Below are 56,148 nucleotides of genomic sequence, written 5' to 3' on the forward strand. Positions count from 1 at the left end.
GAGCCGATGCTGCCGTAATTGATGACGCTGGCGGTGCTGGAGCCCCGGAAGGTCATCGCGCCGCCGGCGTTGAACTCGGCATCCGACACGTCATGAGTGGACGCAATGAAACTGCCGCCTGTCGTCACCTGTCCGGTGGGGCCGACCGTGATGCCGTTGGGGTTCACCAGATAGACGCTGCCGGTGGCCGAGAGGCTGCCGTCGATCTGCGAGGGCGAAAGGCCGGTGACGCGGTTCAGCGTTGCTCCCGCGCCATTCTCGAAGCGCACGGCATTGCCCGCGCCCACCGAGAAGGAGCCCCAGTTGATGATGGCATTGCGCGATGTCTGGGTGATGAGCACGCTGGTGGCGGACGGCGCCGAGATCGCCGCGCTGCCGGAGACGACACTGCCCGAGGTGGGGAGGGCGGTCTGCGCCAGGGCTGGGAGGGCGGAGCCGACGAAGGCCGCGCTGGTCAGCAAAGCAGCCGCGCGCCGGCCCGTGCTGTGCAGGAGGGCGCCGGAAACGGCCATGGGAGCATACCGATGGTTCACCTTGCCCACCCCTGTCACCGCTTCGTCGCGTTTGGCATCACAACCCATTGACGCAACCATGAAGAGATGACAAGTGGCGCGGGCGCCCGTGGGTGGGTTCCAGCGACATGTTTATGATATATATCAATGTGTTATATCGCCAAGGTGCAGATATGCGCCCAAAATTTGTCGGGCTGGCCGTTCATCAACGGCTATTGATCTTCCACATGATACCGCCGCACCTGCTGTGCCTAGCTCGCTATGGACCGGGACTCGTCAGGCCGTCCGGCGATCGCCGCCCGCGCGCCGCCGTGTCGGCGCATCAAGCGTGATCCAGGCTGGTGCGTGATCGCTGGCATGGTCGCGCCCGCGCACGGCACGATCCACGCCGGCCGACACGAGGCGCGGGGCGAGCGCCGGGCTCAGCAGCAGATGGTCGATCCGCAGCCCGGCGTCGCGGGCAAAGGCGTTTCGCAGGTATTTCCAGAAGGTGTAGAGGCGCGCTTCGGGGTGGAGGTGGCGCAGCGCGTCCACCCATCCATCGTCCCGCAAATCGGCGAACGCGGCGCGCACTTCCGGGCGGAACAGCGCGTCGTCCCGCCAGCGCTCCGGCGCATAGACGTCGCGCTCCTCGGGCATGATGTTGAAATCGCCCGCGAGCACCATGGGTAGGTCGAGGTCGAGCATCTGCGCGCCGTAGTTACGCAGCCGCTCAAGCCAGCGCAGCTTGTAGTCGAATTTCGCGCCCGGTGCCGGATTGCCGTTCGGCGCATAGAGGCAGCCGATCAGTATGCCGCCGACGGCGGCCTCGATATAGCGGCTCTGGATATCGTCCGGATCGCCGGGAAGGCCGCGGCGGGTCTCGACCGGCATCTCGCCGCGGGCGAGAATGGCAACCCCGTTCCAGGCCTTCTGCCCGAGCCAGACCGCGCCATAGCCCGCCTGTTCCAGTTCGGCGGCGGGAAAGCGTTCCTGCGGGGCCTTCAGCTCCTGGAGGCAGGCCACGTCGGGCTTGCTCTGCCGGAGCCAGTCCAGCAGAAGCGGCAGGCGTCCATTGACGCCGTTCACGTTGAAAGTGGCGATCCGCATGGCGGCCCCGGCGTGAGGCAGGAAGCCCATCAACGCTCAAGGCCCCGGTCCGGTTCGATCCCGTCGCTGGCGGCCCCCAGAAGACGCGAGGGCTAGAAACACAAAAAGCCCCGTCCCATGGACGGAGCCTTCCGTGTGCTCTTCAGGTGAATCTCACGCCATTGCCAGTACATCCGTGGTCAATGGCATGAAGGATCACGCAGCCTGAAGATTACCTGCCGAGTTCTTGCCGGACTTGTTGTCGCGGATGATCTCGAACTGGAGCTTCTGGCCCTCGGCGAGGCCCTGCATTCCGGCCCGCTCCACGGCGGAGATGTGAACGAACACATCCGATCCGCCGTTGTCAGGCTGAATGAAGCCGAAGCCCTTGGTGGCGTTGAACCACTTCACAGTACCGAAGTTCATGACGATTTCCTTTCAATCGCGCATGGGCGCCTTGCCCGCCGAAGCAGGTGAGGCAAGAATAGAAATTGAAGGGAAGGATCGTCAGGCGCTGTCAGCAGCGCCGGGAAAATCGGCCGTCAAGTTCAGACAAATTGAACCTAGCGCCCAATTGTGTTGAGAGCAAGGCCGAAATTTCAATCCGAAATTCTGTCTGCCCACGGCCGCAGTTCGGATTCACGCGCCACGCGCTCAAAGGCTTCCTTTTCACCTTTTACGCGATAACTCGGCTCGCCCCTGTCCGGCGGTAACTGCCGCAGAATCTGGAAACGTCCGGGCGGGGCACGAAACCCCGCGATGAATTCGACCCAAAGATCGACAGAAAATTTAGCGCTCATCCCTTCTTGTATCACGCTTTGCTCGGCGTGGCCCGAATTTTTATCTGAAATTGCTTGGCTCACGCCTCCTGCACGCATGCGCAGGAGGCGGAAGACGATGGCAGATCAGGCGACGTCCGGCAGCCGGTCGAGATATTTGTCGAGCGTGATCGGGTAGTTGCGCACGCGCACACCCGTCGCATTGTAGAGCGCGTTGGCAACCGCGGCGCCGACGCCGCAGATGCCCAGTTCCCCGACGCCCTTCGCCTTCATGGGCGAGGAGATCGGATCGGTCTCATCCAGGAAGATCACCTCCTGGTGCGGGATATCCGCATGCACCGGCACCTCATATCCGGCGAGGTCGTGATTGACGAAGAAACCGCGCTTCTTGTCGACGGCCAGTTCCTCCATCAAGGCCGCGCCTGCGCCCATGGTCATGGCTCCGATCACCTGGCTGCGGGCGGATTTCGGGTTGAGGATGCGCCCGGCCGCGCAGACCGCCAGCATGCGGCGGATGCGGGCTTCGCCCGTCGCCGCGTCCACCGCCACTTCAACGAAGTGGCTGCCGAAGGTGGACTGCTGGTAGGTCTTGTGAAGGTCGCCATATTCGATGCCGTCCTCGCCGGTGAGCTCCCCGCTTGAGGCCGCGAGCGCCAGCGGAATGGACCGCTCGCCGCTGCGCACCGTGCCATGGACGAACTCGGCATCCGCGGCATTGAGGCCGAGCTTCCGGGCCACCGCCTCGCGCAGTTTCACGCAGGCGGCATAGACGCCAGCGGTGGCATTGTTGGCGCCGAACTGGCCGCCGGACCCCGCCGAAACGGGATAGGCGGAATCTCCGAGACGCACCTCCACCTGCTCGAGGGAGACGCCCATCATCTCCGCGGCGGTCTGGGCGATGATGGTGTAGCTGCCGGTGCCGATGTCGGTCATGTCGGTCTCGACCGTGACCCGGCCATCGGCGGACAGGCGCACGCGGGCGGCCGACTTCACGAGCAGATTGTTGCGAAAGGCGCCCGCCATGCCGGCGCCGATCAGCCAACGACCCTCCCGCCGCTGCCCGGGGACGGGATTGCGGCTGCTCCAGCCGAAGCGTTCCGCGCCGAGCCGCAGGCACTCCATGAAGGGACGGGCGGAGAACGGCCGGCCGGGCTTTTCGGGATCTTCCTGCGTGTCGTTGCGGATGCGGAAGTCCACCGGGTCGATGCCGAGCTTTTCGGCCATTTCGTCCATGGCGATCTCCAGCGCCATCATGCCCGGAGCTTCGCCCGGCGCGCGCATGGAGTTGCCTTCTGGCAAGTCGAGGATGGCGAGGCGCATGGAGGTGAGGCGATTGGCGCCCGCATACAGGAGGCGTGTCTGGTTCACCGCCACTTCCGGTCCGCCGCCCTCCAGGTCGCCGGACCAGCTTTCGTGGGCGATGGCCGTGATCGTGCCATCCCGCTCCGCGCCGATGCGGATGCGCTGGATGGTGGCCGGACGGTGGGTTGTGTTGTTGATCATCAGCGGGCGATGGAGTGCCACCTTCACCGGCCGTCCCGCCGCCCGCGCGCCGAGTGCCGCGAGCACAATGTCGGCGCGCAGGAACAGCTTGCCGCCGAAGCCGCCGCCGATGAAGGGTGAGATTACGCGCACCTTCTCGGGCGGGGCGCCGAGGGTCTCGGCCAGATCCGTATGGGCCCATCCGATCATCTGGTTGGAGGTCCAGACGGTCAGCCGATCGCCTTCCCACCGCGCCAGCGAAGCATGCGGCTCCATCATGGCGTGGGTCTCGTCCGGCGTGCTGTAGGTCTCGTCGAGGCGCACCGCGGCCGCGTCAAAGGCGCGGGCGAAGTCGCCGACCTTGGTATCGGCGGGACCGCCCGTCGCCTCGTCCGAGGGCTTGACGGCGGACCAGCGCGCGGCTTCGAGATCGAAGCGCCCCGGCTCGGCGGCATAGTCGATCCGGACTCGCCCTGCCGCCGCGCGGGCCTGCTCGAACGTCTCCGCGACCACCAGCGCTACGGCCTGGTGGTAATGTTCGATGTGGGGCCCAGCCAGCAGGCGCGCGGTATTGTGTTTGCCCTTGCCGAGCTTCCCGGCGGTCTCGGCCGTCACGATGGCGATGACGCCCGGCGCGCGTCGGGCCGCCTCGATATCCATGCGCGTGATGCGCCCCTTGGCGATGCCGGCGCCGATCACATAGCCATAGGCGGGATCGGCCACCACATCGTGCCGCTCATAGGCATAGGGCGCGGTTCCGGTGGTCTTCAGCGGACCGTCGATGCGGTCGAGCGGCTGGCCCACCACGCGCAGGCGGTCGATGGGATTGGTGGTTGCGGGCGTCTCGAATTTCATGGGTTCAGCCCCTTGCCTCGCTGAGCACCGCACCGAGCGTGCGCTCCACCAGAACGACCTTGAAGGCGTTGTCCCGCGTCGGCCGCGCGTCGGCGAGCAGCCGTTCGGTAACGGCGCGGGCGCCCTTGGGCAGGGCCTCCTCCGCCTTCTCGTCGCGCCAGGGGCGAGGAGCGATGCCGCCGACCGCCACGCGGCCCGTGCCATCCGGCAGGATGACCGCGCCCACTGACACCAGCGCGAAGGCATAGGAGGCGCGGTCGCGCACCTTGCGATAGACCTGCCGCCCTCCGAGCGGCTTCGGCAGCAGCACGGCAGTGATAAGTTCGCCCGGCGCGAGCGCGGTCTCGATGTGCGGCGTGTTGCCGGGCAAACGATGGAAATCCGCCATGGGAATGCGCCGCGTGGCCCCATCCGGCCCCACCGTCTCCACCTGCGCATCAAGGGCACGCATCGCCACCGCCATGTCGCTCGGATGGCTGGCGATGCAGGCATCGCTCGTGCCGATGACGGCCAGTTGCCGGGTGATGCCGTCCATCGCCGCGCAGCCGCTGCCGGGCTTGCGCTTGTTGCACGGCTGGTCGGTGTCATAGAAATACGGGCAGCGGGTGCGTTGGAGGAGATTGCCTGCGGTGGTCGCCTTGTTGCGCAATTGGCCGGAGGCCCCTGCCAGCAGAGCCCGCGACAGCAGCGGATAGTCCCGCCGCACGCGCGCATCCGCCGCAAGATCCGTATTGCTTACCAGCGCACCGATGCGCAGGCCGCCCTCCGCCGTCGGTTCGATCGTGTCGAGGGCGAGGCCGTTGACGTCGATGAGATGGCTCGGCGTCTCGATCTCCAGCTTCATGAGATCGAGGAGATTGGTGCCGCCCGCAATGAACTTGGCGCCGGGCGTGCGCGCGGCCGCAGCCGCCGCCTCGGCGGGGGACGAGGCGCGCTCGAACGTGAAGGGGATCATGCGCGTCTCCCGGCAACTTCGGTGATGGCTTCGAGGATGTTGGAATAGGCGCCGCAGCGGCAGATGTTGCCGCTCATGCGCTCGCGCACCTCGTCCACGGAGAGCTCGGGCGCGGTGGAAAGATCGGCCGTGACATGGCTCGGGATGCCGTCGCGGATCTCGCCCAGCACCGCCACGGCCGAGCAGATCTGGCCCGGCGTGCAGTAGCCGCACTGATAGCCGTCATGCTTGATGAAGGCCGCCTGCATGGGATGCAGATTGCCGGGGCTGCCGAGGCCCTCGATGGTGGTCACGCTGTCGCCCTCGTGCATCACCGCAAGCGTCAGGCAGGAATTGATGCGCACGCCGTCGACCATCACGGTGCAGGCGCCGCACTGGCCGTGATCGCAGCCCTTCTTGGTGCCTGTCAGATGCAGATGCTCGCGCAGCGCATCGAGCAGGGTGGTGCGCGTGTCGACCGTCAATTCGTGGGAGGCGCCGTTCACGGTGAAGCGGACCTTCGCCGAAACGGGATCGAGGGTGCGGGGCGCGTTGGGCGGGGTAGATGCCGGCTGGGACGTCTCGGCCGCGGCGGGATGGGCAACGCCGCTCCCGGCGAGGGTGGCGGCTCCGGCGGCGATCAGGTCGCGCCGCGTCAGGGCCGTGGGCTGGGGCATGGTCATGTCCGGATCCGAAGGTTGGAGGCGGGCCGGGGGAAGGGCTCAGGGTCGCCGACGCAACAGGCGCGCGGACCTCCATCATGGAATGCCTCCAGACAGGATGTGTTCCCTTCGCAAATCCGTGAGCGCTCGCGCGCGCTGGCTTCCAAGGGCGCGCGGGTACGTCCGGGCTGCGCTGGAGACCGGGACGCGTCGGTGGTGGAACGTCTTGGCCACGGCAACGTTACCAACCGTCCTGCACCGGAGGCGGCTCCACCCCATGCATAATGCGTCCTCGCGTTCCTCGCTCGATCCCTCGGCTGACACCGGACGGCCTCTCTTTCGCTTCGGCGCCGAATGGCTGGGGGATGGCACGCGCTTCCGCCTGTTCGCTCCGGATGCGCCGTCCGTCACGGTGGAACTGGAGGGACGCGGCGGCTTCAAAATGGCGCGCAGCGCGGATGGGTTTCATGAAGCTGTGATCGCGCAGGCGGTGCTCGGAACGCTTTATCGCTTCCGGGTCGGTGACCAGGCGGTGCCGGACCCCGCGTCCCACATGCAGGCGGAGGATGGGGAGGGCTGGAGCGTCGTCGTTGGCGGGCCGCAGCTCATGCCCCGCCCGTGGCGGCGTCCCTGGACGGAAGCCGTGATTGCGGAAGTCCATGTCGGGACGGCCACCCCGGAGGGCACGTTCCGCGCTCTCATCGACCGGCTGGACCATTATCGCGACGCCGGCTTCACCGTCATCGAACTGCTGCCCGTCGCGGATTTCCCCGGCCGCCGCAACTGGGGCTACGATGGCGTCCTGCTCTATGCGCCCGATCGCGCCTATGGCACGCCGGATGACCTGCGCGCGCTGATCGACGCCGCCCATGCGCGCGGCATCGGCATGATGCTGGACGTGGTCTATAACCACTTCGGTCCGCGCGGGAACTACCTGCCGCTCTATGCCCGATCCTTCTTCCGGGAGGACATCGCCACCCCGTGGGGCGCGGCGTTGAACCTTGACAGCGAAGTCGTCCGTGGCTTCTTCGCGGAGAATGCGGCCTACTGGCTTGCGGACTTCGGCTTTGACGGCCTGCGCTTCGATGCCGTGCACGCCTTTGCCACGGATGGTGCGGAAACCTTTCTGCGCGAACTGGCGGAAGGGTGCCGCGCCGTGCGACCCGATGCCTTCCTCGTGCTGGAGAACCACGACAACATCGCCGGCTGGATGAGCCGTGATGACCAACTGTTCACCGCCCAGTGGAACGACGACTGGCACCACGTCTTCCATGTGATGGCAAGCGGAGAGCAGACCGGCTATTACGCCCCCTATGCCCGCGATCCGGCCGCTGCGGCCGAACGGGCGCTTGGGAGCGGCTTCGTCTTCCAGGGCGAGGCCTTTCCCGATGCGGGCGGCCATCCGCGGGGGACGCCGTCCGGTCATCTCCCGCCCGATGCCTTCGTCAGCTTCGTGCAGAACCACGACCACATCGGCAATCGTCCGCTGGGTGACCGGCTGGCGGCCACCCTGTCGCCGGAACGGCTCGCCTTTCTTCATTTTGTTCTGATGCTCTCGCCGCAGATCCCGCTCCTCTTCATGGGGGAGGAAGCGCAACTGCCCACGCCTTTCCCCTTTTTCTGCGACTTCGACGGCGAACTGGCCGATGCGGTCCGCAATGGACGCCGTTCGGAGTTCGGCGACTTCTTCGCGGCTCATGGGGAAGCGACGTTTCCCGATCCGCTGGACGATGCCACCTTCGAAGCCGCGAAGCTCCGGCCCGAGGATTTCTCCGATGAGCGCGCCCGCGCGGCCCTTGATGCCTTCCGCCGGCTGGCCGGCCTGCGCCGTGATCTCGTCTGGCCGTTGACCGCGAGCGCCTATGAGGGCAGCACGGTCGAGCGGCACGGGGAGGGGCTCTGCGTATCCTGGCACTTTGCGGCCGGCACGCTCGTCATGGCCCTCAACGCCGCTTCCCTGTCCGCGACCGTTCCGCTGCCCGATCTCGTCGCCGGACTGCCGGCCGATGCGCATATCGGCGAGGTGGACCTGCTGCCCGAGGGCAGTCTGGAACTCGGAGCCTTCGCCGCCGTCCTCTGGAGCCGCGCCGCCGCATGATCCCCGATCTTATCGCCACCTATCGGCTGCAGTTCCACAAGGGTTTCACCTTCGCCGACGCCGAAGCGCTCGTGCCCTATCTCGCGGGACTCGGTGTGAGCCATCTCTACGCCTCACCGCTCACCGTTGCCGTACCGGGCTCCACGCACGGTTATGATGTGGTTGATCCCACGCGCATCAATCCGGAACTCGGTGGGGACGAAGGCTTCGACCGGCTCTCGCGGGCTTTGACGGCCAACGGCATGGGCCTTCTGCTCGACATCGTGCCCAACCATATGGCCGCCTCCCAGCACAATCCCTTCTGGATGCAGATGCTGGAGTGCGGCCCGGAGGCGGATGGGGCGCGTCTGTTCGACGTGTTCTGGGAGACGGGCAAGCTGCTGCTTCCGGTGCTCGGCGAGCCGCTGCGCGCGACTCTGGAAGCTGGCGCTTTCTCGCTTCAGCCCCATTACGACGCCCGGCGCATCGTGTTGTGCTATGGCGGCAACGTCTTCCCCCTTCGGCCCGAAAGCGTGCGCCAGATCATGGAAGCCGCCGGGTTGAAGGAGGACCTCGGCGCCCTCGGCATTGATGACCGCGCCGCGCTGGAAGCGGCGCTGACACGGGTGGATTTGGCCGAGATCATCGAAGCCCAGCACTGGCGCCTCGCCTGGTGGCGTACCGCCGCCCACGATCTCAACTACCGGCGCTTCTTCAACATCACCGATCTCGTCGGCGTGCGGATCGAGGATCGCGAGGTGTTCGATTTCGTCCACCGTTTGCCGCTCGATCTGGTGCGGCAGGGGCGGGTGCATGGCCTGCGGGTCGATCACGTGGACGGGCTGGCCGATCCGGCGGGATATTGCGCACGCCTGCGCCGGGCGGTGGGGCCGGACGTGCCGATCTTCGTGGAGAAGATCCTGGAGCCGGGGGAGAAGCTGCGTCCCTGGCCCATCGATGGCACGACCGGCTATGAGCGCCTCAACGACATCAACGGTGTCTTCGTGGACGAGCCGGGATACCGGACGCTGGAAGAGGATCTGCGCGCGCGCAACGTGTTGGTGGGCACGACGGCCGCGCGCCTTGCCGAGGCCAAGCGGCAGGTGTTGCAGGGCAGCCTTGCCGCGGAGGTGGACTCCCTGGCCGTGCTGGCCCGCGACGGGCTCGACGAGGCCATGCGCGAGGGCGATCTGACCGACGCTGCCATTCGTGACGCGGTTTCGGCCCTCCTGGTTCATTGCCCGGTCTACCGCTCCTACGCCACATGGGATGCCGCTGGACCGGAAGATGAAGCGCTCTGGGACGCCATCGCTGAAGGCATGGCCGCCGCCGAGGATCCGCTGACCAATGCGGCCGGGGCGGTGCTGCTGGACCGGCTGCGGGCCCCGCGCCTCGACAGCGACCGTCGCTTCCGCGAGCGGTTCCAGCAGCTCAGCGGTCCGGCCATGGCCAAGGGCTTCGAGGACACGGAGTTGTATCGCTATCCCGTCCTGCTCTGCGTCAATGAGGTGGGCGGGAGTCTTGATCATCCGACCCGCACCCTCGAGGCCATACACACCGCGTCCGAGGCGCGGGCCTCTGCGGGCATGCGCGACCTCATCCCCCTTGCGACCCACGACACCAAGCGCGGACCGGACACGCGCGCGCGGCTCGCCGCCATCAGCACAATGCCGGACCTCTGGCTCGGCTTCCGGGAAGACACGCGCGAAGCGTGCGAGGCGCTGGCTGCCAATGTCTCGGGTCAGGCGCAGCCGGATGCGCTGGATCAGGTGATGATCCTTCAGACGCTGGTTTCGGCGTGGCCGCTCTCGGAGGAGCGGGTCACCGCCTATCTCACCAAGGCGCTGCGCGAGGCCAAGCGCCACACAAATTGGGAAACCCCCAACGCCGAGTATGAAGACGCAGCGGCCGCCTTTGCGGCGCGGATCATTTCCGCGGCGCAGGGAGAAGCCGTGCGGGCCGGGATCGAGACGCTGGTCCGGCAACTGGAGCCCGCGGGCCGTATCATCGGCATTGCCCAGACCATCCTGCAGCACACGCTGCCGGGCACGCCGGACATCTATCAGGGGACCGAGTTCCGGGACTTCTCTCTGGTGGACCCCGACAACCGCCGTCCCGTGGACTGGGAGGCGCGGCGCGCGGCCCTGGCCGGCCATGGCGAGATGCCGGACGCAGACCGGGAGAAAAGCGAGCTGGTGCGGCGCCTCCTATCCTTGCGCCGAACGCAGGTCGCACTGACGCGCGGCAGCTACACCCTCCTCCGCCTTGCCCCCTCGCCCTGGCGCTGGTTCGGCTTCGAGCGGCGGCATGAGGGCTCGGTGGTGCGCGTGATTGTGCCGACGCGGGTCCCCACGGCCAATGAGGCGCCAGCCTCCCTCTCCTTCGAGGATGGGTGGGGCACGCAGGAGTGGACGGGCCTGGACGGGACGCCTCTCGCGGGCGATGCGGCGACGACGCTGGCGTCCGACTGGCCCTTCCTGATCGCACGGGCGCGGGCCTCCTGAGACCACCGCCTCCACGATCAGTCGGGAGGGCGGGCGGCGCGCAGGTGCTGACCCGTCGCTTCCCTTCACATCTTTGACATCTCCCTCGACAGCCTATTCGTGTGGTTGCGCCGCAGCTTGCACGCATTGGCGGTATTGAGTGGCGGCGATACCCCACGGGCTGGGGGCAGCGGCCCGCGTGCGCTTGATCATGGTCACGCTCTCGGATTGGATGCGCGGCGGCAGTGCGCGCGTGCCGGGGTGATCCTCGGCGAGCGGCATGCCCAACCGCCCGACACTGGCCCGTCACCCGCAAACGTCAACATCGGGCCATCATCCCAGCCTGAGGAGCGGCCTTAAGGGCCGGAGACGCCAATGCATCGCAATCGTCGCGCCAAGATCGTCGCAACCGTGGGGCCGGCGAGCTCCGACCCTGCGGTGCTGAAGGCCCTGTATCTCGCCGGCGTCGATACCTTCCGGATGAACTTCAGCCACGGCAGCCGTGAGAACCATGCGGCGGTGCATGCTTCGATCCGCGCCCTCGAGATCGAGATGGGGCGCCCCATCGGCATTTTGCAGGACCTTCAGGGTCCGAAGATCCGCGTGGGTACCATCAAGGACGGCCGCATCTCCGTGCAGGCGGGCGAGAAGATCCGTTTCGTGCTTCAGGGCGCGGACGGCGACCGCGATGCCATCCCGCTGCCCCATCCGGAAATCTTCGCCGCCATCGCGCCCCGGCAGGACCTGCTCATCGACGACGGCCGGGTGCGCGTGCGGGTGCAGGGCGTGGGCGATGATTTCATCGACGCCGAAGTGGTCATCGGCGGCGTCATCTCCAACCGCAAGGGCGTGAACCTGCCCGGCACCATTCTCGACCTCTCCCCGCTCACCGCGAAGGACCGCGAGGATTTGGAATTCGGTCTCTCGCTGGGCGTGGACTGGGTGGCGCTCTCCTTCGTGCAGCGGGCCTCCGACGTGATCGAGGCGCGCGGCATCATCGGCGACCGCGCCGGCATCATGTCCAAGATCGAGAAGCCCTCGGCACTGGAGCATATCGAGGACATCGTCCGCATGTCGGATGCGGTGATGGTGGCGCGCGGCGATCTCGGCGTTGAAATCCCGCATGAGGAAGTGCCCGGCCGCCAGAAGGAACTGGTGCGCGCCTGCCGCCTTGCGGCGAAGCCCGTGATCGTGGCGACGCAGATGCTCGAATCCATGGTCAACGCCCCGACGCCCACCCGCGCGGAGGCCTCCGACGTCGCCACCGCCATCTATGACGGGGCGGATGCGGTGATGCTCTCGGCGGAATCCGCGACCGGCAGCTATCCGGTCGAGGCGGTCACCATGATGGACCGCATCATCTCGGCGACCGAGCGCCACAAGCTCTATCGCTCCTTCATCTCCGCCTCCGCGCTCGATCCCGAGCAGTCGCCGCCCCACGCGGTGGCTGCCGCCGGGGCCGGCCTTGCGGAGACCATCGGGGCAAAGGCCATCGTCGGCTATACGTCGAGCGGCACCACGGTGGCCCGCATCGCGCGCCAGCGGCCCGCGCTGCCCATCGTGGCACTGACGCCCAATCTCGCCGTGGCCCGCCGGGCCTCCCTCATGTGGGGCGTGCATAGCGTGCCGTCCCAGGACGTGACCACCTATGAGGAAATGGTGGCGACGGCCCGCAAGGCGCTGGTGGATGAGAACTTCGGCGGGCCCGGTGATCTCGCGGTCGTGGTGGCGGGCATTCCCTTTGCCCAGTCCGGCACCACAAACAACCTGCGCGTCTTCTCCCTCGGCGGCTCCGCCCGATGACCGCCCGACAGCCTGGCCACCCCGTGGCCGGGCTGTCTTTTCGACCCCGTTTGTGTCGTTGACCTTGATCTTCCCGGCCCGCATGACCCGGCCATCGGGAGCATCGAGGTCTGGATCATGAAGAGACACTACGTGGGTCTGCTGGCGATGGCGGTTCTGCTGGCCGGCTGCGCCACCGTGACCCGCGGCACCACGTCGAAGGTGCAGGTGGTGACGGAGCCCGCGGGCGCGAAGGTTTCCACGACGCTCGGCTATGACTGCACGAGCCCGTGCACCATCATGGCGGGTCGCAAGGACGAATTCACCGTCACCATCACCAAGGACGGCTACGAGCCCGAGGTGGTGGAGGTGCGTACGCGCAGCTCGCAGGACGGGCAGGGCGCGGTCGCCGGAAACCTCATCGCCGGCGGCCTGATCGGCATGGGCGTGGATGCGGCGAACGGTGCCGATCTGGAGCACTATCCCAACCCCATCACCGTCACGCTCCGCCCGGTGGCGAAGCCCGGCAGGCGCTCCTGAGGGGCAGCCCGGCCGGGTCAGCCCCGGCCGGACTTCAGGCGGCTCTCGGCGGCGGCGATATAGACGTCGCGCGAGGGCACCAGATGCCGGCGGCAGAGATCGACAAGCCCCGCGCGATCGCCGCCCGCGATCGCCGCAATCATCGCCACATGTTCGTCGCGGGCGCGGGCGAGATGCTCGGGGCTGGCGGCGGTCATGGACCGCACGCCGTGCACCTTGTGGGCCATGGCGGCGATCAGTTCGGCCAGATGCGGATTGCCGCAGGCGGCGAACAGCGTCTCATGGAAGACCATGTTGGCGCGGAAGGCCGCCCGCGCATCGCCGCTCGCGACGGCGGCCGAATGCCGGGCCTGAACGGCTTTCAGCGCGGCCAGGAGGCCGGCGTCCACCGGCAGCGGGATCTCGGCGGCGGCGAGCGTCTCCAGCGCCTCGCGCACGGCATAGATCTGCCGCACGTCGACCGGCGCGAGGGATTTGACCACCGCGCCGCGGTTGGGCACGCGCTCCACCAGCCCCAGCCGCTCCAGCTCTGACAGCGCCTCGCGGATTATGTGGCGCTTCACCTCGAGGCGGGCGGCCAGTTCCTCCTCGACGAGGCGCTCGCGCGGCAGCAGCCAGCCGAGCACGATCTCCTCCTCCAGCGTCGCGGCGATGGCGCGGACGCGGTCCGTGGTCTGTTGCTTGGCAGCGGCTTCCATGGGCTCCGAAATAACGCTGTTCGAGATTGTTGACAATCCTGGCAACACCCGCTTCCAATGCCCCATGACCAGCTCTGACGACGAGACCCCACCCGCCGCCCGTGGCATGCGCCGCAACCTTGCCAGCTATGGCGATCCGGGCTTTTCGCTCTTCCTGCGCAAGGCTTTCATCAAGGCGGCCGGCTATTCGGACGATGCGCTGGATCGGCCGATTATCGGCATCACCAACACCTTCAGCGACTTCAATCCCTGCCATGGCAACGTGCCGCGCCTCATCGAGGCGGTGAAGCGCGGGGTGATGCTCGCCGGCGGTCTGCCGATGGAGTTTCCCACCGTCTCCATCCACGAATCCTTCTCCAACCCCACCTCCATGTTCCTGCGCAATCTCATGGCCATGGACACGGAGGAGATGATCCGCGCCCAGCCCATGGATGCGGTGGTGCTGATCGGCGGCTGCGACAAGACCGTGCCGGCCCAGCTCATGGGCGCGGTGAGCGCCAACGTGCCCGCAATCCAGCTCATCACCGGGCCGATGCTGGTCGGCCATCACAAGGGCGAAATCCTCGGCGCCTGCACCGATTGCCGGCGGCTCTGGGGCCAGCACCGGGCCGGGCATCTCGATGCGGAGGAGATGGACGTGCTCTCGGGCCGCCTCGCGCCGACGCAGGGCACCTGCATGGTCATGGGCACGGCCAGCACCATGGGCTGCCTGGTGGAGGCGCTGGGCATCGCCTTGCCGTGGACGGGCACCATTCCCGCCACCCACGCGGACCGCATCCGTGCGGCCGAGGCGAGCGGGCGTCAGGCGGTGCAACTGGCAACCCTTGGGCTGACGCCGCGCGATCTGCTCACGCCTGCCGCCTTCCGCAATGCGCTGACGGTGCTTCAGGCCATTGGCGGCTCGACCAACGGGCTCGTGCATCTCGCCGCCATCGCCCGCCGGGCCGGCCTCTCCGTCGATCTCGACGCCTTCGATGCCATCGGCCGATCCCTGCCCGTGCTCATCGACCTGAAGCCCTCGGGCGACCATTACATGGAGCATTTCCACTGGGCCGGTGGCGTGCCGAAGCTGATGAAGGAACTGGGCGACCATCTCGACCGCAGCGCCTGCACCATCGACGGACGCACCATCGGCGAGATTGCGGACGCCGCCGAGGAGGTGCCCGGCCAAGCCATCATCCGTCCCGCCAGTGCGCCGCTGAAGCCCTTCGGCGGCATGGCGGTTCTGCGCGGCAATCTGGCGCCGGGCGGCGCGGTCATCAAGCATTCCGCCGCCTCCGACGCCCTGCTGCGTCACACGGGGCGGGCGGTGGTCTTCGACAGCGTCGAGGACATGGTGAACCGCATCGACGATCCGGCTCTCGATGTGCAGGCGGATGACGTATTGGTGCTGCGCAACGCCGGCCCCAAGGGCGCGCCTGGCATGCCGGAGGCCGGCTATCTGCCGATACCGAAGAAGCTGGCGCAGGCGGGCGTGAAGGACATGGTGCGGATTTCCGACGCCCGGATGAGCGGCACGGCCTTTGGCACCATCGTCCTGCATATCACGCCGGAGGCGGCTGTCGGCGGCCCGCTCGGTCTCGTGCGCAGCGGCGACACCATCCGCCTCGACGTGGCGGCACGCGAGATCGCGCTGCTGGTGGCGGAGGACGAGCTGGAGCGCCGCAGGGCGGACTGGACGCCCCCCGCCCATCTGGCCGAGGCGGCGCGCGGCTATCGCCACCTCTATCTTACCCACGTCCTTCAGGCGGACGAGGGATGCGATTTCGATTTCTGCTGACGGGTCGCGTCGGTGCGCTCACGCGGACCAGATGCCGCCGTCCGAGGTTCGCCGCACGTAATTGACCAGGAAGTCCGTGAAGACGCGGATCTTGGCCGGCAGACGCTCGCGGTTCTGGTAGGCAATGTTCATGGTCAGCATGGGCAGTTGCCAGTCCAGCAGCACCGGCACCAGTCGCCCGGCCTCGATATCCTCCTGCACGATGTAGAGGGGCTGGACGAGAATGCCGAGCCCGGCGATGGCCGCCTGCCGGATCACCTGCCCGTCGTTGCAGTCGAGCGCCGCGGTGATGCGCACGGTGCGCTCCGCCTCGCCCTTGGAGAGGCGCAGGGAGAAGGGATCCTGCGCCAGATTGTAGACCAGCATGTCGTGCCGGGCGAGGTCGGCGGGCTCCTTCGGCCGGCCGCGTTCGTCCAGATAGGCGGGGGAGGCGGCTAGCACCCGGCGCATGCGCCCGAGCCGCCGCACAACGATGTTGGTGTCCGGCTCGTGCAGGCGGGTGCGGATGGCCACATCGATCCCCGCCTCGATGAAGTCGAGATAGCGGTTCGCCACCGCGATGTGCACGCTGAGCTTGGGATAGAGCCGGCGCAGTTCCGGGAGCATGGGCGCCAGATAGATGGTGGCGAAGGACAGGGAGCTCGTCACACGCAGCAGCCCCTGCGGAGAAAGCGTGTGCTCATTGACGGCCTCCTCCGCCTCCGCGAGCTCCGCCAGAAGGGCGCCGCTGCGCTGGTAGAATTCCTGTCCGGCTTCCGTGAGCCAGAGGCGGCGCGTGTTGCGCTCGACGAGGCGGGCGGACAGGCGCTCCTCCAGCGCCGAGAGATGGCGGCTCACGGCGGCGTTCGACATGCCCAGCGCCTCGGCCGCGCGGGAGAGGCTGCGCAATTCGGCCGTCTTCAGGAAGACCTCGATCTGGGCCAGGCGATCCATCTTTCCGCTCCGCGCAAAAGACCGTTCCGAAAAATCCGGTTTATTTCCGCCGCGTGCAAGTCAAAACTGCAAGCAATCAAAGACCAATAAGGTCGAGGAAACGCCAATATGACCGGACCCGTCCGCCACATCGTGATGTGGCGGGTCGGCGGAGATACGCGCGAAGCGCGCGCCGCCGCCCGTCTCAAGGTGAAGAGGGCCTTCGAGGGCCTGCGCGGCCGCGTCCGCGGCCTGACCCATGTGGAAGTGGGCATCGACATCAGTGATGTCGATTATGCCTGCGACGTGGTGCTCGTTTCCGAATTCGAGACACAGGCCGATCTGGAGGCCTATGCCACCCATCCCGAGCACCTGAGGGTGCGTCAGGAATTGGGGGATCTGCGCATCGCCCGCTTCCAGGTGGACTATGTGGCCGAGCCGGCCGCGTCCCCGGCCCTTGAGGCCGAGCGCGCATCCCGCGGCGAACTTTTCGCCGGCGCCTGAACCCTGCGGCGCGGCCGGCATCGGCCGCCGAGGAAGGACAGCGTCATGAACATGAGCTTCACTTACGATGCCCTGCCCATCCGCGTCCGGTTCGGCCGCGGCACGGTCGCCGAGGTGGCGACCGAGGTGGCGCGCCTCGGGGCGCAGCGGGCGCTCGTTCTGACCACGCCCCAGCAGGCAGGGGAGGGCGAGCGGATCGCCGCCTTGCTCGGCGCCGCGTCCGCCGGTGTGTTTCCGGGCGCGGTCATGCACACGCCGGTCGAGGTGACGGAGACGGCGCTTGCCGTCCTGCGCGAGAGCGGGGCGGATTGCGTGGTGTCGGTGGGCGGCGGATCCACCACCGGCCTTGGCAAGGCCTTGGCGCTGCGCACCGGGGTGAAGCAACTCGTCATTCCCACAACCTATGCCGGCTCCGAGATGACGCCCATCCTCGGCGAGACGCAGGACGGGCGGAAAACCACGCTCCGCTCCCTCGACGTGCTGCCCGAGGCGGTGATCTATGACGTGGATCTCACCGTCGGCCTGCCGGCCGCCCTGTCGGCCACGTCGGGCGTGAATGCCATCGCCCATGCGGTGGAGGCGCTTTATGCCCGCGACCGCAATCCGGTGATTTCGCTGATGGCGGAGGACAGCATCCGCAGCCTCTCCTCGGCTTTGCCCATCCTCGTCCACGAGCCGGGCAACATGGAAGCGCGCGGCATGGCGCTTTACGGCGCCTGGCTCGCTGGCTGTTGCCTCGGCGCGGTGGGCATGGCCCTGCACCACAAGCTCTGTCACACGCTCGGCGGCACCTTCAATCTGCCCCATGCGGAGACGCATACCATCGTCCTCTCCCATGCGGTGGCCTATAATGCGCCGGCTGCGCCAGAGGCCATGGCCGCCATCACGCGCGCCCTCGGCGCGCCCGATGCGGCGCAGGGCATCTTCGATCTCGTCCGGGCGCTGGGCGCGCCGCGCGCCCTTGCGGACATCGGCATGCTGGCGGACGGCATCGAGCGCGCCGCCGATCTCGCGGTGGAAAGCCCTTACTGGAACCCACGGCCCATCACCCGCGAGGCGATCCGCGATCTCATCGCCCGCGCCCATGCGGGCGAGCGGCCGGTCGCTGCGGTCCCCGCAGAAGAGGCGGCCTGAGCCATGGCGCGCCCCTCCCGCACCCTCATCACCGGCGCGACCATCCTGTCTATGGACGGGACAGTCGGGGACCTGCCCAGGGGCGACATTCTCGTCGAGGACGACCGCATTATTGCCATCGCGCCGGTCCTTCAGGCGGATGACGCGGAGCGGGTGGACGCGGAGGGCCGCATCGCGGTGCCGGGCTTCGTGAATGCGCACATGCACACCTGGCAGACCGGCCTGCGCAGCCTCGCGGCGGACTGGACGCTGCTGGAATATTTCCGCTGGGTGCATGCGGGGCTCGCCACGCGCTTCCGGCCGGAGGACATCGGCATCGCGACCCTCGTGGGCGCGCTGGGGCAGATCGATGCGGGCACCACCACGCTCGTGGACTGGTGCCACAACAATCCCACCCCCGAGCATACGGACGCGGCGGTCGAGGCGCTGGAGCAGAGCGGCATCCGCGCCGCCTTCTTCCACGGCTCGCCCAAGCCGGATCCGAAGCCCGGCGAGCCCCATTTCTCGGAAGTGCCGCATCCGCGCGCCGAGATCGAGCGGCTGCGTCGGGGGATGTTCTCCGGCGAGGACGGGCTGATGACCCTCGGCCTCGCCATCCTCGGCCCCCATTATTCGACATTGGAGGTCGCGCGCGCGGATTTCCGGCTGGCACGGGAATTCGGCCTGGTCGCTTCCATGCATCAGGGCGGGGGAGCGGCGAAGACACCGGGTGGCTGGGAGACGCTGCTCGACGAAGGGCTGGTGGGGCCGGGCATTAATGTGGTGCATGGCAACGACCTCTCCGACGCGCTCTTCTCGGCGCTGGTGGATCAGGGCTCTTCCTTCTCGGTGACGCCCGAGAATGAGATGACGCAGGGCCACGGCTTTCCCGTCACCGGCCGCCTGCTGAAGCGCGGCGTCGCCCCCTCGCTGGGCGTCGATCTGGAATCCGTGCTGGCGGGCGACATGATGGGCGTCGCGCGCATCGCGCTGGGCATGCAGCGCGTGCTCGACAATACGGACAGCCGCCGCGACACCGGGGCCATTCCGCCCACCTCCACGGTGCGGGTGCGGCAGGCGCTGGAATGGATCACCATCGAAGGCGCGCGCATGCTGGGGCAGGAGGGGCGCATCGGCTCGCTCGCGCCCGGCAAGCAGGCGGACATCACGCTCATCGATGCCCGCGCGCTGCATCTGCAACCGGTGCATGACCCGGTGGCCACCGTGGTCATGCAGGCGGGGCGGGGGGACGTGGAGGCGGTGATGATCGCCGGCCGCTTCCGAAAGAAGAATGGCAAGCTGCTGGCCGCAGCGCTCGACGACACGCTCGCCTGTCTCGCCCGCTCCGGCGCGCGCATCGTGGACGAGCTCGGTCTCAAGCGGACGGCGGCGTGAGGAGACGGGAATGACGGAAACGCTCACACTTGGCTGGATTGGGCTCGGGAAGATGGGCCTTCCCATCTCCACCCGCCTTGCCGCCGCAGGCTACGACATCGCGGGCACGGACCGGGATCAGGAGCGCATCTCCGAGGCTGCCGCCGGTGGGGTGAAGCCCGCCGCGACGCTGGCCGATGCCGCAACGCGCGACATCGTCTTCACCTCCCTGCCGGACGACAAGGCGCTGCGGGCGGTCGCTCTCGATGGCCTGCTGTTCCAGAACATGCGCAAGGGCACGATCCTGGTGGAGACCTCGACCGTCAGCCCCGGCATCTCGGCCGAAGTGGCGCAGGCGGCGGGCGCGCGCGGCATCGCCTATCTGCGGGCGCCGGTCTCCGGCAATGCGGCGATCGCCCATACCGGCAATCTCACCTGCTTCGTGTCCGGCCCGAAAGCCGCCTTTGACACCTTCCTGCCGGTCGCCCAGGCCTTCACGCGGGCGCAGAAATATCTCGGGACGGCGGAAGAGGCCCGCTACGCCAAGCTGGCGGTCAATCTCATGATTGCCGTCTCCGCCGCCATGATGGGTGAGAGCATCGTCCTGGCCCGCAAGGGCAACCTGGCCTGGCAGGACATCCTCGACGTGCTGACCAACAGCGCGGTGGGCTCGCCCATGGTGCACTACAAGGCCAAGAGCCTTGAGACGCGGGACTTCAACTCCACCTTCTCCTGCCGCCAGATGGCCAAGGACCTCGACCTGATCGTCGGCGCCGGGCACGCGGCGGACATGGCCATGCCGCTCGCGACCCTGACGCGCGAAGTCTATGGCGCGCTCATCGGGCGCGGCGAGGGCGAAGCGGATTTCATCTCCACCGTACGCCTTGCGGAATGGCTGGCCGGCCTCGGTGAGCCGGACCTCGGACAAAATGAAGGGAGGCTCGCATGAGGAACTTCGATCAGTTCACCATCACGCAGGCCGTGCTGGAGCGGGTCGCCAACGCGCCGGACGCCCGCACCCGGCAGATCAGCGAGGCGTTGGTCCGCCACCTGCACGATTTCATCCGCGAGGTGCGCCCCACGCAGGCGGAATGGGAGCAGGGCATCGCCTTTCTCACCGCCACCGGCCACATGTGCACCGGCACGCGGCAGGAGTTCATCCTGCTCTCCGACACGCTCGGCGTCTCCATGCTGGTGGATGCGATCAATCATGATCACCAGCAGGCGGTGACGGAGAGCACGGTTCTGGGTCCCTTCTATGTGGAGGGGCCGCCGGAGCAGCCCTGCGGTAGCGACATTTCCGGCGATCTGCCGGGCGAGCCCATGTTCGCCTCCGGCACCGTGCGCACGGCCGACGGCACGCCGCTCGCCAATGCCATCGTGGACGTGTGGCATTCGGACGAGGACGGCTATTACGACGTGCAGCACGAAGGGGAGGGGCTGGTCGCCCGCGCCCGCTTCCGCACCGATGAGGCGGGCCATTTCCATTTCTGGTCCATCAAGCCCGCCGCCTATCCGATCCCCCATGACGGGCCGGTGGGCAAGATGCTGCAGGCCCAAGGGCGCCATCCCTGGCGTCCGGCGCACGTACATTTCATGATCGAGGCGCCCGGTTATGAGAAGCTCGTGACCCACGTCTTCGTGGCGGGCGATGCCTATCTCGACAGCGATGCGGTCTTCGGCGTGAAGGACTCGCTCATCTGCGATTTCGCCGTCCATCCCGCCGGCTCCGCGCCTGACGGTCGCGTGGTCGACTGCCCATGGTGCGAACTCACCTACGATTTCCGGCTCAATCCGGTCTCCAACGCCGCCTCGCGTGCGGCCTAGGCTCGCCATTCGGCCGGCGCCTTGAGCCGGCCGGACGGTACGTCCCAGTAGCTTCAGTCTGTCCGGAGACGCCATCTCCGGCCCTTGATGGCGCAAGCGGTTTCGAACATCCGCAGACCGAGAGCCCGGAAAACGGGCCCCTTGCGGAGGGAGGAAGACATGTCTGCCCAAGCCCGCATCGATGGCGTGCCCATCGGTGCCCCCTCGCTCGACATCATCATGGCGCGGCTCGCGGCCATCGTCGGCGATCGTGCCAGCGCCGCCCCCGGCGTGCGGGCCGATCACGGCCGCAGCGAGGCCTATCACGCTGCTCGCCCGCCAGACGTGGTGGTCTTTCCGGAGACCACGGCGGAAGTGCAGGCCATCGTGAACCTGTGCCGCGAGCTCAATCTGCCGCTCGTGCCCTTCGGCGCCGGCACCTCGCTCGAAGGCAATGCCGCCGCCCTCCATGGCGGCGTGTGCCTCGACATGGGGCGCATGAACCAGGTGCTGGAGATCCATGCGGAAGACATGGATGTGCGCGTGCAGCCCGGCATTACCCGCAAGCAGCTCAATGCCCAGCTGCGCGACACCGGCCTGTTCTTCCCCATCGATCCGGGCGCGGACGCTTCCATCGGCGGCATGACCTCCACCCGCGCCTCCGGCACCATGGCGGTGCGCTACGGCACCATGAAGGACAATGTGCTGGCGCTGGAAGTGGTGCTGGCCGACGGACGCGCCATCCGCACCGCGCGGCGGGCCAAGAAGTCCGCCGCCGGCTATGACCTCACCCGCCTCTTCGTGGGTGCCGAGGGGACGCTCGGCGTCATCACCGAGATCACGCTGAAGCTGCATCCGCAGCCGGAGGCGATCTCCTCCGCCGTCTGTGCCTTTCCGAACCTGAAGGCGGCCGTGGACACCGCCATCGGCGTCATCCAGTCGGGCGTGCCGGTGGCCCGCATCGAACTACTCGACGCCGTGATGATGCGGGGCATGAACCTGCATTCGCGGCTCGGTCTGCCCGAGGTGCCGCACCTGTTCTTCGAGTTCCACGGCTCCAGCGCTTACGTGGCCGAGCAGGCGGAGACCGCGCAGGCCATCGCGGCGGACAACGGCGGCCAGGGCTTCCAGTGGGCGGTCACGCCCGAGGAGCGCACCCGGCTCTGGCACGCCCGCGACAACACGCTTTATGCGGGCCTCGCCCTGCGGCCCGGCGCCAAGGCCATGATCACCGACGTGTGCGTGCCCATCTCGCGGCTCGCGGACTGTCTCGTCGACACCGCTGCCGATCTTGTCGAATGCGGCCTCGTCGCGCCGGTGGTGGGCCATGTGGGTGACGGCAATTTCCACCTGCTGGTGCTCATCGACCCGCAGGACCCGGAAGAGCTTGCCCGCGCCAAGGCCTTCAACGAGCGGCTCGTACGCCGGGCCATCGCGCTGGACGGCACCTGCACCGGCGAGCACGGCATCGGCATGGGCAAGATGGACTTCCTCGCGCTCGAACTGGGCGAAGCGGTGGATGCCATGCGGCTGCTCAAGGGCGCGCTCGATCCGCACGGCATTCTGAACCCCGGCAAGATCTTCAAGCCCCATCCTCCCACCCAAGGATCTGCGCCATGAGAGCGGTGATGGAAAAGATGCCCCGCCTCGAAGCCGTCCCGTCCGCCGAGACCCCCGGCACGCCGCTTCTGGAACTGCGCGGCATCTCGAAGGTGTTTCCCGGCGTGAAAGCGCTGGATGACGTGTCCTTCGCTGTCTGGCCCGGCGAAGTGCACATGCTGCTCGGCGAGAACGGCGCCGGCAAATCCTCGCTGATGAAGGTGCTCTGCGGCGCCTATCAGGCGGATGCGGGCGAGTATTTCCACAAGGGAGAGAAGGTCGAGATCCGCTCGCCCGCCGATGCCCGGCGCTTCGGGATTTCGGTCATCTTTCAGGAGTTCTCGCTCGTTCCCTATCTGGACGTCGCGCAGAACATCTTCCTTGGCCGGGAATTTCCCTCGAAGATTCCGGGTCTTCTGGATCGCCGCCGTCTCTATCGCGAGGCGCAGGCGGTGCTCGACCTCATCGGCCTCGACGTGGACCCGCGCACCAAGGTGCACAGCCTCGGCGTCGCCCAGCAGCAGATGGTGGAGATCGGCAAGGCGCTCTCGCAGGATGCCCGCATCCTGGTGATGGACGAGCCGACCGCCGCTTTGTCGGACCGCGAGACGGAACGTCTGTTCGAGGTGATGCGCCAGCTTCAGGCCAAGGGCGTCGCCATCATCTACATCTCCCATCGCATGGCCGAGGTGTTTGCCCTCGGCGACCGGATCACTGTTCTGCGCGACGGCAAGATGGTGGGCCGGGCGCTTCCGGGCGAGACCTCTCCGGATGAACTGGTGCGGATGATGGTCGGCCGCAACGTCGACATGTCCTATCCGCGCCGCTTCGCCACCGAGCTCGGCGAGACCGTGCTGGAGGTGAAGAATGTCAGTTCGGTCAACGGCATCCGGGACATAAACCTGAAGGTCCGCGCCGGGGAGATCGTGGGTCTGTGCGGTCTGGTCGGCTCCGGCCGCACCGAGGTGGCGCGGGCCATCTTCGGCGCCGATGCGGTGACGGCCGGCGAGATCCGCCTGTTCGGCAAGCCGCAGACCGGCGGGCCGGATGCCGCGGCGCGCGCCGGCGTCGGCCTCATCCCCGAGAGCCGCAAGACAGAAGGCCTGGCGCTCATCCGCTCGGTCAGCGACAACCTCGCCATCGCGGGCCTGCCGAAGCTGTTCCCGAACATGGTCTTCTCGCCCGCCAAGGCGCGCCGCTCGGCGCAGGAACTGATCCAGCGCCTGCGCATCGCAACGCCCTCGCCGCGCCAGAACGTGGCCGTGCTCTCGGGCGGCAACCAGCAGAAGGTGGTGATCGGCAAGTGGCTGGCCGCCGGCACGCGGCTCTTCATCTTCGACGAGCCGACCCGCGGCATCGACGTGGGCGCGAAGTCGGAGATCTTCGCCCTCATCGATCAATTGGTGGCCGAGGGCGCGGCGGTGCTGATGATCTCGTCCGAACAGGCCGAGATCGTCCATGTCTGCGACCGCGCCTATGTGATGCGCGGCAAGCGCATCGTCGGCGAACTCGCCCGCGCCGACCTTTCCGAAGAGAACATCGTCCGAATGGGGATGCACGATGAGTGACCTTGCCCTCGCCCCCACCCGTGCGCGCCGGCTGCCGGCCGTGCCCGGCGTCGCCGTCGCCCTCGTCGGTCTTGCGGTCCTGTTCGCGGTTGCGAGCCCCGGCTTCCTGTCGCCGGGCAACCTGTCGAACATCCTCGTCCAGTCGGTGATCCTGCTGCTCCTCGCTCTGCCGATGACGCTGATCATCATGACCGAGGGGCTCGACCTCTCCATGGGCGCAGTGCTCACGCTCGCCTCACTGGTGCTGGCGCTCATCGTCGTGGCGACCCAGTCGCTGGTCCTCGGGTTGCTCGGGGCCATCGCGGTCGGCCTCGTCTTCGGCCTTGCCAATGGCTGGCTGGTGGCGGTCCTCGGCATCCCGCCCTTCGTGGCCACTCTGGGCACGCTCGGGGCGGCCCAGGGGCTGGCGCTCATCGTGTCCGATGGCCAGAGCGTGGTCGGCATCCCGCGCTTCGTCCGGCAGGTCTATTCCGGCGAGATGGCGGGCATTCCGACGCCGATCCTGATCGGCGCGGGCTTCTATGCCCTCTTCCATGTGCTGCTCTATCACACGCGCTTCGGCACCTATGTCTGCGCGCTGGGCGGCAACCGGGATGCGCTGACGCTCGCCGGCGTGCGCTGGCGGCCTCTGCTCATCGCCGTCTACATGCTGGGCGGCGCCACCGCCGGCGTCGCGGCCCTGCTGATGACGGCCCGCATGAATGCGGGCCATCCCACCGCCGCCATCGGCATGGAGTTCGACGCCATCGCCGCCGTGGCGCTGGGCGGCACCTCTTTCGAGAAGGGCAATGGCTGGATCTTCGGCACCCTGCTCGGCGTGCTCACCGTCGGCGTGCTGCGCAACGGCCTGAACCTCATGGCCGTGCCGTCTTCAGTGCAGGTGGCCTGCATCGGCGCCCTCGTCATCTTCGCCCTCTTCCTCGACGGCATGCGGAGCCAGAAGTCATGAGCCTCGCCAGCGACGTTCCGGCGGGCTCGCCCCGCCTCCATCTGTCCAAGGATGTCCAGCAGATCGTCTACCGGCTGCTCGCCGCCGGCCTGATCTGCCTGGCGCTGGGCATCGCCACCGATGCCTTCTTCACCACCAACAACATCCTCAACGTGCTGCGTCAGGCGAGCCTCCTGTTCTTCCTCGCCTCCGGCCTCACGCTGGTGATCCTGACGGGCGGGCTCGATCTCTCCATCGGCGCCAATATCGGCCTCTCGGCGTGCCTCGCCGCCACCGTCATCAAGGCCACGGGCTCGCCGGTGCTGGGCACGCTGACGGGGCTCGCCACCGGCTGCGCCATCGGCATCTGCAACGGCCTGATGGTGGCGAAGCTGCGCATCCCCTCCTTCATCGCCACCTATGGCATGCTGTGGGTGCTGCACGGCATCACCTATTACTACATGGCCGGCGAGACCATTCATGGCTTCCCGCCCGGCTTCCGGCAGATCGGCTCGGGGCATTTCCTCGGGATTCCGATCCCGGTCTATCTGATGGTCGTCTTCCTCGTCGCCGGAACGATCTTCGCCCAGAGGACCGTTTGGGGTCAGCAGATCTATGCCATCGGCGCCAATCCCGTCGCGGCGCGGCTGACGGGCATTCCCATCCACCGCCGGCTGATCCTCGTCTATGGCTTTTCCGGCGCCATGGCGGGCGTCGCCTCCATCGTCTTCCTCGCCCGTCTCAATTCGGCGGAGGGGGACATCGGAGAGGCCATGACGCTGCCGGCCATCGCGGCGGTGCTCATCGGCGGTGCCTCGCTGTTCGGCGGCGTCGGCAGCGTGTTCGGCACCTTCATCGGCGCCCTCATCCTCACGCTGGTGCTCAACGGCATGAACCTGCTCGCCATCAACGCCAGCTGGCAGCCGCTCGTGACCGGCGCGATCCTCGTCTTCGCCGTCTGGCTCGACATGTACGGCCGCAAGAAGGCCTGAGCCGCGTCACCAATCCAGAATAATTACCGGAGGAAACCCAATGTCGAAGCTCAAGCTGTTCGGAGTGGTGCTGCCCGCCGCCTTGCTGGCCACCGGCGCCTTTGCGGCGGACGAGACCATCGCCGTCTTCACGAAGAACCAGACCAACCCCTATTTCCAGACGGTGCGCGTGGGCGCTGAAGCCGCCGCCAAGGCGATGGGCGCCAAGGTGGTGCACTACATTCCCACCAAGCCCGACTCCATCCCCGAGCAGCTCAGCCAGATCGAGGATGTGATCGTGAAGAAGCCGAGCGCGATCGTCTTCGTGCCGGTGGACTACAAGGCCATGGTGCCCGGCGTCGAGCAGATCAACGATGCCAAGATCCCCGTGGTCAATGTCACGGACCGCAGCGCCGGCGGCAAGTTCCTCGCCTTCGTCGGCGCGGACGACTACAGCCTCGGCCTCGAGACCGGCCGTTATCTGCTCAAGGAGATGGGCGGCAAGGGCAATGTGGTGATCCTGGAAGGCGTGAAGGGCTCGCTCACCAATGTGGATCGGGTGCGGGGCTTCAATGATGCGCTGAAAGAATTCAAGGACGTGAAGCTGCTCGCCAGCCAGCCGGCCAATTACCAGCGCCTGCAGGGGCTGCAGGTGATGGAAAACCTCATGCAGTCGCATCCCCAGATCGACGGCGTGCTGGCCGCCAATGACGCCATGGCCATCGGCGCCATCGAGGCGCTGGACGGGGCCAACCGCAAGGCCAAGGTGGTCGGCATCAACGGCACCAAGGAGGCGGTGGACGCCATCAAGTCCGGCAAGCTGCTGGCGTCCGGCGATTACAACGGCTTCCTCCAGGGCTGCATCGGAACGATGGTTGCCATCCGCGCCCTGCGCAAGGAGACCATCGTCAATGAGGTGGTGCTGAAGCCCACCGTCGTGAATGCCTCGAACTACAAGCCCTATGACGTGCCGCTGGAGAGCCGTTCCTGCCCAAGCTGGTCGGATGCGGCCGCTCTGTCCGTCAAGACCAACTGAGACGGCGGCCGTCGTCTCGCTTTGAAGAGAGAAGAGGGCGCTTTCCCGATGGCCTGTACCGGAACCCGCTCCGGCCGTCGGGAGGCGCTTTCGCCCCATGGAGCCTGTGCTGATGCTGTTTGCCATTCATGCCGTTGACCGCGATGGCGCGCTTTCCGAGCGTCTTGCCCATTACGACGCCCACAAGGCCTTTCTCTCCGACACGTCGGCCTTCGGCGTGCGGATCGTGATGTCCGGGCCGCTGGTGAGCGATGACGGCCAGACGATGATCGGAAGCCTCTTCCTCATCGAGGCGGAAGACCGCGCCGCGGTGGAGCGCTTCCACGCCGCAGACCCGTTCAAGAAGGCGGGCATCTGGGCTCGCGTCACCATCACTGGCTTCATCCGCCGTCAGGGCTGAGGCCCGCGCCTAGGGCGGAGCCTCATCGCCGGATGAGCTCCGCGACCCGTTTGGCTAGCTTATCGATATCGAACGGCTTGGTGACGACCGCCATGCCCGGTTCCAGACCGTCCTCGTACAGGCCGGAATCGTGCACATATCCGGTCACGAACAGGACTTTCAGATCGGGGCGGGTGACGCGGGCGGCGTCCGCAAGCTGGCGTCCGTTGAGGCCGGGCAATCCCACGTCCGTCAGCAGCAGGTCGATGGGCTGGTCGGACTGGAGGATCCTGAGGCCATCGGGCCCGGTCGAGGCCACGAGCGTCTCATAGCCGAGCGCGCCAAGGGATTCCGTGACCAGCAGCCGGACCGCAGGCTCGTCCTCGACGATCAGGATGGTCGCCGCGTGCTTGATCGCTTCCGCGCGATCGGCATCGCCCCCGGCGGGCACGATGGGCCGGGCATCTTCCCGCGAGCGGGGGATATACAGCGAGACCACCGTGCCTTGCTGCTCGACGCTCTCGATCAGGACGGTTCCGCCGGATTGCTGGGCAAAGCCGTAGATCATGGAGAGGCCGAGGCCCGTGCCCTTGCCGAGCGGCTTGGTGGTGAAGAAGGGCTCGAAGGCCTTCGAGATGACATGGGCCGGCATGCCGTGCCCCGTGTCCTCGACCTGGAGCAGCACATAATCCCCCGGCGCCGGGAGCGCCACACGCCCGAGATCGGCGGGCTCGACACGGACATTTTCCGTCCGGATGGTGAGCGTTCCGCCGTCCGGCATGGCGTCCCGCGAGTTGATCGCGAGGTTGAGGACCGAGCTCTCCAACTGGTTGGGGTCGCAGCGGGCATTCCAGAGATCCTCCTCGGTCTCGATCCGCAGGACGATCAGTTCGCCGATGGACTTTTTGATGAGGTCCAGCATGCCCACCACCAGCTGGTGCGCCTGCACCGGCTGCGGATCAAGCGACTGCCGGCGCGCAAAGGCGAGCAGGCGTTGGGTGAGCGAGGCCGCACGCTCGGCCGAACTCGTGGCGATGGTCAGGAAGCGGTCCACATCCGACGGCCAGTCGGGCTTGATCCTCCGGCGCACCAGATCCAGCGAGCCGATGATGCCGGTTAGCAGATTGTTGAAATCATGCGCGATGCCGCCGGTGAGTTGGCCCACCGCCTCCATCTTCTGCGCATGGCGCAGCGCTTCCTCGGCATTGGCGAGTGCGGCGGCCTTGGCCTTCTCCTCGGTAACGTCACGCCCATAGCCATAGACGAGGCCATCCTCCATGGCAGTGTTCCACGAGATGTGGCGCACCTCGCCGTCCGCCGTCTGGAAGCGGTTCTCGAGGCCCGTCAGATAGGAGCCCGACATGGCCTTGCGGAGCGCCTGATGCGCCGGCTCCAGATCGTCGGGGTGGATGAAATCGGAAAAGCTCCGGCCGACCACGGCTTCGATGGGGTGCTTGAGGATGCGGGTCCAGGACGGGCTGACGGACTGGAAGACGCCCGCTGCGTCCACCGTCACCAGAAGATCGCGGGAGTTGGTCCAGATGCGATCGGCCCGGCGGCGCTCGGTGGCCAGCGTCGCCACATTGGCGAGGGCGCCGCTGATCTGGCCGGCGAGGAGATTGGCGAGATCGGCGACATTCTCGCCGCGCTGGCGAAAGGGATTGAGGCCGAGGATGAGAAAGCCGGCGGCAGGCCGGCCGGCGGCGCCGGGAATGGGCACGGAGAGCGCCTCGCGCGGCCGCGCGGGCCAGTCTCCGGCGGGATAATCCACGTCTGGCGGCAGGGCGAAGCTGATGCCGTTCGCCGGCGGATCATCCGGCCAGGGCCCGTTCAGCAGATGGGCCGCATCCGCAGAGCAGGCGACAGCCTGCCGCGTGCTCCCGTCGCCGAGGAACAGAAGGGCGAAGGGAAAGTCCCGCCGGTTGGCGCCGAGCACGGCACAGACCGCAAGGCTCACTTCGTCCCGCGAGGTCACACCTACCAATGCCGTACCGAGCTGCCGCAACGTGCTGAGCCGGCGGTCGCTGATGACTGGCCGCGTGACCTCGGTCACGATGCATAGCAGGCCCTCTACAGCCCGCTCAGCTCCATAGAGCGGGCTGTAGGAGAAGCTGTGGTAGGTCTCCTCCGGATAGCCGCTGCGCTCCAGGATGAGCATCAGGCTGTCGTTCCAGGTGGCCTCCCCGGCGCGGACCTTGGCCACCTGATCGGCCACGTCGTCATAGACCTCGGCCCACACCTCGCGGAACGGCCGCCCCAGCATGCTGGGGTGCTTGATGCCGAGCGTCGGGATGTAGGCATCGTTGTAGAAGAAACGCAGATCCTCGCCCCAGCCGAGCCACATCTCGAAGCGCGAGGTGAGCAGCATGCGCAGAGGGATGGTCAGCCCGTCCGGCCACGTGCTCGGGCAGCCGAGCGGCGTCGCGGACCAGTCATGCTGGCGCATGAGCTTGGCCATGGCGCTGTCACCGGGGAAAATATCGTCCAGATCTGGCGTCGATCTTCCCACACGGCCCCCCAAGATGAACGACTGTTCGGCATTGCTGCCAGGCTCAAGGATGAACAACGCAGAGCCGGTCAAGAGGTTCTGTTATCGCGCGATCTTAGAAGTGCCGAGGCGTCCGGTCGATGCCTTTCGGAGGCGCAGGATGTGGACTGCAGAACACAGATGCGCGGGTCCGTCTCCTTGGCGGTGCGCCTCGCGGGACGCCAGCGCGGGGCGACATCGCAGGAACGTCTTGCGGATTCGCTACATTCCCTCACCCTGACGAAAGGCGCAGATGACATCGAGCCGTGACGGCCGGCGCGCCTTCGGTTCCGTGGGAGGAGACGCCATGACCAGCCCCAAGAACATGATCTGTCTGTGGTATGAGCGCGATGCCGAGGCGGCGGCCCGTTTCTATGCGCAGACCTTTCCCGACAGCGCGGTGAAGGCCGTTTACCGCGCACCAACGGACTATCCGGCGGGCAAGGCGGGTGATGTGATAACCGTCGAGTTCACGGTGGCCGGTCTTCCCTGCCTCGGCCTCAATGGCGGCCCGGTCTTCCGGCACAACGAGGCCTTCTCCTTCCAGATCGCCACCGATGATCAGGCGGAAACCGACCGCTACTGGGATGCCATCGTCGGCAATGGCGGACAGGAAGGCGCCTGCGGCTGGTGCAAGGACCGCTGGGGCATTTCCTGGCAGATCACGCCTCGCGTGCTCACCCAGGCGGTGGCGGCGGGCGGCGAGGAAGCCAAACGCGCCTTCACCGCCATGATGCAGATGAAGAAGATCGACATCGCCGCCATCGTGGCCGCCTGCAAGGACTGAACCGTCCGCCGGGGCTGGGGCGGTACCGATCAGCCGCGCGGTGGGCCGCTTCCGGGCGGAACGGCTGACGCCTCCGGTGCAAGGCCGGGGTCCGGCTGGTCGATCAGCGGATCGGGAGCGGCGAAGCGGGCGAGGGCGGGAGGAGTGGTGAGCATCACCTTTCCGCCCTTGGTCTCCACGCCATAAGCGCTCAGTGCGGCGAAGGCCCGCGAGAGGTTCTCCGGCGTCATGCCGAGCCGGGCAGCGAGCGTGCGCTTCTCGCAGGGCAGTTCGATGCGCCCGCTGCCGCCCTGCTCGGTGTCCGCACGCAGCAGCCAGTTGGCGAGGCGCTCGGCAGACGAGCGCAGTTTCAGGCCTTTCAGGTCGCGGATGGTGCGGCGGTAGTCGCTGGCGAGCTCCATCACGATGGCGCGCATGAAAGCGGGCTGCCGTTCCATGGCCATGCGCACCTTTTCCGCCGGGATGAGCAGCACCTGTGCCTTGGTGAGCGTACGCGCCGATTGCAGATACACCTGGTCGTTGAGCACAGCCGCGAGAATGAAGAGGCCGACCGGCCGGATCAGCTCGATGGTGGTTTCCCGGCCGGCGCTGGTGGCGAACATCTCGACGGTGCCTTCCATAACCACATGCAGGAAGTCGGCCCGTTCATTCTCGCTGATGAGGACGATGCCCGGCGGGAAACGCTGGAGATAGGCGGTCTCGAGCAGATCGGCGAAGGCGGCGTCCTCAAGGCTGCGAAACAGAGCCAGCCCCCGCACCACCACGGCATCCTCGACTCGCATGGTTCAGTGTCCATCCTCTTTCGTCGCGCCTTTGCCGGTCGTTTGACAATTATCAATTGATGCAAACATCAAAGTCAAGTCATCGTTGATATAAGATCAAGTGCGTCTTCCCCATATTTAAATACTGAAGCCATTTCCATCTTCTATTGAAGAGTTCTGATTCAAATCAAGGAGAGCTTTGGTCGTCGGCGGAATTTTGCCGCTGCGCAGAACGGATGCGCGGACGGCGCGAGAGCAAAAATGCCAGCGATCCACGATGTCGACCGGGGCGAGCAGCGCAGGGCGCTCGCCATGAGCACGGTGTCCTTCACCGTGTGCTTTGCGGTCTGGACCATCTTTTCCATCATCGGCATCTCCATCCGCAAGGAGCTGGGTCTCAGCGAAACCCAGTTCGGCCTGCTGGTGGGAACGCCCATCCTCACCGGCTCGCTCATCCGGGTGGTGCTCGGCATCTGGACGGACCGCTATGGTGGCCGCCTGGTCTTTACCGCCACCATGCTGGCGGCGGCCGCCGCGACCTTCCTCCTCTCCCATGCCACCACCTATCCGCAGATGCTCGCGGCGGCGCTGGGCGTTGGCATTGCCGGCGGCTCGTTCGCGGTGGGCGTCGCTTATGTGTCGCGCTGGTATCCGGCGGGCAAGCAGGGCACCGCGCTGGGCATCTTCGGGGCCGGCAACGTGGGCTCGGCCGTCACCAAGTTTCTCGCGCCCTTCGTGCTGGTGGCCTTCGGCTGGCAGATGGTGGCGCAGGTCTGGGCCGCCGCCCTTGTGGTGATGGCGGCCATCTTCTGGTTCACCACCAACGACGACCCCGTTCAGGCGGAACGCCGCCGCACCGGCCTGCGCCCCAAGAGCGCCTGGCTCGAGCTTGAGCCGCTGAAGAACGTGCAGGTCTGGCGCTTCGCCATCTATTATTTCTTCGTCTTCGGCGCCTTCGTGGCCCTCGCGCTCTGGCTGCCGCAATATCTCATCAACGTCTACGGCCTCGACATCAAGACGGCCGGCATGATCGCCGCCTTCTTCTCGGTGCCGGCGAGCCTGTTCCGCGCCTATGGCGGGCATCTGTCGGACGTCTATGGCGCGCGGCGCGTCCTTTACTGGACGTTCCTCGTCGGCATCGCCGCCACCTTCGTCCTGTCCTATCCGCCCACGGACTATGTGGTGCACGGCACCAACGGCCCGATCGCCTTCCATATGGAAATGGGGTTGGTGGGCTTCACGGTGAGCGTGTTCGTGCTCGGCTTCTTCATGGCTCTGGGCAAGGCGGCGGTCTACAAGCACATCCCCGTCTATTATCCCGACCACGTGGGCTCCGTCGGCGGCCTTGTCGGCATGATCGGCGGTCTCGGCGGCTTCGTCCTGCCCATCCTGTTCGGCGTGCTCCTCGACCTCACCGGCCTCTGGACCAGCTGCTTCATGGCGCTGTTCCTGCTGGTGTCCGGTGCGCTGGTGTGGATGCACCTCGCCGTGCGCCAGATGGAGCGCGAGGCGGGGGGCGAGACCCTCGCCCGCCTGCCGCAACTGCCCGAGATGCAGGGCCTGCCAGAGCCGAAGGTGACCGCGGTTGCGCCCAAGGCGTCGGGTGCCGTGCTCACCGACTGGCGGCCGGAGGATCCGGAGTTCTGGGCCAAGACCGGCCGCGCCATCGCCCGCCGCAACCTCTGGCTCTCGATCCCCGCGCTGCTGCTCTCCTTCGCCATCTGGCAGGTGTGGTCGGTGGTGGTGGCGAAGCTCCCGCTGGTCGGCTTCACCTACAGCACGGACCAATTGTTCTGGCTCGCCGCGCTGCCCGGCATTTCGGGCGCCACGCTGCGCATCTTCTACTCCTTCATGGTGCCCATCTTCGGCGGGCGGCTCTGGACGACGCTCACCACCTGGTCGCTGATCATCCCCGCGCTCGGCATCGGCTATGCGGTGCAAAACCCGGACACGCCCTATGTGGTGCTGCTCATCCTCGCGCTGCTCTGTGGCTTCGGCGGCGGCAACTTCTCCTCCTCCATGGCCAACATCTCCTTCTTCTTCCCGAAGGCGGAGAAGGGCAATGCGCTGGCGCTCAATGCGGGCCTCGGCAATCTCGGAGTGAGCGTGGTGCAGTTCGTGGTGCCGCTCGTCATCACCGCCGGCGTGTTCGGCTGGCTGGGCGGCGATCCGGCCATGGTGAAGGGGCTGGCGGCACCGCTGTGGCTCCAGAATGCTGGCTTTTTCTTCGTGCCCTTCATCGTGCTCTCGGCCTTCGCCTCCTGGTTCGGCATGAATGACATTGCCGATGCCAAGGCCTCCTTTGCCGAGCAGGCGGTGATCTTCCGCCGCGCGCACAACTGGATCATGTGCTGGCTCTACACCGGCACCTTCGGCTCCTTCATCGGCTATTCGGCGGGCTTCCCGCTGCTGGCGAAGGCGCTGTTCCCGGATGTGAACGCCCTTCAGTTCGCCTTCCTCGGCCCCCTGGTCGGTGCGCTCTCGCGCTCCGGCACGGGGTGGCTCGCGGACAAGTATGGCGGCGCCCGCGTGACCATGGGGGCTTTCGTGCTGATGATGATCGGCGTGTCAGGCGTGCTGTGGTTCATCGGCATCCGCGACCAGTCCGGCGCCTTCTGGGGCTTCTTCGCCTCCTTCCTGCTGCTGTTCTTCGCCACCGGCGTCGGCAACGCCTCCACCTTCCAGATGATCCCCGCGATCATGACCAAGGAGATGGCCCGCCTGATGCCCAAGGCGGACGCCGAGGCCCGCCGCAAGCAGGCGGAGAAGGAAAGCGCCGCCATCACCGGCTTCACCGCCGCCATCGCCGCCTTCGGGGCCTTCTTCATCCCCAAGGGCTACGGCACCTCCATCGCGCTCACCGGCGGCCCGGAGGCCGCACTCTGGGCCTTCCTCATCTTCTACGTGAGCTGCCTCGTCCTCACCTGGGCCGTCTACACCCGCAAGGGCGGCCTGCTCCACGACGTCGAGCGCGCCAAGCGCGCCTCCATCCGCCCGGCCGCGGCCGAATAATCAAGGGCGACATCCATGTCCCACTTTCTCGATCGCCTCACCTTCTTCAACAAGACCGTGGACGACTTCTCCGACGGCTACGGCATCGTCACCAATGAGGACCGCTCCTGGGAGGACGGCTACCGCAAGCGCTGGCAGCACGACAAGATCGTGCGCTCCACCCATGGCGTGAACTGCACCGGCTCCTGTTCGTGGAAGATCTACGTCAAGGGCGGCATCGTCACCTGGGAAACCCAGCAGACGGACTATCCCCGCACCCGGCCGGACCTGCCCAACCACGAGCCGCGCGGCTGCGCGCGCGGCGCCTCCTACAGCTGGTATCTCTATTCCGGCGCCCGCGTGAAGTATCCCATGGTGCGCGGCCGCCTGCTCAAGCTCTGGCGTGCCGCCCGCGCCAGGCTCTCCCCCGTGGCCGCCTGGGCCTCCATCGTGGAGGATGCGGACAAGCGCCGCTCCTACATGTCGGTCCGCGGCCACGGGGGCCTTGTCCGCAGCACCTGGGACGAGGTGAACGAGCTCATCGCCGCCGCCAATGCCTATACGGTGAAGGCCCATGGGCCGGACCGGGTCATCGGCTTCTCGCCCATCCCGGCCATGTCCATGGTCTCCTATGCGGCAGGCTCGCGCTATCTCTCGCTGCTCGGCGGCGTGTGCATGTCCTTCTACGACTGGTATTGCGACCTTCCGCCCGCCTCGCCGCAGACCTGGGGCGAGCAGACGGACGTGCCGGAGAGCGCCGACTGGTACAACGCCGGCTTCATCATCGTCTGGGGCTCCAACGTGCCGCAGACCCGCACGCCGGACGCCCATTTCTACACCGAGGTGCGCTACAAGGGTACCAAGAGCGCGGTGGTGAGCCCGGACTATGCCGAGGCCACCAAGTTTGCTGACATCTGGCTCAGCCCCAAGCAGGGCACCGATGCGGCGCTGGCGCTGGCCATGGGCCATGTCATCCTGCGCGAATATCACCTCGACCGGCAGGTGCCCTATTTTGAGGACTATATCCGGCGCTATTCGGACATGCCCTTCCTCGTCCGCCTCGTGGAGAAGGACGGTCGCTTCGTGCCCGAGCGCCTGCTGCGCGCTTCCGACCTGCCTGGCGGGCTCGGGGAGGGGAATAATCCGGACTGGAAGACGGTGGCCATCGACGAGACCACCGGCGACCTCGTCGCTCCTCTAGGCTCCGTCGGCTACCGCTGGGGCGAGCAGGCGAAGTGGAATCTGGAGGAAAAGGACGGCACCGGTCGCGACACCCGCCTGCGCCTGACACTCGCCGGGGACGGCGCCGACATCGCCGCCGTGGACTTCCCCTATTTCGGCGGGCGGGCCACCGAGCATTTCGTCTCGACCCAGCATGGCGAAATCCTCACCCGCCACGTGCCGGTGCGCACCCTTGTGGGCGCCGATGGCGCGAGCGTGAAGGTCGCCACCGTCTTCGACCTGATGATGGCCAATTACGGCCTCGACCGGGGCTTCGGCGGCGAGCATGTGGCGTCAAGCTATGATGCGGACGTGCCCTTCACCCCTGCATGGGCGGAGCGCATCACCGGCGTGAAGCGCGACGCCATCATCACGGTCGCGCGCGAATTCGCCACCAATGCGGAGAAGACCAACGGTCGCTCCATGGTCATCCTCGGTGCTGGCCTGAACCACTGGTACCACATGGACATGGCCTACCGGGGGATCATCAATCTCCTGGTCTTCTGCGGCGCCATCGGCCAGTCGGGTGGCGGCTGGTCGCATTATGTGGGGCAGGAGAAGCTGCGCCCCCAGACCGGCTGGCAACCGCTGGCCTTCGGCCTCGACTGGAGCCGCCCGCCGCGGCACATGAACTCCACCTCCTTCTTCTACGCCCACACCGACCAGTGGCGCTACGAGACGCTGACCGCCGCCGAGATCGTCTCGCCCACCGCGCCGGACGGCGACTGGAACCAGAGCTTCATCGACTACAATGTGAAGGCTGAGCGCATGGGCTGGCTGCCCTCCGCGCCGCAGCTCAAGCAGAACCCGCTGGAGATCGCCAAGGCGGCCAAGGCGGCGGGGATGGAGCCGAAGGATTATGTGGCGCAGGGCCTCAAGTCCGGCGCGCTGGAAATGTCGTGCCACGATCCGGATGACCCGGCCAACTGGCCGCGCAACATGTTCGTGTGGCGCTCCAACCTGCTTGGCTCCTCCGGCAAGGGGCATGAGTATTTCCTCAAGCACCTGCTCGGCACCACCCATGGCGTCATGGGCAAGGATCTCGGCCCCGAGGGCGCGGTGCGCAACCGCGAGGTGGCGTGGCACGAGGAGGCGCCGAAGGGCAAGCTGGACCTGCTCGTGACGCTGGACTTCCGCATGTCCACCACCTGCGTCTATTCGGACATCGTGCTGCCCACGGCCACCTGGTACGAGAAGAACGACCTCAACACCTCGGACATGCACCCCTTCATCCATCCGCTCTCGGCGGCGGTGGATCCGGCCTGGGAGGCCCGCTCCGACTGGGACATCTACAAGGGCCTCGCGAAGGCCTTCTCGCAGGTGAGTGGCGAGGTGCTGGGCGTGGAGGAGGATGTGGTCCTAACCCCCATCCAGCACGACAGCGCCGGCGAGCTGGCGCAGGCGCTGGACGTGCGCGACTGGGCGCGGGGCGAGACCGATCCAGTCCCCGGCCGCACCATGCCGGCCGTGGCCGTGGTGACACGCGATTATCCCAATCTGTATGAGCGCTTCACGGCGCTGGGCCCGCTGATGACCAAGGTGGGCAATGGCGGCAAGGGCATCTCATGGAACACCGAGCATGAGGTGGCCGCCCTCGGCGCGCTCAACGGCGTGAAGGACACGGGCGCCGCCGCCGGCCTGCCGCGCATAGAGACCGACATCGACGCCACCGAGGTCATTCTGATGCTGGCGCCCGAGACCAATGGCGAGGTGGCGGTGAAGGCGTGGGAGGCGCTCTCCAAGGCCACCGGCCGCGAACATGCCCATCTGGCGCTGCCGAAGGAAGACGAGAAGATCCGCTACCGGGACATTCAGGCCCAGCCGCGCAAGATCATCTCCTCGCCCACCTGGTCCGGCATCGAAAGCGAGAAGGTCTGCTACAATGCCGGTTACACCAATGTGCACGAGCTCATTCCCTGGCGCACGCTGACCGGCCGCCAGCAGCTCTATCAGGACCATCTGTGGATGCGGGCCTTCGGCGAGGGCTTCGTGACCTGGAAGCCGCCGGTGGACCTGAAGACCATTGCCGGGGCCAAGGGCGTGAAGCCCAACGGCAATACGGAGATCGTCCTCAACTTCCTGACCCCCCACCAGAAGTGGGGCATCCATTCCACCTATTCCGACAATCTGCTGATGCTAACGCTCAACAGGGGCGGGCCGGTGGTCTGGATCAGCGAGACCGACGCCAAGCGCGCCGGCATTGTCGATAACGACTGGGTGGAAGTGTTCAACGTCAACGGCGCGCTCACCGCCCGCGCGGTGGTCTCCCAGCGCATCGCCGAAGGCATGATGCTCATGTATCACGCCCAGGAGAAGATCGTGAACACGCCCGGTTCCGAGATGACCGGCAACCGGGGCGGCATCCATAATTCGGTGACGCGCGTCGTCCTGAAGCCCACCCACATGATCGGCGGCTACGCCCATCAGGCCTACGGCTTCAACTATTACGGCACGGTCGGCGCCAATCGCGACGAGTTCATCGTGGTGCGCAAGATGGCGCAGGTGGACTGGCTCGAAGGTCCGCTCGCCCCCGATCATTCCCCGAACACCGCGCCGATGGAGGCTGCACAATGAAGATCCGTGCTCAAATCGCGATGGTGCTGAACCTCGACAAGTGCATCGGCTGCCACACCTGTTCCGTCACCTGCAAGAACGTGTGGACCAACCGCGAGGGCGTCGAATACGCCTGGTTCAACAATGTGGAGACCAAGCCCGGCGTCGGCTATCCCCGCGAGTGGGAGAACCAGGGCAAGTGGAACGGCGGCTGGCGGCGCAAGAAGAACGGCCGCATCGAGCCGCGCATCGGCGCCAAGTGGCGCGTGCTCGCCAACATCTTCGCCAACCCGGACCTGCCGGAAATCGACGATTATTACGAGCCCTTCACTTTCGATTACGAGCATCTGCACACGGCGAAGGAGAGCAAGGCCTTCCCCACCGCCCGCCCGCGCTCGGCGGTCAGCGGCGAGCGGATAGAGAAGATCGAATGGGGGCCGAACTGGGAGGAAATCCTCGGTGGCGAGTTCGCCAAGCGCTCGAAGGACGTGAATTTCGAGGCGGTGCAGAAGGACATCTACGGTCAGTTCGAAAACACCTTCATGATGTATCTGCCGCGGCTGTGCGAGCACTGCCTCAATCCGGCCTGCGCGGCCTCGTGCCCCTCGGGCGCCATCTACAAGCGTGAAGAGGACGGGATCGTCCTCATTGATCAGGACAAGTGCCGGGGCTGGCGCATGTGCGTCTCCGGCTGCCCCTACAAGAAGATCTATTACAACTGGTCTTCGGGAAAATCCGAGAAGTGCATCTTCTGCTATCCGCGTATCGAGGCGGGCCAGCCCACCGTCTGCTCGGAGACCTGTGTCGGCCGCATCCGTTACCTCGGCGTGCTGCTTTATGATGCGGACCGCATCGAGGCCGCCGCCAGCGTGCCGGACGAGAAGGATCTCTATCAGGCCCAGCTCGATCTCTTCCTCGATCCCAAGGATCCGGCAGTGATCGCGCAGGCCCGCGCCGACGGCGTGCCGGAGGCGTGGCTCGATGCGGCGCGCCATTCGCCGGTGTGGAAGATGGCCATGGAGTGGAAGGTGGCCTTCCCGCTCCATCCTGAATACCGCACGCTGCCCATGGTCTGGTACGTGCCCCCGCTCTCGCCCATCCAGTCGGCCGCCGCCGCCGGCCAGATGGGGGTGAATGGCGAGATGCCGGACGTGCGCTCGCTGCGCATCCCGCTGCGCTATCTCGCCAATCTGCTCACGGCGGGAGATGAGGAGCCGGTGGCCCTCGCCCTTGAGCGGATGCTTGCCATGCGCGGCTACATGCGGGCGAAGACCGTGGATGGGCGCCTCGACGAGCGCATCGCCGCCAAGGTCGGCCTCACCGGCGCGCATATCGAGGACATGTACCAGGTGATGGCGATCGCCAATTACGAGGATCGCTTCGTCATTCCCACCGCCCATCGCGAATGGAGCGAGGATGCCTACGACCTGCGCGGTTCGTGCGGCTTTTCCTTCGGCAATGGCTGCTCGGGCGGCAGCACGGAGACCAATTTGTTCGGCACCCGCCAGACGCCCAAGGCGCGCAATCCCATGGAGGTGGCGTGATGGCCATCGAAACCCTCGCCTTCAAGGCGCTCTCCGCGCTGCTGACCTATCCGGACGCCGGCCTTGCCGCCGGCATTCCGGAGATTGCGGCCGCGCTCACCGCCGATGGCCTCCTCGGCCGCGACGAGCGGGCGGCCCTCGCGCCGCTGCTGGAGGCGCTTGGCACGCGCGACCTCTATGAGCTTCAGGCGGATTATGTCGAACTCTTCGACAGCTCCCGCAAGCGCTCGCTGCATCTGTTCGAGCATGTGCACGGCGAGAGCCGCGACCGAGGGCAGGCCATGGTGGATCTCGCCGCCCTCTATGAGGCGGGCGGGCTCTGTCTCACCGCCAACGAACTGCCGGATTATCTGCCGCTGTTCCTTGAATATCTGGCCACGCGTCCGCTCCCCGAGGCGCGCGGCCTCCTCGCCGACACGGACCACATCCTCGCTTTGCTGGAAGAGCGGCTCATCGCGCGCGGCTCCGCCTATAGCGCGGTGTTTTCCGCCGTGCGCGCCATGGGTGGCGTCGCCGAGGCCCCGTCCATCGCGACGGAAGACGCCCCGCTCAGCCGGGCGGATGAACTGAAGGCGCTGGATGCCGCCTGGGAGGAGACGGCGGTCGTCTTCGGCCCCGGGGAGGCGCTCGACGGCTGTTCGGTGGACCGCCTGCGCACCCAGATCCGCGCCGCCCAGCGCGACGCGCGCCTTGCCACCGCCTGAGGGAGACGATCCATGTCCGCGCTCAACTCGGCCCTGTTCGGCTGGTACCCCTATCTCTGTCTCACCGTCTTCCTGCTCGGCAGCCTCATCCGCTTCGACCGGGAGCAATACACGTGGAAGACCGGCTCCTCGCAGCTCCTGCGCCGCCGGCAGCTGCGCCTCGGCTCGAACCTCTTCCACATCGGCATCCTCGCCATCTTCGCCGGCCACACGGTGGGCCTGCTGACGCCCATCTGGGTGTTCGATGCGCTGGGCGTCAGCCATTCCTTCAAGCAGGGACTGGCCATCACGGCCGGCGGCATCGCCGGTGTGCTGTGCTTCATCGGCATCTCGCTGCTGGCGCACCGCCGGCTGTTCGATCCGCGCATCCGCGCCACGTCGAGCTTCGGCGATACGGCTATCCTGCTCATCCTGTGGGTGCAGCTCACCCTCGGCCTCTCCACCATCTTCGTCTCGCTCGGCCATATGGACGGGCATGAGATGGTGAAGTTCATGAACTGGGCGCAAGGCATCCTCACCCTCCAGCCGCAGGCGGCGGCCTATGTGGCGGACGTGAACCCCATCTTCAAGGCGCACATGCTGCTGGGGCTCACCATCTTCCTCCTCTTCCCCTTCACCCGGCTCGTGCATGTGTGGAGCGCGCCGGTCTGGTATCTGGGCCGCCCCGGCTATCAGGTGGTGCGCACGCGCTTCGCCCATGGCTCCGGCCAGCCGCGCCGCACGGCATCCGCGCCGGTCGCCGCTCCGGCGCCCCGTGCCACGTCCATTCCCGCACAGCGTCCGGCGGAGTGAAGGCCATGGTTACGCTCGTCATCGACCATGCCGCCACCCGCGCCGATCATTCCCACGACCACCCCCATGAGCACGCGCCGCTGGCACGGGACACGGCGCCCTCGCGGGAGCGGGTGGTCATGTCCCCGGTCAGCGTCAACGGCGTTGCCATTTCCCGCAAGGCCATTGCCGCCGAGGTGCAGAACGCCCCGGCCAAGACCCCGGCGGAAGGCTGGTTCAATGCCACGCTGGCGCTTGTGGTACGGGAACTGCTGCTGCAGGAGGCCCATCGCCTCGGCCTGTCCGCCGAGCCGCGCCTTGAGGCGGACGGCCGGCGGGAGACCGAGGAGGAGGCACTGATCCGCGCCCTTCTGGCGCAGGAGGTGCGCACGCCGGAGGCGGACGAGGCGGCGCTCCGCCGCTTCTACGACAACAACCGGCGGCGTTTCCTGTCCGCGCCCCTCTGGGAGGCAGAGCACATCCTGTGCGCCGCCCCCCGGGAGGACGCGGTGACTTACCAGGCAGCGCGGGAGCGGGCGCAGACCCTCGCGGCTGTTCTGGCCCGTGCACCGGAGCGCTTCGCGGAGCTGGCGCGGGCGCAGTCCGATTGTCCGTCCGCCGGGGTCGGCGGCAGCCTTGGCCAGATCGGGCCGGGCGACACGACGCCGGAATTCGAGGCGGCGCTGAAGGCATTGACGCCGGGCGTGATCTCCGAGCCGGTGGAGACGCGCTACGGCGTTCATCTCATCCGCGTAAACCGTCATGTGGAGGGCCGCACGCTGCCCTTCGTGGCGGTGCGCGATCAGATCGCCGCTTATCTCGCCGACCATGTGACCCGCGCGGCGCATGCCCAGTACATCGCGCTGCTCATCGGCCGGGCGGACATTCAGGGCATCGCGCTCGGCGGCGCGGACAGCCCGCTCGTGCAGTAGGAGGTTGCCATGTTCGGCGCGCTGCTCTCCACGCTTGAAGATCCGCAGGTGTGCGAGCGCCTTCTTTCCACGCTCGATGCGCCGAACCTCTCCGCCCGCCTCACGGCTGCCGCGCAGGCGGAGGGGCGGGCGCCGGCGCAGGTGATGGCGGCGCGGGTCTGGCACTTCCTCGACACGGCCTCGGACGATCATTTCGTCCAGCTCATGGGCATCATGAACCAGGCCCGCGATCCCGGTCTTGCCGCCGTGAAGGCCATCCTCGCCGCCACCTTGCCGGAGGGCGTCGCATGACCCGCTGCGGGCTTGTCGATCTCTTCGGCCGGCGGATCTCCTATCTCCGGCTGTCGATGACGGATCGGTGCGATCTGCGCTGTGTCTATTGCATGGCCGAGGACATGACCTTCGTGCCCCGCAACCAGTTGCTCACACTGGAGGAGCTGGATCGCCTCGCCTCCGCTTTCGCGGCGCGCGGGGTGAGCAAGATCCGCCTCACCGGCGGCGAGCCGCTGGTGCGCAAGGGCGTGATGGACCTTGTGGCGAGCCTGTCGCGCCATCTGGTCTCGGGCCGGCTGAAGGAACTGACGCTCACCACGAACGGCAGCCTGCTCGCCCGCCATGCGGAGGGGCTGGCCCGTGCCGGTGTGCGACGGGTCAATGTGTCGCTCGACACACTTGATGCGTCCCGGTTTCGCACACTCACCCGTCGCGGCACGCTGGGGGTGGTCATGGAGGGGCTCTTGGCGGCGCAGGAGGCCGGGTTGAAGGTGAAGCTCAATGCGGTGGCGCTGAAGGGCAGCACGGAAGAGGAGATCCACGACCTCATCACCTTCGCCCATGGCCGGGGCATGGACCTCACCCTTATCGAGACCATGCCGCTTGGCGATGTGGGCGCGGACAGGACGGACCAGTATTTGTCCCTCGCCACGCTGCGCCGGACCATCGAGACCCGCTGGACCCTGACCGACACCGCCGACCACAGCGGCGGCCCGGCGCGCTATGTGCGGGTGGCGGAGACCGGCGGCCGCATCGGCTTCATAACGCCGCTGACCCATAGCTTCTGCGAGACCTGCAACCGCGTGCGGGTGAGCGCGACCGGCATGCTCTACACCTGCCTCGGGCAGGAGGATCAGGTGGACCTGCGCGCGCCCCTGCGGGCCTGCGAGGGCGACGAGGCGCTCCATGCCGCCATTGATGCGGGCATCCGGGCGAAGCCCCGCGGCCATGATTTCGCGATTGCCCGCAACGGCGCGCCCGCGCTGGCGCGGCACATGTCTGTGCTGGGAGGTTGAACCATGGTGCGCATCGGGCTTCTCACGATTTCGGATCGCGCGAGCCGGGGCGATTATGTGGACCGCTCCGGCCCCGCCATGGAGGAATGGCTGGCGCTGGCGCTAACCTCGCCCTGGGAGCCGGTGCGCCGGGTGATCCCGGACGGCATCGACAGCGTGCGCGCCGAACTGCTGCGCATGTGCGATGAGGAGCGGCTGGACCTCATCCTCGCCTCCGGCGGCACCGGTCCGTCACCCCGCGACCTGACGCCGGAGGCGCTGAGAAGCGTGCTCCACAAGGAGCTTCCCGGCTTCGGCGAAGAGATGCGGCGGGCCAGCCTGAAAGACGTGCCCACCGCCATCCTGTCGCGGCAGACCGCCGGCGTGCGCGGCGCGACGCTGATCATCACCTTGCCGGGCAAGCCGGCGGCCATCGCCACCTGCCTTGAGGCGGTGTTCGCCGCCGTGCCTTATGCGCTCGATCTCATCGGCGCCGGGCGTATCGAGACCGACCCGGCGGTGGTCCGGGCATTCCGGCCGGAGTGACGGTGATGGACGACGTCACCTTCGCCCGCGCTTTGCACGTGCTCGCCGTGCTGCACTGGATCGGGGGGCTCGCCTTCGTGACGCTGGTGGTGCTGCCGCTCTCCCGCGTGCTGCTGGGCGTGCAGGGGGCGGTACTGTTCGAGGCCATCGAGAAGCGCTTCTCCGAGCAGGTGCGCTGGTCGGTGCCGCTCGCCGGCCTCACTGGCCTCTGGATGATCGTGCGCCTCGATCTGTGGTCCCGCTTCCGTGATCCGGCCTTCTGGTGGATGCACGCCATGGTCGGGCTGTGGCTGCTGTTCATGCTGCTGCTGTTCGTCATCGAACCGATCCTGCATCGCTGGGTGGTCAGCATGGCCCGTCATGCGCCGCCGCCGACGCTCCGGCGCATCGCCTTCCTGCATCGGGCCCTGCTGTCCGTGGCCGCGCTGACCGTGGTCGGCGCGGTGGCTGGCGCGCACGGGCTGTTCCTGTTCTGAAGCCATCACCTGAGAGGCTGCCATGGCGCGCACCGCGCAAACCCAGAGGGCCTATCGGGGGCCGGACCTTTGGAGCCGGGGCTTCCGCCCTTTCTTCCTCGCGGCGGGCGTCTGGGCGGGGCTTGCCATCGCCATCTGGCCGGCGGTCTTCCTGGGCGAATTGAGCCTGCCCACCGCCTTCGCGCCGGTGGAGTGGCACGTGCATGAGATGCTGTTCGGCTATGGCGCGGCGGTGGTGGCGGGCTTCCTGCTGACCGCCATTCCCAACTGGACGGGCCGCCTGCCGGTGGCGGGGCGGGCCTTGATGCTGCTCGCCGGCCTCTGGTGTGCGGGCAGGGTGGCGGTTCTGGTCTCGGGCCTTGTCGGCTGGGGCGTGGCGCTGGCGGTCGATGGGGCGTTCCTGCTCGCCTTCGCCCTCCTTGCAGGGCGGGAGGTGATCGCGGGGCGCAACTGGCGCAATGCCAAGGTGGTGGCCGTGGTGCTGGCGCTGGCGGGGGCGAACATGGCCTTCCATCTGGAGGCGCAAGCCACAGGGGCGGCGGCAACTGCCACGCGGGCAGGCATTGGCCTTCTCGTGTTCCTCATCCTGCTGGTGGGCGGGCGCGTGGTGCCGAGCTTCACGCACAATTGGCTGGCCAAGCAAGGCATCGCCCAGCGCCCCGTGCCGTTCGGGCGGGCTGACGGCGTGGTGATGGTGCTTTCCGCCTTGGCCCTTCTCGGCTGGATCATCACGCCGGAGAACCCGCTGACGGGCGGGCTTCTGCTGGCGGCGGGCCTTTCCAATCTCTGGCGGCTCACGCGCTGGCAGGGCTTGCGCATCATGTCCGATCCACTGGTGCTGGTGCTTCATGCAGGGTTCTCCCTTGCCGCACTGGGCTTTCTCGCCGTGGCGGCCCACGCGCTGGCGCCGGATCATCTGCCGTCCGCCTTCGGCCTTCATGTCTGGGCCATCGGGGCGATCGGGGGCATGACGCTCGCCATCATGACCCGCGCCACGCTCGGCCATACCGGGCAGGCCCTGCGCGCCTCGCCGCTGACGGTGGCTTTGTACGTCTGTGTCCTGGTGAGCCTCCTGCTGCGGGCGGGGGCAATCTTCTCCAGTAGCTATTTTGTGATGCTGCTCGGCCTCAGTGCGGTGTTCTGGGTCATCGCCTTTCTGCTGTTTCTCGCTTCCTATGGCCCCTTGCTCTGCCGCCGCTAGAGCATGGCCAAGATCAGATCGGCGCGGACGAAGGCTGCCGCTCGCGCCCGGAGAGACGATGATGACCCAGCCCTTTTCCGCCTCCCTCTCGCGCCGCGCCGTGCTGGCGGGCGGCGTCGCAGCAGGAGCGCTTGCCCTCTCAGGGCGCTGGAACGGGGCGCGTGCGGCGCCGCTAATCACGGTGGAGAGCGTGTCGCTCGACGTGAATGGCAAGGCGGCCAAGGTCTATGCCATTCAGGGGCCTGCGGGGGAGGGCGTGTTCGCGAAGGAGGGCGACCGCTTCGCCGGCGCCATCCTCAATGCGGCTCCCGAGCCGGCGGTCATGCACTGGCACGGCCAGATCTTCGCGCCGCCGGATCAGGACCGCGCCCGTCCCGATGGCGGCGCGCTGGCCTCAGGGGCGAGCGATCAGGTGGACTTTCCGCTGACCCCCGGCACCCACTGGATGCACTCCCACACGCTTTCCGAGCAGCAGCTTCTCGCGGCTCCGCTGGTGACCCGCGAGGCCGACGCCGGGGACGTGCAGGATGTGGTGCTGATGCTCCACGATTTCTCCTTCCGCACGCCGGAGGAAATCCTGGTCGGCCTCGGCGGTGCCAACGGCCATGGCGCCCATGGCGGGCACAACATGGGCGGGACCGGCGGTGCGGCGACGGGGGGCACGTCCGGCGGCGGCATGTCCATGGCCGGCATGGATCATTCCGGCCATAATATGGGGTCTATGGGCGGCATGGGCGCGATGGCCTCTGGCGGAGCCATGAACCATTCGGGGCATTCCATGCCCGGTGGGGCCATGGGCGGGAGCGCCATGGTGCATGCCAATGACGTGGATTACGACGCCTTCCTTGCCAACCGCCGTACGCTCGCCGATCCCCAGGTGGTGCCCGTGGAGAAGGGAGGGCGTGTCCGTCTGCGCATCATCAACGGTGGCACGGCCAGCGCCTTCTTCATTTCCGTCCCAAGCCTGAAGCCCCGCTGCGTGGCGGTCGATGGCACGCCGTGCGTGCCCCTGGAGGCCGCTTTGTTCCCGTTGGCGCAAGGGCAGCGGATTGATCTTGTGGTGGACGTGCCGGCCGGCGGTGGTGCGTTCCCCGTTCTGGCGCAGGTGGAGGCCTCCCCCCGCCGCACGGGGCTCGTGCTCGCGACGCCGGGAGCCTCCGTGGCCCGGATCACGGACACGGCCGACACGGCGCAGGGCCTGCTGTCTCTGGAACTGGAGGGCCGTCTGTCAGCGGCAAAGCCGCTCGCGGCGCGCAAGCCGGACAAGAGCTTCTCACTTCTGCTTGGAGAGCAGCCGGGCTATCGCTGGACCATCAACGGGGCAGTATATGGGGAGGCCCCGCCCTTTGTGGTGAACCAGGGCGAGCGGGTCGAGATGACCTTCATGAACCCCACCAGCATGAACCACCCCATGCATCTGCACGGCCACCATTTTCAGGTGGTTGGCATCGGCACGCGCCGCTTCTCCGGGGCGATGCGTGACACGGTAAACGTTCCGCCGCGCACCCCGGTCACCATCGCGTTCGATGCGGGGCCAAAGGGGGACTGGTTCCTCCACTGCCATCACCTCTACCACATGGCGACTGGCATGATGGGCGTGGTCCGGGTGGCTTAGCTGTTCAGCGCAGGCCCCCGCCCTTCGGCAAAGGGCCTTAGTGCGTGGCTGGCTTGTGCGGCGGGCGGGCGTTGCTGACCTTCGGGTCCGGCGCCTTTCCGATCGTGCCCTGCGCCCGCTCCTTGTACTGCTCGACGTTGAGATCCTTGTCCTCGTTCGGGTCCGGCTTGCCGAGCGTACGGTCGTGCGATTTCGCCATCACGATTTCTCCTGTTGCATCAGGAGAAGAACAAGCGAGAGCAAGGATTGTTTCGGAAACGCGGCGGTGGGGCGTGCGGGAGCGTCGCGCCTATCGCTTCATGTTCAGCACGACATCGAGCATTTCGATGCCCATGCGGACCGTTCTGAAATTGGCCATGAAGCTCGCCTGTGAGGTCACGAGGTCGGTCATCTCCGTGGCCATGTCCACGTTCGAATCTTCCAGATAGCCCGCACGGATGGTGCCGGGGCCCTGGCCGCTGACGAACGTGCGGGCCGGTCCCGAGGCGCTGCCGGGTTGGAAGGCATCCCCGGCCACCGGCGTCATGGCGTCCGGGTTGGCGGTGGTCGCCAGAGGGATGCGATAGAGGGCCTGCGACCGGCCATCGGCGTCGGTTGAGGCGAGCGTGCCGTCCGCGCCGACCTTCAGGGACGACGCTTGCTCGGCGGTGAGCTGCACGGGCGTAGGCGTACTGCCGCCGTTCGGCGTGGCCATCAACGCATAGCCGGCGGCATTTTTGAGCTGGCCGGACTGCGCATCGAAGGCGAAATTGCCGGACCGGGTGAGCAGCGTGTTGCCTTTCCCGTCCGAGACCATGAAGAAGCCGTCGCCCGACACCATCATGTCGGTCGGGGAACCCGTGGCGGAAGCCGTGCCGGCGCTCGAGATGTAATGACGCAGACCCGTCGCGACGCCGGCACCCGCGGGCGCCGATGTGGTCTCGGCCGCCACCTTGCGGTGGCCGGGCGTCCGTGCATTGGCGGTATTGTCCGCAACGGTCGCCACCTTGACGACCTGCGCCCGCAGGCCCGATGCGCCGATGCCGATTACGTCTGCTAACGCCATGACCCTTGTCCGTCTCACCCCGAAGGGCGCGATGGCGGATAACCTAACACATCTCTTCGGTCATTGCTCGCCATGTTGCCGCAAAGGCACCTGCTTTTGACGGCTGTTGCCTCCCGCTTGCGTGCACCGCGTCAGTGCAGGCCACCGACCCCCAGCAGTCGCTCCACCGTGTCCTGATCGGCGGTGAGGGCCTGCGGCGTGCCGGACCATGCCAGACGGCCGCGCTCCAGCACGATCACATGGTCCGCGAAGTCGAGGGCCATCTGGATGCGCTGCTCCACCAGAAGGATGGTGGTGTCGCCGGTGCGGGCGAGCTCTGCGAAGGCCTCCATCAGCTCCTCGCAGATCACCGGGGCGAGGCCCTCCAGCGGCTCGTCCAGCAGGAGGACCGTTGGCCGGCCGAGGATGGTGCGGGCGGTGGAGAGCATCTGCTGCTCGCCGCCCGAGAGCTGCGTGCCGAGGTTGCGCCGCCGCTCCTTGAGGCGCGGGAAGAGCGCATAGGCCTCTTCCAGTGCGCTCAGGGGGCGCTCCTTCAAGCCGACGGACAGGTTTTCCTCCACCGTGAGGCTGGGGAAGATGGCGCGGGTCTGCGGCACATAACCGAGCCCGGCATGGGCGCGGGAGGCGGTGGAGAGGGGGGTGATATCGGCGCCGCCAAGGCGGATGCGCCCGCCATAGCGCTTCGTCTGGCCGGCGAGGCTGGCGAGCAGCGTCGTCTTGCCCATGCCGTTGCGCCCGAGCACGGCAAGGCGCGCGCCCGCCGGCGCGGCGAAGCTCACGCCTTCCAGCACCCGCGTCGGCCCGTAGCCGGCGCTAAGATCCTCCACCTCAAGCGGCGTGGCCGGCATGGGCATAGCTCCCGAGATAGGCTTCGCGCACGCGGTCGTCGCGGGCCACGTCGGCCGGCAGGCCGTCGAAGATGACGGCGCCGGCCGCCAGAACCACCACGCGCTTGGCGAAGCGGAAGACGAGATCCATGTCGTGCTCGATCATCAGCACGGCCAGCGAAGCGGGCAGGCCGGCGAGGGCCTGCTCGATGCGTCCGGTGTCGCTCTGGGGCACGCCGGCGGCGGGCTCGTCCAGCAGCAGCACGCGGGGCTTCAAGGCGAGCGCGATGGCGATCTCCAGCAGGCGCTGCTGGCCATAGGCGATCTCGCGCACCTTGCGGTGCATGAGGTCGTGCAGGCCCAGGGTGACGAGCTGTTCCTCCACCTCCTCCATCACGTCCGGCATGGCGCGAAAGTTGCCGAACATGCGCCCCGAGCGCCCGGTGCGCTGGAGCACGGCAAGCGCCACATGCTCGGCGGGCGTCATCTCCAGGAACAGGCGCGTCACCTGAAAGGAGCGCACCAAACCCCGGCGCACGCGTCCGATAGGATCGAGCCGGTTGACGCTCTCGCCGTTCAGCCGCACCTCGCCCGCATCCGCCTTGAGGGCGCCGGTAACGAGATTGACGAAGGTGGTCTTGCCGGCGCCGTTGGGGCCGATCAGCGCCATGCGATCGCCGGGCCGCAGCGACAGGGAGACGTCATTGGTCACCCTCAGGCCGCCGAAATTTTTCGACAGCTGCACCACCTCGAAGACGGGGGCGGGCGTGTCCTGCGCGCTCATGGGCGGGCCCTCCGGCGGGCGATCCAGTCGGCGGCGGTGCCATAGAGGCCCTTGGGCGCGAACAGCACGGTGGCGATCAGCAGGAGGCCCACCACGGTCAGCCAGTGGAAGGGATTGGCGGCAGAGACGAAGTCCTCGAACAAAGTGAAGACCACCGTTCCCACCAGTGCGCCGAAGAGCGAGCCGGTGCCACCGAGCACCAGCATCACCAGCGCTTCCGCCGACTGGGTGAAGGAGAGGCTGTCGAGGGCCACCACCTGCGTGGAGATGGCGTTCAGCGCGCCGCCGATGCCCGCCACGGCGCCGGAGATGACGTACATCTTCAGCAGTGCCGCCTTGGGCGAGGCGCCCATGGCCTGGATGCGCACCGGATCTTCCTTGATGCCCCGACACAGCATGCCGAAGGGCGAGTGCACCAGCAGCCGCAGGACGATGAGCGTCAGCAGCAGCAGGCCCACCGCATAGAGATAGGCGGTGTGGCCGTAGAGATCGAACTCGAAGCGCCCGAACAGCGGCCCGGCGGTGACGCCCGAAAGGCCGTCGCTGCCGCCGGTCCAGCCGGAGGCCTTGTTGGCGAATTCGTGGAAGAGATAGACGAGCGCGATGGAGAGCACGAGCTGCGGCAGGCCGTGGGCGCGCAGGATCACCACCCCGCATACGAGGCCTGCGAGTGCCCCGCCGAGCAGCCCGATGCCGGTCATGGCCAGCGGATCCTCGATGCCGTAGCGCGCCGATGCGATGCCCGCCGCATAGGCGCCGGCCCCATAGAGCGCCGCATGGCCGAGCGTCGCGACGCCGCAATAGCCGGTGACGAGATCGAGCGAGAGCACGAGGAAGGCGATGGCGATGAGGCGGGTGAGCAGCGCCAGATTGTCCGGGAACAGCAGATAGCCGAGCCCGGCCAGCGCCAGCAGGAGGGCGAAGGCCAGCGGACCGGCGCCGAGAGCCGGGCGGCCTGCTGCGGCGGCGAGAGGGGCGGTCATGGTGCGGTCCATCCTATTTCGCCCTTGCGATCAGCCCGCGGGGGAACAGGCACACGATGGCGATGACGGCGAGATAGAAGAAGAACTCGCCATATTCCGGTGAGAGATAGCGCCCCGTGGTGTCGATGGCGCTCAGCAGCAGGCAGGCGAGGAGCGCGCCGGGAATGGAGCCGGTGCCGCCCACCGACACCACCACCAGGAACGTCACCATGTAGCGCAGGGCGTAATAGGGCTCGACCGGCAGCAGTTCGGCACCCACGACGCCGCCGAAGGCCGCGAGCCCCACCGCCGCCGCGAAGCTCACCGCATAGACCACCTGCGTGCGCACGCCGAGAGCGGCAGCCATGGCGGCATTGTCCACCGAGGCGCGCAGCTTCACGCCGAAGCGGGTCTTCTCGATGAGGAACCACAGCGCCGCCGCGACCGCGAGCCCGCACACGATGGCGAACACCCGCTGGGCCCCGATGGTGCGGAAGCCGAGGTCGACGGGCTCCCGCAGCGTCTGGGGCAGCGGAATGGTCTTCAGTGTCGGGCCGAACACATAGTTGGCGATTCCGATGATGCAGAAGGTGATGCCGATGGTCATCAGCACCTGCGTCAGCTCCGGCGCGCCATAGATGCGCCGGTAGAGCAGGCGTTCGATGGGGATGGCGATGGCCACCGTGCCCACCACCGCCAGCAGCACGGCGACCCCGTAGCCGAGGCCGAGGTCGCGCGCCGCATAGGAGGCGATGTAGCCGCCGATCATGGCGAAGGCGCCGTGGGCGAGGTTCGTTACCCGCATCAGCCCCATGGTGACGGAGAGGCCGATGGAGATGACGAACAGCACCATGCCATAAGCCAGCGCATCGACGCCGATGCTGAGCACCGTCTGCATCAGTTCGTCCTTGTCTGCGGCGTGCGGCTCACGGGGCCGCCTTTAGGCCGGGGTCGCCCTGCGTCTCGAAGGCGGCGATTTCCTTGTTGTAATAGGTGCCATCGGCCGCCTTCGCGACCTCACGCAGATAGATGTTCTCGGTGATGTGGCGGCTCTCCGCATCGATGCTCACCGGCCCGCGCGGGCTGACCCAGGCAAGGCCCTTCACCGCGTCCACCGCCTTCTGGGCATCCGGCTTGCCGCCGGTGGCGGCGATCATCCTGGTGATGACATACATGCCGTCATAGGCGGCGACTGCCGGGAAGCTCAGTTCCGCCGGATTGCCGATGGCCTTGCGGGCGGCCTCCACGAAGGCCTTGTTCTCCGGGCTGTCGTGGGCCACCGAATAATGGAAGGTGGTGAGCATGCCGAGCGCGGCATCCCCCAGCGCCGGCAGGTCGCTCTCCTGCGTGAGATCGCCCGGCGCCAGCAGCTTGATGCCGCCGGATTTCAGGCCATTCTCATTGAACGCCTTGACGAAGCCGAGCGTGGTCGGTCCCGAAGGCAGGAAAGCGAACACCGCCTGCGCACCGGAATCCTTCACCCGCTGCATGATGGGGCTGAAGTCGTTGGTGGAGAGCGGCATGCGGACCGTCTCCACCACCTGCCCGCCGAGCGCGGTGAAAGCGGTCTTGAAAGCATTTTCCGCGTCGACGCCGGGGCCATAGTCGCTGACCACCGAGATCACTTTCCGGATGCCCTGGTCATAGGCGACCTTGGCCATGGGCGTGGAGGTCTGCCACGTGGTGAAGGAGGTGCGCACCACCAGCGGGCTCTTGGTGACGATGGCCGAGGTGGCGGCATTCATCACCACCATGGGCACGTTCGCCTGCTTGAGGATGGGCGTCACGGCCATGGCGTCGGGCGTGAAGTAGAAGCCAGCCAGATACTGCACCTTCTCCTTCACGACGAGTTCCTGCGCCGCTGACTTGGACTGCGCCGGATCGGGCTGGGGCACGTCGCGATAGATCACCTCGATGGTGTCATTGCCGACCTTGTTGCCGTGGGTGGCGAACCAGGCGTCGATGCCCGCCTTGAAATTCTTGCCCTGCAGGGCGAAGGGGCCGGAAAATGGCCCAATGACACCCACCTTGACCGTTTCGGCGATAGCTGTGGCAGAGGCGCCGGCCGACAGGGCAAGCGCCAGAGCGGTGGCGATGATGCGCGTCCTCATTGCGTCCTCCTGCGTCCGCTTGGGCGGGGCCCCGCGTGCGGACAGTCCGGCTGTTGTTGTTCGCGGGCTGCCCTGAGGGTCAACCGGGTCGGGTGTCGTCGGCTCCGCCGAGGCGGAGGATCGAAAGGGTCAGCGCCTCCGCATGTCGCAAAGCGGCGCCGGTGGCGGCCAGCATATGCGGCAGGGTGAGCCATTCCAGCGTCCAGGCAGCACCGGAGCGCTCCTGCTCGTGAACCATGGCCAGCTGGAGGGCGGAAGCCTGCACCGCATTGAAGCGGGCGAGGGCCACCAGCGTCTCTGCCGCCACGGGGTTCTGCTTGTGCGGCATAGCGGAGGAACCGCCGCCGCTGCTCAGCGCGATATCGTCGCCCGCCTGCGCCAAGAGGGCGATGTCCTGCCCCATCTTGCCGAGGCTGCCGGTGATGAGCGCGAGCAGATGGCCGAGATCGGCGATCACGGTGCGCGTGCTATGCCACTGGGGCGTATCCTCAAGGCCGAGTTCGGCGGCCAGCGCCGCCCGCACCTGCGCGCCCTTGCCCTCCAGCCCCTCCAGCGTGCCGACGGCGCCGCCGAACTGCACCGGAAAGGACAGCCGGTCGAGCCGCAGCATGAGCGGTGCCAGCGGCCCGGACCAACTGCGCAGGCGGTCCGACACCGTGATCGGCAGGGCCGCCTGCATGCGCGTGTGGCCCATCAGGGCCCGTTCTCCGAAGGCGGCGTCCAGCGCCGCGAGTCGGGCAAGGATGGCGCCGAGGCGGGTGCATAAACGCGCCGCGAGCGGCTTCAGGCGCAGCATCAGGCTGGTGTCGATCACGTCCTGGCTGGTGGCGCCGCGATGGACATAGGGGGCAACCTCGGGGCCGACCGCTGCGCGCAACGCGCGCACCAGCGCCGGTACTACCACGCCATCGCTGGCCACACCCCATGCCAGCGCGGCCACATCCGGCTGGAACTGCACGCAAACGGTGGCGACGGTCTCGGCCGCCTCGGCGGGGATGAGGCCATGGAGGGCCTCCGCCCGCGCAAGCGCTGCCTCGAAGGCGAGCATGGCCCTGATGTCCGCCTCCGCGCACAGCGCCGCTTCCACCTCGGCATCGCCGAGGAAGTCGCGGAGGAGGGCGTTATCGAACGGCGAAAGGCTCATGTCGTCCCTGATCTGTCCACCACGCTCCGTGGCGCGGCGCTGGTCGAGGCGGGCGGCGGGGCCGCCCGTTTCTCCTCATATATCGAGAAAGACCGTTTCCTTCTCGCCCTGGAGATGGATGTCGAACACATAATCCGGGGCCGCACCGCCGGCGATCAGCGTCGCCACCCGTTCGCGATGCTCGACGCGGGCGAGCAGGGGGTCGGCGGCATTGGCCTCCGTCTCCTCCGGAAAATACATGCGGGTGTGGAGGCCGATGTTGATGCCCCGCGCCACGATCCAGAAGGTGATGTGCGGCGCCATCCTGCGGCCGTCCTTGAAGGGTACGCGGCCGGGCTTGATGGTCTCGAAGCGGTAGAGGCCGTCTTCTGCCCGCGCCGGACAGCGGCCCCAGCCGGCAAAGTTCGGGTCCGCGGTGCCCCGCAGCTCCGAGGGGCTGTTGTAGAGCCCCGCCGCGTCGGCCTGCCAGATCTCCAGCACGGCGTCACGCAGGGGCGCACCCGCGCCGTCCACCACGCGGCCGCTGACGGCGATCCGTTGGCCGAGGGTCTTTTCATTGACCATGGCGGTGCCGAGATCGGTCGGAAAGATGCCCTCGATGCCGCAGAAATTCGGCGTGAGGCCGATGTGGACATAAGGCCCCGCCGTCTGGGAGGGCGTTTCCTTCAGATAACCGAGGTTCTGGACCATCAGTTGCCCTCCATCCGGTTCTCGAACATGGTCGAGCGGCGGCCACGCAGCACGATGTCGAACTTGTAGGCGCGTGCATCCATGGGAATGGTGTTGCCCCAGTCGAGCGGCGCGATCAGCTGCTCAATGGCGGCCTTGTCGGGAATGGTGTTCACGATCGGGCATTTCCAGATCATCGGGTCGCCCTCGAAATACATCTGGGTGATGAGCCGCTGGGCGAAGCCGTGGCCGAAGATGGAAAAGTGGATGTGCGCCGGGCGCCAGTCGTTCACCCCATTCGGCCAGGGATAGGGGCCGGGCTTGATGGTGCGGAAGAAGTACCGGCCATCCTCATCGGTAATGGCGCGCCCGCAGCCGCCGAAATTGGGATCGATGGCGGCGAGATAGGTTTCCTTCTTGTGGCGGTAGCGCCCGCCCGCATTCGCCTGCCAGAACTCCACCAGCGCACCGGCCACCGGCCGCGCACGCTCGTCCAGCACCCGGCCATGGACGATGATGCGTTCGCCAATGGCGCTCTCGCCGGGGCGCGCATAATTGTGGATGAGGTCGTTATCCAGCGCGCCGAGCATCGAATGGCCGAACACCGGGCCGGTCGTTTCCGACAGCGTGCCGTCGAGCGACAGCAGCGCGCGCTGCGGCGAGCGCAGCACGGAGGTCTTGTAGGTGGGCGTGTAGGCCGGCGCGTGCCAGGCCCTGTCACGCGCGAAGAAGGCGCCCGTTTCTGGTCTGCGGTTGGACTGTTCTGACATGGCGAACCTCGATTGGGCCCGCTCTCGGCCGTGCGGCTGAGCGGGCGATCGTTTCCTCAACCTTCTGTGTCCCGTCCTTACGGGCGGCGGACGGGAC

Annotated in this window: 51 protein-coding genes; 30 read left to right on the forward strand and 21 right to left on the reverse strand. The window is 67.3% G+C overall.

All coding sequences use genetic code 11. From position 1 onward, the window contains the following. The 3 genes from DFO45_RS23680 to DFO45_RS23690 form a co-directional block, all read right to left on the reverse strand. A partial coding sequence (locus DFO45_RS23680) for a filamentous hemagglutinin N-terminal domain-containing protein (RefSeq protein WP_208299861.1) occupies positions 1–512 on the reverse strand: 512 nt, incomplete at its 3' end. Positions 513–788: 276 nt separating this feature from the next. Then, complete coding sequence (xth, locus tag DFO45_RS23685; protein WP_133866795.1) at positions 789–1,601, reverse strand: exodeoxyribonuclease III; 813 nt, start codon at positions 1,599–1,601, stop codon at positions 789–791. Positions 1,602–1,796: 195 nt separating this feature from the next. Further along, positions 1,797–2,006 carry a cold-shock protein gene (locus tag DFO45_RS23690; RefSeq protein ID WP_012169926.1) on the reverse strand — a complete coding sequence of 70 codons (210 nt, stop codon included), beginning with the start codon at positions 2,004–2,006 and terminating at the stop codon, positions 1,797–1,799. Between DFO45_RS23690 and DFO45_RS25035 the strand changes: the two genes are divergently transcribed. Beyond that, positions 2,005–2,163 carry a hypothetical protein gene (locus DFO45_RS25035; RefSeq protein WP_166657241.1) on the forward strand — a complete coding sequence of 53 codons (159 nt, stop codon included), beginning with the start codon at positions 2,005–2,007 and terminating at the stop codon, positions 2,161–2,163. The two genes, DFO45_RS23690 and DFO45_RS25035, sit on opposite strands and share 2 nt — an antisense overlap. A gap of 16 nt (positions 2,164–2,179) precedes the next feature. On the opposite strand, the gene DFO45_RS23695 is transcribed toward DFO45_RS25035, so the two are convergent. Genes DFO45_RS23695 through paoA form a run of 4 tightly spaced genes read right to left on the reverse strand, consistent with a single transcriptional unit; the run spans position 2,180 to position 6,313 of the window. After that, complete coding sequence (locus DFO45_RS23695; RefSeq protein ID WP_133866796.1) at positions 2,180–2,443, reverse strand: hypothetical protein; 264 nt, start codon at positions 2,441–2,443, stop codon at positions 2,180–2,182. 42 nt (positions 2,444–2,485) lie between these two features. After that, positions 2,486–4,696 carry an aldehyde oxidoreductase molybdenum-binding subunit PaoC gene (gene paoC, locus DFO45_RS23700; protein WP_133866797.1) on the reverse strand — a complete coding sequence of 737 codons (2,211 nt, stop codon included), beginning with the start codon at positions 4,694–4,696 and terminating at the stop codon, positions 2,486–2,488. A gap of 4 nt (positions 4,697–4,700) precedes the next feature. Further along, on the reverse strand, positions 4,701–5,651 hold the full coding sequence (locus DFO45_RS23705) for a xanthine dehydrogenase family protein subunit M (protein ID WP_133866798.1): 951 nt from the start codon (positions 5,649–5,651) through the stop codon (positions 4,701–4,703). Beyond that, the gene (paoA, locus tag DFO45_RS23710; protein WP_208299862.1) at positions 5,648–6,313 is read right to left on the reverse strand and encodes an aldehyde dehydrogenase iron-sulfur subunit PaoA; all 666 of its coding nucleotides are present in this window, start codon (positions 6,311–6,313) and stop codon (positions 5,648–5,650) included. Before paoA ends, DFO45_RS23705 begins: the two co-directional genes overlap by 4 nt. A 256-nt stretch (positions 6,314–6,569) precedes the next feature. Here paoA and treZ point away from each other — a divergent pair, with 256 nt between their 5' ends. The 4 genes from treZ (at position 6,570) to DFO45_RS23730 (ending at position 13,174) form a co-directional block, all read left to right on the forward strand. Next, positions 6,570–8,390, forward strand: coding sequence for a malto-oligosyltrehalose trehalohydrolase (treZ, locus tag DFO45_RS23715; RefSeq protein WP_133866799.1), 1,821 nt, complete (start codon positions 6,570–6,572; stop codon positions 8,388–8,390). After that, positions 8,387–10,873, forward strand: coding sequence for a malto-oligosyltrehalose synthase (gene treY, locus DFO45_RS23720; protein WP_133866800.1), 2,487 nt, complete (start codon positions 8,387–8,389; stop codon positions 10,871–10,873). Before treZ ends, treY begins: the two co-directional genes overlap by 4 nt. Positions 10,874–11,227: 354 nt before the next feature. Then, a complete protein-coding gene (pyk, locus tag DFO45_RS23725; protein WP_133866801.1) occupies positions 11,228–12,655 on the forward strand; it encodes a pyruvate kinase in 1,428 nt (475 codons plus the stop codon). A gap of 117 nt (positions 12,656–12,772) precedes the next feature. Beyond that, complete coding sequence (locus tag DFO45_RS23730; RefSeq protein ID WP_133866802.1) at positions 12,773–13,174, forward strand: PEGA domain-containing protein; 402 nt, start codon at positions 12,773–12,775, stop codon at positions 13,172–13,174. A gap of 17 nt (positions 13,175–13,191) precedes the next feature. On the opposite strand, the gene DFO45_RS23735 is transcribed toward DFO45_RS23730, so the two are convergent. Next, positions 13,192–13,872, reverse strand: coding sequence for a GntR family transcriptional regulator (locus DFO45_RS23735; RefSeq protein ID WP_133866803.1), 681 nt, complete (start codon positions 13,870–13,872; stop codon positions 13,192–13,194). Between the two features lie 64 nt (positions 13,873–13,936). Here DFO45_RS23735 and DFO45_RS23740 point away from each other — a divergent pair, with 64 nt between their 5' ends. Beyond that, on the forward strand, positions 13,937–15,652 hold the full coding sequence (locus DFO45_RS23740; RefSeq protein ID WP_133866804.1) for an IlvD/Edd family dehydratase: 1,716 nt from the start codon (positions 13,937–13,939) through the stop codon (positions 15,650–15,652). 18 nt (positions 15,653–15,670) lie between these two features. On the opposite strand, the gene DFO45_RS23745 is transcribed toward DFO45_RS23740, so the two are convergent. Beyond that, on the reverse strand, positions 15,671–16,585 hold the full coding sequence (locus DFO45_RS23745; RefSeq protein WP_133866805.1) for a LysR family transcriptional regulator: 915 nt from the start codon (positions 16,583–16,585) through the stop codon (positions 15,671–15,673). Between the two features lie 108 nt (positions 16,586–16,693). Here DFO45_RS23745 and DFO45_RS23750 point away from each other — a divergent pair, with 108 nt between their 5' ends. From DFO45_RS23750 to DFO45_RS23800, 11 genes are all read left to right on the forward strand, one after another. Continuing rightward, on the forward strand, positions 16,694–17,068 hold the full coding sequence (locus tag DFO45_RS23750; protein WP_133866806.1) for a Dabb family protein: 375 nt from the start codon (positions 16,694–16,696) through the stop codon (positions 17,066–17,068). Positions 17,069–17,113: 45 nt separating this feature from the next. After that, positions 17,114–18,202: a maleylacetate reductase gene (locus tag DFO45_RS23755; protein WP_133866807.1), complete on the forward strand. Its 1,089-nt coding sequence runs from the start codon at positions 17,114–17,116 to the stop codon at positions 18,200–18,202. A 3-nt stretch (positions 18,203–18,205) separates the two neighbouring features. Further along, entirely contained in the window at positions 18,206–19,576 is a 1,371-nt protein-coding gene (locus DFO45_RS23760; protein WP_133866808.1) for an amidohydrolase family protein, read from the forward strand. Positions 19,577–19,586: 10 nt separating this feature from the next. Beyond that, positions 19,587–20,504 carry an NAD(P)-dependent oxidoreductase gene (locus DFO45_RS23765; protein ID WP_133866809.1) on the forward strand — a complete coding sequence of 306 codons (918 nt, stop codon included), beginning with the start codon at positions 19,587–19,589 and terminating at the stop codon, positions 20,502–20,504. Beyond that, positions 20,501–21,382, forward strand: coding sequence for an intradiol ring-cleavage dioxygenase (locus tag DFO45_RS23770; protein WP_133866810.1), 882 nt, complete (start codon positions 20,501–20,503; stop codon positions 21,380–21,382). Before DFO45_RS23765 ends, DFO45_RS23770 begins: the two co-directional genes overlap by 4 nt. A 219-nt stretch (positions 21,383–21,601) precedes the next feature. Next, positions 21,602–22,981 (forward strand): FAD-linked oxidase C-terminal domain-containing protein, encoded by a 1,380-nt coding sequence (locus DFO45_RS23775; RefSeq protein WP_245518248.1) that lies wholly within the window; start codon positions 21,602–21,604, stop codon positions 22,979–22,981. 8 nt (positions 22,982–22,989) lie between these two features. Continuing rightward, positions 22,990–24,528, forward strand: coding sequence for a sugar ABC transporter ATP-binding protein (locus DFO45_RS23780; RefSeq protein ID WP_245518246.1), 1,539 nt, complete (start codon positions 22,990–22,992; stop codon positions 24,526–24,528). Continuing rightward, entirely contained in the window at positions 24,521–25,477 is a 957-nt protein-coding gene (locus tag DFO45_RS23785) for an ABC transporter permease (RefSeq protein ID WP_133866812.1), read from the forward strand. Before DFO45_RS23780 ends, DFO45_RS23785 begins: the two co-directional genes overlap by 8 nt. Continuing rightward, a complete protein-coding gene (locus DFO45_RS23790) occupies positions 25,474–26,448 on the forward strand; it encodes an ABC transporter permease (protein ID WP_133866813.1) in 975 nt (324 codons plus the stop codon). The genes DFO45_RS23785 and DFO45_RS23790 overlap by 4 nt, the downstream gene beginning before the upstream one ends. Before the next feature lie 40 nt (positions 26,449–26,488). Next, positions 26,489–27,463 carry a sugar ABC transporter substrate-binding protein gene (locus DFO45_RS23795; RefSeq protein ID WP_166657242.1) on the forward strand — a complete coding sequence of 325 codons (975 nt, stop codon included), beginning with the start codon at positions 26,489–26,491 and terminating at the stop codon, positions 27,461–27,463. Between the two features lie 112 nt (positions 27,464–27,575). Further along, the gene (locus tag DFO45_RS23800) at positions 27,576–27,863 is read left to right on the forward strand and encodes a YciI family protein (protein WP_043880123.1); all 288 of its coding nucleotides are present in this window, start codon (positions 27,576–27,578) and stop codon (positions 27,861–27,863) included. A 22-nt stretch (positions 27,864–27,885) separates the two neighbouring features. Here DFO45_RS23800 and DFO45_RS23805 read toward each other — a convergent pair whose 3' ends face one another. Then, positions 27,886–30,300 carry a PAS domain-containing protein gene (locus DFO45_RS23805; RefSeq protein ID WP_133866815.1) on the reverse strand — a complete coding sequence of 805 codons (2,415 nt, stop codon included), beginning with the start codon at positions 30,298–30,300 and terminating at the stop codon, positions 27,886–27,888. 376 nt (positions 30,301–30,676) lie between these two features. On the opposite strand from DFO45_RS23805, the gene DFO45_RS23810 reads away from it, so the two are divergent. After that, a complete protein-coding gene (locus DFO45_RS23810) occupies positions 30,677–31,156 on the forward strand; it encodes a VOC family protein (RefSeq protein WP_133866816.1) in 480 nt (159 codons plus the stop codon). A gap of 29 nt (positions 31,157–31,185) precedes the next feature. Here DFO45_RS23810 and DFO45_RS23815 read toward each other — a convergent pair whose 3' ends face one another. After that, positions 31,186–31,938, reverse strand: a complete 753-nt coding sequence (locus tag DFO45_RS23815; RefSeq protein ID WP_133866817.1) for a cyclic nucleotide-binding domain-containing protein — start codon at positions 31,936–31,938, stop codon at positions 31,186–31,188. A 240-nt stretch (positions 31,939–32,178) separates the two neighbouring features. On the opposite strand from DFO45_RS23815, the gene DFO45_RS23820 reads away from it, so the two are divergent. The 12 genes from DFO45_RS23820 (at position 32,179) to DFO45_RS23875 (ending at position 47,739) form a co-directional block, all read left to right on the forward strand. Beyond that, the gene (locus tag DFO45_RS23820) at positions 32,179–34,929 is read left to right on the forward strand and encodes an MFS transporter (protein WP_166657243.1); all 2,751 of its coding nucleotides are present in this window, start codon (positions 32,179–32,181) and stop codon (positions 34,927–34,929) included. A 15-nt stretch (positions 34,930–34,944) separates the two neighbouring features. Beyond that, complete coding sequence (locus tag DFO45_RS23825; protein ID WP_133866818.1) at positions 34,945–38,703, forward strand: nitrate reductase subunit alpha; 3,759 nt, start codon at positions 34,945–34,947, stop codon at positions 38,701–38,703. Further along, the gene (narH, locus tag DFO45_RS23830) at positions 38,700–40,226 is read left to right on the forward strand and encodes a nitrate reductase subunit beta (RefSeq protein ID WP_133866819.1); all 1,527 of its coding nucleotides are present in this window, start codon (positions 38,700–38,702) and stop codon (positions 40,224–40,226) included. Before DFO45_RS23825 ends, narH begins: the two co-directional genes overlap by 4 nt. Further along, complete coding sequence (narJ, locus tag DFO45_RS23835; protein ID WP_133866820.1) at positions 40,226–40,930, forward strand: nitrate reductase molybdenum cofactor assembly chaperone; 705 nt, start codon at positions 40,226–40,228, stop codon at positions 40,928–40,930. Before narH ends, narJ begins: the two co-directional genes overlap by 1 nt. A gap of 12 nt (positions 40,931–40,942) precedes the next feature. Beyond that, a complete protein-coding gene (gene narI / locus DFO45_RS23840) occupies positions 40,943–41,722 on the forward strand; it encodes a respiratory nitrate reductase subunit gamma (RefSeq protein WP_133866821.1) in 780 nt (259 codons plus the stop codon). Between the two features lie 5 nt (positions 41,723–41,727). Beyond that, complete coding sequence (locus DFO45_RS23845) at positions 41,728–42,633, forward strand: peptidylprolyl isomerase (protein ID WP_133866822.1); 906 nt, start codon at positions 41,728–41,730, stop codon at positions 42,631–42,633. A 9-nt stretch (positions 42,634–42,642) separates the two neighbouring features. Further along, positions 42,643–42,924, forward strand: a complete 282-nt coding sequence (locus tag DFO45_RS23850; protein WP_133866823.1) for a hypothetical protein — start codon at positions 42,643–42,645, stop codon at positions 42,922–42,924. Beyond that, positions 42,921–43,922, forward strand: a complete 1,002-nt coding sequence (moaA, locus tag DFO45_RS23855; RefSeq protein ID WP_133866824.1) for a GTP 3',8-cyclase MoaA — start codon at positions 42,921–42,923, stop codon at positions 43,920–43,922. The genes DFO45_RS23850 and moaA overlap by 4 nt, the downstream gene beginning before the upstream one ends. 6 nt (positions 43,923–43,928) lie before the next feature. Continuing rightward, positions 43,929–44,447 (forward strand): molybdopterin adenylyltransferase, encoded by a 519-nt coding sequence (gene mog / locus DFO45_RS23860; protein WP_133866883.1) that lies wholly within the window; start codon positions 43,929–43,931, stop codon positions 44,445–44,447. A 5-nt stretch (positions 44,448–44,452) separates the two neighbouring features. Next, positions 44,453–44,923: a hypothetical protein gene (locus DFO45_RS23865; RefSeq protein ID WP_133866825.1), complete on the forward strand. Its 471-nt coding sequence runs from the start codon at positions 44,453–44,455 to the stop codon at positions 44,921–44,923. A 22-nt stretch (positions 44,924–44,945) separates the two neighbouring features. After that, on the forward strand, positions 44,946–46,124 hold the full coding sequence (locus DFO45_RS23870) for an NnrS family protein (RefSeq protein ID WP_133866826.1): 1,179 nt from the start codon (positions 44,946–44,948) through the stop codon (positions 46,122–46,124). A 61-nt stretch (positions 46,125–46,185) separates the two neighbouring features. Then, positions 46,186–47,739: a multicopper oxidase domain-containing protein gene (locus DFO45_RS23875; RefSeq protein ID WP_133866827.1), complete on the forward strand. Its 1,554-nt coding sequence runs from the start codon at positions 46,186–46,188 to the stop codon at positions 47,737–47,739. A gap of 37 nt (positions 47,740–47,776) precedes the next feature. On the opposite strand, the gene DFO45_RS25040 is transcribed toward DFO45_RS23875, so the two are convergent. The 10 genes from DFO45_RS25040 to pcaH all read right to left on the reverse strand — a co-directional run bounded on the left by DFO45_RS25040 (position 47,777) and on the right by pcaH (position 56,051). Beyond that, positions 47,777–47,938, reverse strand: coding sequence for a hypothetical protein (locus DFO45_RS25040; protein WP_158304102.1), 162 nt, complete (start codon positions 47,936–47,938; stop codon positions 47,777–47,779). 90 nt (positions 47,939–48,028) lie between these two features. Beyond that, positions 48,029–48,784, reverse strand: a complete 756-nt coding sequence (locus DFO45_RS23880; protein WP_133866828.1) for a flagellar hook basal-body protein — start codon at positions 48,782–48,784, stop codon at positions 48,029–48,031. A 131-nt stretch (positions 48,785–48,915) separates the two neighbouring features. Then, complete coding sequence (locus DFO45_RS23885) at positions 48,916–49,632, reverse strand: ABC transporter ATP-binding protein (RefSeq protein ID WP_133866829.1); 717 nt, start codon at positions 49,630–49,632, stop codon at positions 48,916–48,918. Further along, a complete protein-coding gene (locus tag DFO45_RS23890; protein WP_133866830.1) occupies positions 49,613–50,395 on the reverse strand; it encodes an ABC transporter ATP-binding protein in 783 nt (260 codons plus the stop codon). The genes DFO45_RS23885 and DFO45_RS23890 overlap by 20 nt, the downstream gene beginning before the upstream one ends. Beyond that, positions 50,392–51,378, reverse strand: a complete 987-nt coding sequence (locus DFO45_RS23895; protein WP_245518247.1) for a branched-chain amino acid ABC transporter permease — start codon at positions 51,376–51,378, stop codon at positions 50,392–50,394. Before DFO45_RS23895 ends, DFO45_RS23890 begins: the two co-directional genes overlap by 4 nt. A 13-nt stretch (positions 51,379–51,391) precedes the next feature. Further along, positions 51,392–52,255 (reverse strand): branched-chain amino acid ABC transporter permease, encoded by an 864-nt coding sequence (locus DFO45_RS23900; protein ID WP_012169967.1) that lies wholly within the window; start codon positions 52,253–52,255, stop codon positions 51,392–51,394. A 28-nt stretch (positions 52,256–52,283) separates the two neighbouring features. Then, a complete protein-coding gene (locus tag DFO45_RS23905) occupies positions 52,284–53,468 on the reverse strand; it encodes an ABC transporter substrate-binding protein (protein WP_133866832.1) in 1,185 nt (394 codons plus the stop codon). Positions 53,469–53,547: 79 nt separating this feature from the next. Continuing rightward, positions 53,548–54,612 carry a 3-carboxy-cis,cis-muconate cycloisomerase gene (locus tag DFO45_RS23910; protein WP_133866833.1) on the reverse strand — a complete coding sequence of 355 codons (1,065 nt, stop codon included), beginning with the start codon at positions 54,610–54,612 and terminating at the stop codon, positions 53,548–53,550. Positions 54,613–54,687: 75 nt separating this feature from the next. Then, positions 54,688–55,302 carry a protocatechuate 3,4-dioxygenase subunit alpha gene (gene pcaG / locus DFO45_RS23915; RefSeq protein ID WP_133866834.1) on the reverse strand — a complete coding sequence of 205 codons (615 nt, stop codon included), beginning with the start codon at positions 55,300–55,302 and terminating at the stop codon, positions 54,688–54,690. Beyond that, positions 55,302–56,051 (reverse strand): protocatechuate 3,4-dioxygenase subunit beta, encoded by a 750-nt coding sequence (pcaH, locus tag DFO45_RS23920; protein ID WP_133866835.1) that lies wholly within the window; start codon positions 56,049–56,051, stop codon positions 55,302–55,304. The genes pcaG and pcaH overlap by 1 nt, the downstream gene beginning before the upstream one ends. Between the last annotated feature and the right edge of the window lie 97 nt (positions 56,052–56,148).

Source organism: Azorhizobium sp. AG788 (assembly GCF_004364705.1).
GTDB lineage: Bacteria > Pseudomonadota > Alphaproteobacteria > Rhizobiales > Xanthobacteraceae > Azorhizobium > Azorhizobium caulinodans.

What these genes read in the sequence shown, in the direction of transcription:
- xth (WP_133866795.1), bottom strand. Translation starts at nt 1,601, where the DNA reads ATGCGGATCGCCACTTTCAACGTGAACGGCGTCAATGGACGCCTGCCG.
- DFO45_RS25035 (WP_166657241.1), top strand. Translation starts at nt 2,005, where the DNA reads ATGACGATTTCCTTTCAATCGCGCATGGGCGCCTTGCCCGCCGAAGCA.
- DFO45_RS23690 (WP_012169926.1), bottom strand. Translation starts at nt 2,006, where the DNA reads ATGAACTTCGGTACTGTGAAGTGGTTCAACGCCACCAAGGGCTTCGGC.
- paoC (WP_133866797.1), bottom strand. Translation starts at nt 4,696, where the DNA reads ATGAAATTCGAGACGCCCGCAACCACCAATCCCATCGACCGCCTGCGC.
- DFO45_RS23705 (WP_133866798.1), bottom strand. Translation starts at nt 5,651, where the DNA reads ATGATCCCCTTCACGTTCGAGCGCGCCTCGTCCCCCGCCGAGGCGGCG.
- paoA (WP_208299862.1), bottom strand. Translation starts at nt 6,313, where the DNA reads ATGACCATGCCCCAGCCCACGGCCCTGACGCGGCGCGACCTGATCGCC.
- treZ (WP_133866799.1), top strand. Translation starts at nt 6,570, where the DNA reads ATGCATAATGCGTCCTCGCGTTCCTCGCTCGATCCCTCGGCTGACACC.
- treY (WP_133866800.1), top strand. Translation starts at nt 8,387, where the DNA reads ATGATCCCCGATCTTATCGCCACCTATCGGCTGCAGTTCCACAAGGGT.
- pyk (WP_133866801.1), top strand. Translation starts at nt 11,228, where the DNA reads ATGCATCGCAATCGTCGCGCCAAGATCGTCGCAACCGTGGGGCCGGCG.
- DFO45_RS23730 (WP_133866802.1), top strand. Translation starts at nt 12,773, where the DNA reads ATGAAGAGACACTACGTGGGTCTGCTGGCGATGGCGGTTCTGCTGGCC.
- DFO45_RS23735 (WP_133866803.1), bottom strand. Translation starts at nt 13,872, where the DNA reads ATGGAAGCCGCTGCCAAGCAACAGACCACGGACCGCGTCCGCGCCATC.
- DFO45_RS23740 (WP_133866804.1), top strand. Translation starts at nt 13,937, where the DNA reads ATGACCAGCTCTGACGACGAGACCCCACCCGCCGCCCGTGGCATGCGC.
- DFO45_RS23745 (WP_133866805.1), bottom strand. Translation starts at nt 16,585, where the DNA reads ATGGATCGCCTGGCCCAGATCGAGGTCTTCCTGAAGACGGCCGAATTG.
- DFO45_RS23750 (WP_133866806.1), top strand. Translation starts at nt 16,694, where the DNA reads ATGACCGGACCCGTCCGCCACATCGTGATGTGGCGGGTCGGCGGAGAT.
- DFO45_RS23755 (WP_133866807.1), top strand. Translation starts at nt 17,114, where the DNA reads ATGAACATGAGCTTCACTTACGATGCCCTGCCCATCCGCGTCCGGTTC.
- DFO45_RS23760 (WP_133866808.1), top strand. Translation starts at nt 18,206, where the DNA reads ATGGCGCGCCCCTCCCGCACCCTCATCACCGGCGCGACCATCCTGTCT.
- DFO45_RS23765 (WP_133866809.1), top strand. Translation starts at nt 19,587, where the DNA reads ATGACGGAAACGCTCACACTTGGCTGGATTGGGCTCGGGAAGATGGGC.
- DFO45_RS23770 (WP_133866810.1), top strand. Translation starts at nt 20,501, where the DNA reads ATGAGGAACTTCGATCAGTTCACCATCACGCAGGCCGTGCTGGAGCGG.
- DFO45_RS23775 (WP_245518248.1), top strand. Translation starts at nt 21,602, where the DNA reads ATGGCGCGGCTCGCGGCCATCGTCGGCGATCGTGCCAGCGCCGCCCCC.
- DFO45_RS23780 (WP_245518246.1), top strand. Translation starts at nt 22,990, where the DNA reads ATGGAAAAGATGCCCCGCCTCGAAGCCGTCCCGTCCGCCGAGACCCCC.
- DFO45_RS23785 (WP_133866812.1), top strand. Translation starts at nt 24,521, where the DNA reads ATGAGTGACCTTGCCCTCGCCCCCACCCGTGCGCGCCGGCTGCCGGCC.
- DFO45_RS23790 (WP_133866813.1), top strand. Translation starts at nt 25,474, where the DNA reads ATGAGCCTCGCCAGCGACGTTCCGGCGGGCTCGCCCCGCCTCCATCTG.
- DFO45_RS23795 (WP_166657242.1), top strand. Translation starts at nt 26,489, where the DNA reads ATGTCGAAGCTCAAGCTGTTCGGAGTGGTGCTGCCCGCCGCCTTGCTG.
- DFO45_RS23800 (WP_043880123.1), top strand. Translation starts at nt 27,576, where the DNA reads ATGCTGTTTGCCATTCATGCCGTTGACCGCGATGGCGCGCTTTCCGAG.
- DFO45_RS23805 (WP_133866815.1), bottom strand. Translation starts at nt 30,300, where the DNA reads ATGGCCAAGCTCATGCGCCAGCATGACTGGTCCGCGACGCCGCTCGGC.
- DFO45_RS23810 (WP_133866816.1), top strand. Translation starts at nt 30,677, where the DNA reads ATGACCAGCCCCAAGAACATGATCTGTCTGTGGTATGAGCGCGATGCC.
- DFO45_RS23815 (WP_133866817.1), bottom strand. Translation starts at nt 31,938, where the DNA reads ATGCGAGTCGAGGATGCCGTGGTGGTGCGGGGGCTGGCTCTGTTTCGC.
- DFO45_RS23820 (WP_166657243.1), top strand. Translation starts at nt 32,179, where the DNA reads ATGCCAGCGATCCACGATGTCGACCGGGGCGAGCAGCGCAGGGCGCTC.
- DFO45_RS23825 (WP_133866818.1), top strand. Translation starts at nt 34,945, where the DNA reads ATGTCCCACTTTCTCGATCGCCTCACCTTCTTCAACAAGACCGTGGAC.
- narH (WP_133866819.1), top strand. Translation starts at nt 38,700, where the DNA reads ATGAAGATCCGTGCTCAAATCGCGATGGTGCTGAACCTCGACAAGTGC.
- narJ (WP_133866820.1), top strand. Translation starts at nt 40,226, where the DNA reads ATGGCCATCGAAACCCTCGCCTTCAAGGCGCTCTCCGCGCTGCTGACC.
- narI (WP_133866821.1), top strand. Translation starts at nt 40,943, where the DNA reads ATGTCCGCGCTCAACTCGGCCCTGTTCGGCTGGTACCCCTATCTCTGT.
- DFO45_RS23845 (WP_133866822.1), top strand. Translation starts at nt 41,728, where the DNA reads ATGGTTACGCTCGTCATCGACCATGCCGCCACCCGCGCCGATCATTCC.
- DFO45_RS23850 (WP_133866823.1), top strand. Translation starts at nt 42,643, where the DNA reads ATGTTCGGCGCGCTGCTCTCCACGCTTGAAGATCCGCAGGTGTGCGAG.
- moaA (WP_133866824.1), top strand. Translation starts at nt 42,921, where the DNA reads ATGACCCGCTGCGGGCTTGTCGATCTCTTCGGCCGGCGGATCTCCTAT.
- DFO45_RS23865 (WP_133866825.1), top strand. Translation starts at nt 44,453, where the DNA reads ATGGACGACGTCACCTTCGCCCGCGCTTTGCACGTGCTCGCCGTGCTG.
- DFO45_RS23870 (WP_133866826.1), top strand. Translation starts at nt 44,946, where the DNA reads ATGGCGCGCACCGCGCAAACCCAGAGGGCCTATCGGGGGCCGGACCTT.
- DFO45_RS23875 (WP_133866827.1), top strand. Translation starts at nt 46,186, where the DNA reads ATGACCCAGCCCTTTTCCGCCTCCCTCTCGCGCCGCGCCGTGCTGGCG.
- DFO45_RS25040 (WP_158304102.1), bottom strand. Translation starts at nt 47,938, where the DNA reads ATGGCGAAATCGCACGACCGTACGCTCGGCAAGCCGGACCCGAACGAG.
- DFO45_RS23880 (WP_133866828.1), bottom strand. Translation starts at nt 48,784, where the DNA reads ATGGCGTTAGCAGACGTAATCGGCATCGGCGCATCGGGCCTGCGGGCG.
- DFO45_RS23885 (WP_133866829.1), bottom strand. Translation starts at nt 49,632, where the DNA reads ATGCCGGCCACGCCGCTTGAGGTGGAGGATCTTAGCGCCGGCTACGGG.
- DFO45_RS23890 (WP_133866830.1), bottom strand. Translation starts at nt 50,395, where the DNA reads ATGAGCGCGCAGGACACGCCCGCCCCCGTCTTCGAGGTGGTGCAGCTG.
- DFO45_RS23895 (WP_245518247.1), bottom strand. Translation starts at nt 51,378, where the DNA reads ATGACCGCCCCTCTCGCCGCCGCAGCAGGCCGCCCGGCTCTCGGCGCC.
- DFO45_RS23900 (WP_012169967.1), bottom strand. Translation starts at nt 52,255, where the DNA reads ATGCAGACGGTGCTCAGCATCGGCGTCGATGCGCTGGCTTATGGCATG.
- DFO45_RS23905 (WP_133866832.1), bottom strand. Translation starts at nt 53,468, where the DNA reads ATGAGGACGCGCATCATCGCCACCGCTCTGGCGCTTGCCCTGTCGGCC.
- DFO45_RS23910 (WP_133866833.1), bottom strand. Translation starts at nt 54,612, where the DNA reads ATGAGCCTTTCGCCGTTCGATAACGCCCTCCTCCGCGACTTCCTCGGC.
- pcaG (WP_133866834.1), bottom strand. Translation starts at nt 55,302, where the DNA reads ATGGTCCAGAACCTCGGTTATCTGAAGGAAACGCCCTCCCAGACGGCG.
- pcaH (WP_133866835.1), bottom strand. Translation starts at nt 56,051, where the DNA reads ATGTCAGAACAGTCCAACCGCAGACCAGAAACGGGCGCCTTCTTCGCG.